The 57671-nt window shown below is 42.1% G+C and carries 58 protein-coding genes, 1 tRNA gene and 1 pseudogene (1 of these 60 running past the window's edge); 20 read left to right on the top strand and 40 right to left on the bottom strand.

Translation table 11 applies throughout. From position 1 onward, the window contains the following. The 3 genes from QSJ37_RS00295 to QSJ37_RS00285 all read right to left on the bottom strand — a co-directional run. Positions 1-26: the 5' portion of a VWA-like domain-containing protein gene (locus tag QSJ37_RS00295; RefSeq protein ID WP_062755294.1), read on the bottom strand. The gene continues 382 nt to the left of window position 1, outside the view; 26 of the gene's 408 nt are visible here — the first part of the coding sequence; its start codon is at positions 24-26; its stop codon lies beyond the left edge, outside the window. Positions 27-118: 92 nt separating this feature from the next. Continuing rightward, complete coding sequence (locus QSJ37_RS00290; RefSeq protein WP_285752588.1) at positions 119-949, bottom strand: DMT family transporter; 831 nt, start codon at positions 947-949, stop codon at positions 119-121. Between the two features lie 93 nt (positions 950-1042). Then, positions 1043-1240: a YozQ family protein gene (locus QSJ37_RS00285; protein WP_285752585.1), complete on the bottom strand. Its 198-nt coding sequence runs from the start codon at positions 1238-1240 to the stop codon at positions 1043-1045. 149 nt (positions 1241-1389) lie between these two features. On the opposite strand from QSJ37_RS00285, the gene QSJ37_RS00280 reads away from it, so the two are divergent. Next, entirely contained in the window at positions 1390-1518 is a 129-nt protein-coding gene (locus QSJ37_RS00280; protein ID WP_255265206.1) for a hypothetical protein, read from the top strand. A 27-nt stretch (positions 1519-1545) separates the two neighbouring features. Further along, positions 1546-2007 carry a YndM family protein gene (locus QSJ37_RS00275; protein WP_081188905.1) on the top strand — a complete coding sequence of 154 codons (462 nt, stop codon included), beginning with the start codon at positions 1546-1548 and terminating at the stop codon, positions 2005-2007. A 29-nt stretch (positions 2008-2036) separates the two neighbouring features. Here QSJ37_RS00275 and QSJ37_RS00270 read toward each other — a convergent pair whose 3' ends face one another. Next, positions 2037-3227 (bottom strand): toxic anion resistance protein, encoded by a 1191-nt coding sequence (locus QSJ37_RS00270; protein ID WP_285752578.1) that lies wholly within the window; start codon positions 3225-3227, stop codon positions 2037-2039. Positions 3228-3243: 16 nt separating this feature from the next. Continuing rightward, positions 3244-3876, bottom strand: a complete 633-nt coding sequence (locus QSJ37_RS00265; protein ID WP_285752576.1) for a 5-bromo-4-chloroindolyl phosphate hydrolysis family protein — start codon at positions 3874-3876, stop codon at positions 3244-3246. Between the two features lie 222 nt (positions 3877-4098). Between QSJ37_RS00265 and QSJ37_RS00260 the strand changes: the two genes are divergently transcribed. Next, positions 4099-4233 carry a hypothetical protein gene (locus tag QSJ37_RS00260; protein ID WP_015864160.1) on the top strand — a complete coding sequence of 45 codons (135 nt, stop codon included), beginning with the start codon at positions 4099-4101 and terminating at the stop codon, positions 4231-4233. A gap of 19 nt (positions 4234-4252) precedes the next feature. Beyond that, positions 4253-4915 carry an SIMPL domain-containing protein gene (locus tag QSJ37_RS00255; RefSeq protein ID WP_285754703.1) on the top strand — a complete coding sequence of 221 codons (663 nt, stop codon included), beginning with the start codon at positions 4253-4255 and terminating at the stop codon, positions 4913-4915. Between the two features lie 35 nt (positions 4916-4950). Here the strand turns inward: QSJ37_RS00255 and QSJ37_RS00250 are convergent, their stop codons facing one another. The 3 genes from QSJ37_RS00250 to QSJ37_RS00240 form a co-directional block, all read right to left on the bottom strand. After that, positions 4951-5715: a TcaA second domain-containing protein gene (locus QSJ37_RS00250; protein ID WP_285752570.1), complete on the bottom strand. Its 765-nt coding sequence runs from the start codon at positions 5713-5715 to the stop codon at positions 4951-4953. A gap of 300 nt (positions 5716-6015) precedes the next feature. Beyond that, positions 6016-6381: a histidine phosphatase family protein gene (locus tag QSJ37_RS00245; protein ID WP_285752568.1), complete on the bottom strand. Its 366-nt coding sequence runs from the start codon at positions 6379-6381 to the stop codon at positions 6016-6018. Positions 6382-6514: 133 nt separating this feature from the next. Then, on the bottom strand, positions 6515-7225 hold the full coding sequence (locus tag QSJ37_RS00240) for a CAP domain-containing protein (RefSeq protein WP_285752566.1): 711 nt from the start codon (positions 7223-7225) through the stop codon (positions 6515-6517). A gap of 479 nt (positions 7226-7704) precedes the next feature. On the opposite strand from QSJ37_RS00240, the gene QSJ37_RS00235 reads away from it, so the two are divergent. Beyond that, entirely contained in the window at positions 7705-8013 is a 309-nt protein-coding gene (locus QSJ37_RS00235) for a hypothetical protein (RefSeq protein WP_285752565.1), read from the top strand. Between the two features lie 232 nt (positions 8014-8245). On the opposite strand, the gene QSJ37_RS00230 is transcribed toward QSJ37_RS00235, so the two are convergent. The 3 genes from QSJ37_RS00230 to ilvD form a co-directional block, all read right to left on the bottom strand. After that, positions 8246-9451, bottom strand: coding sequence for a thiolase family protein (locus QSJ37_RS00230; RefSeq protein WP_285752563.1), 1206 nt, complete (start codon positions 9449-9451; stop codon positions 8246-8248). A gap of 368 nt (positions 9452-9819) precedes the next feature. Next, positions 9820-11013 (bottom strand): methionine gamma-lyase, encoded by a 1194-nt coding sequence (megL, locus tag QSJ37_RS00225; RefSeq protein ID WP_285752560.1) that lies wholly within the window; start codon positions 11011-11013, stop codon positions 9820-9822. 125 nt (positions 11014-11138) lie between these two features. After that, entirely contained in the window at positions 11139-12815 is a 1677-nt protein-coding gene (gene ilvD / locus QSJ37_RS00220; RefSeq protein ID WP_285752558.1) for a dihydroxy-acid dehydratase, read from the bottom strand. A gap of 439 nt (positions 12816-13254) precedes the next feature. Here ilvD and proB point away from each other — a divergent pair, with 439 nt between their 5' ends. Beyond that, the gene (proB, locus tag QSJ37_RS00215) at positions 13255-14379 is read left to right on the top strand and encodes a glutamate 5-kinase (protein ID WP_171698929.1); all 1125 of its coding nucleotides are present in this window, start codon (positions 13255-13257) and stop codon (positions 14377-14379) included. After that, a complete protein-coding gene (locus QSJ37_RS00210; RefSeq protein WP_285752552.1) occupies positions 14376-15617 on the top strand; it encodes a glutamate-5-semialdehyde dehydrogenase in 1242 nt (413 codons plus the stop codon). The genes proB and QSJ37_RS00210 overlap by 4 nt, the downstream gene beginning before the upstream one ends. 36 nt (positions 15618-15653) lie before the next feature. Here the strand turns inward: QSJ37_RS00210 and QSJ37_RS00205 are convergent, their stop codons facing one another. Together QSJ37_RS00205 and QSJ37_RS00200 are read right to left on the bottom strand one after the other, a co-directional pair. Next, a complete protein-coding gene (locus QSJ37_RS00205) occupies positions 15654-15938 on the bottom strand; it encodes a DUF3784 domain-containing protein (protein ID WP_285752550.1) in 285 nt (94 codons plus the stop codon). A gap of 152 nt (positions 15939-16090) precedes the next feature. Continuing rightward, positions 16091-16513, bottom strand: coding sequence for a GtrA family protein (locus tag QSJ37_RS00200; RefSeq protein ID WP_285752548.1), 423 nt, complete (start codon positions 16511-16513; stop codon positions 16091-16093). Between the two features lie 467 nt (positions 16514-16980). Here QSJ37_RS00200 and QSJ37_RS00195 point away from each other — a divergent pair, with 467 nt between their 5' ends. Next, complete coding sequence (locus QSJ37_RS00195) at positions 16981-17361, top strand: hypothetical protein (protein ID WP_285752546.1); 381 nt, start codon at positions 16981-16983, stop codon at positions 17359-17361. A 147-nt stretch (positions 17362-17508) separates the two neighbouring features. Here the strand turns inward: QSJ37_RS00195 and QSJ37_RS00190 are convergent, their stop codons facing one another. The 4 genes from QSJ37_RS00190 to QSJ37_RS00175 all read right to left on the bottom strand — a co-directional run bounded on the left by QSJ37_RS00190 (position 17509) and on the right by QSJ37_RS00175 (position 20891). After that, entirely contained in the window at positions 17509-18057 is a 549-nt protein-coding gene (locus tag QSJ37_RS00190; RefSeq protein WP_285752544.1) for a shikimate kinase, read from the bottom strand. Positions 18058-18114: 57 nt separating this feature from the next. Beyond that, a complete protein-coding gene (gene aroD / locus QSJ37_RS00185; protein WP_285752542.1) occupies positions 18115-18894 on the bottom strand; it encodes a type I 3-dehydroquinate dehydratase in 780 nt (259 codons plus the stop codon). Between the two features lie 492 nt (positions 18895-19386). Then, positions 19387-20232 (bottom strand): Cof-type HAD-IIB family hydrolase, encoded by an 846-nt coding sequence (locus QSJ37_RS00180; protein WP_285752539.1) that lies wholly within the window; start codon positions 20230-20232, stop codon positions 19387-19389. A 215-nt stretch (positions 20233-20447) separates the two neighbouring features. Then, positions 20448-20891 (bottom strand): DUF4275 family protein, encoded by a 444-nt coding sequence (locus tag QSJ37_RS00175; RefSeq protein ID WP_081189392.1) that lies wholly within the window; start codon positions 20889-20891, stop codon positions 20448-20450. A gap of 81 nt (positions 20892-20972) precedes the next feature. Between QSJ37_RS00175 and QSJ37_RS00170 the strand changes: the two genes are divergently transcribed. Then, positions 20973-21401 carry a peptidase M42 family protein gene (locus QSJ37_RS00170; RefSeq protein ID WP_285752536.1) on the top strand — a complete coding sequence of 143 codons (429 nt, stop codon included), beginning with the start codon at positions 20973-20975 and terminating at the stop codon, positions 21399-21401. Between the two features lie 258 nt (positions 21402-21659). Here the strand turns inward: QSJ37_RS00170 and QSJ37_RS00165 are convergent, their stop codons facing one another. Together QSJ37_RS00165 and QSJ37_RS00160 are read right to left on the bottom strand one after the other, a co-directional pair. Next, positions 21660-24113, bottom strand: a complete 2454-nt coding sequence (locus tag QSJ37_RS00165) for a DEAD/DEAH box helicase family protein (RefSeq protein WP_285752534.1) — start codon at positions 24111-24113, stop codon at positions 21660-21662. Further along, positions 24106-24432, bottom strand: a complete 327-nt coding sequence (locus QSJ37_RS00160; protein ID WP_015864194.1) for a nucleoside triphosphate pyrophosphohydrolase — start codon at positions 24430-24432, stop codon at positions 24106-24108. The genes QSJ37_RS00165 and QSJ37_RS00160 overlap by 8 nt, the downstream gene beginning before the upstream one ends. Here QSJ37_RS00160 and QSJ37_RS18015 point away from each other — a divergent pair. From QSJ37_RS18015 to QSJ37_RS00140, 4 genes are all read left to right on the top strand, one after another. Next, positions 24379-24738, top strand: coding sequence for a YoqH family protein (locus QSJ37_RS18015; protein WP_483313569.1), 360 nt, complete (start codon positions 24379-24381; stop codon positions 24736-24738). The two genes, QSJ37_RS00160 and QSJ37_RS18015, sit on opposite strands and share 54 nt — an antisense overlap. Positions 24739-24973: 235 nt before the next feature. Beyond that, positions 24974-25393, top strand: coding sequence for a hypothetical protein (locus QSJ37_RS00150; protein ID WP_285752525.1), 420 nt, complete (start codon positions 24974-24976; stop codon positions 25391-25393). A 146-nt stretch (positions 25394-25539) separates the two neighbouring features. After that, the gene (locus tag QSJ37_RS00145; RefSeq protein ID WP_285754702.1) at positions 25540-26007 is read left to right on the top strand and encodes a CBO0543 family protein; all 468 of its coding nucleotides are present in this window, start codon (positions 25540-25542) and stop codon (positions 26005-26007) included. A gap of 122 nt (positions 26008-26129) precedes the next feature. Further along, a complete protein-coding gene (locus QSJ37_RS00140; RefSeq protein WP_285752523.1) occupies positions 26130-26462 on the top strand; it encodes a hypothetical protein in 333 nt (110 codons plus the stop codon). Positions 26463-26733: 271 nt separating this feature from the next. On the opposite strand, the gene QSJ37_RS00135 is transcribed toward QSJ37_RS00140, so the two are convergent. From QSJ37_RS00135 to QSJ37_RS18010, 4 genes are all read right to left on the bottom strand, one after another. Then, the gene (locus tag QSJ37_RS00135; RefSeq protein WP_062756213.1) at positions 26734-27132 is read right to left on the bottom strand and encodes a hypothetical protein; all 399 of its coding nucleotides are present in this window, start codon (positions 27130-27132) and stop codon (positions 26734-26736) included. Positions 27133-27151: 19 nt separating this feature from the next. Continuing rightward, entirely contained in the window at positions 27152-28075 is a 924-nt protein-coding gene (gene glsA, locus QSJ37_RS00130) for a glutaminase A (protein WP_285752516.1), read from the bottom strand. A 289-nt stretch (positions 28076-28364) separates the two neighbouring features. Further along, positions 28365-29537, bottom strand: a complete 1173-nt coding sequence (gene bioF / locus QSJ37_RS00125) for an 8-amino-7-oxononanoate synthase (protein ID WP_285752514.1) — start codon at positions 29535-29537, stop codon at positions 28365-28367. A 281-nt stretch (positions 29538-29818) separates the two neighbouring features. Then, the gene (locus tag QSJ37_RS18010) at positions 29819-30106 is read right to left on the bottom strand and encodes a CotG/ExsB N-terminal domain-containing protein (RefSeq protein WP_483313568.1); all 288 of its coding nucleotides are present in this window, start codon (positions 30104-30106) and stop codon (positions 29819-29821) included. A gap of 214 nt (positions 30107-30320) precedes the next feature. On the opposite strand from QSJ37_RS18010, the pseudogene QSJ37_RS00120 reads away from it, so the two are divergent. From QSJ37_RS00120 to QSJ37_RS00110, 3 genes and pseudogenes are all read left to right on the top strand, one after another. Then, positions 30321-31408 (top strand): annotated as a pseudogene (locus tag QSJ37_RS00120) (CotH kinase family protein). A 121-nt stretch (positions 31409-31529) separates the two neighbouring features. Then, positions 31530-32936, top strand: a complete 1407-nt coding sequence (locus tag QSJ37_RS00115; protein ID WP_285752512.1) for a hypothetical protein — start codon at positions 31530-31532, stop codon at positions 32934-32936. A gap of 186 nt (positions 32937-33122) precedes the next feature. Then, positions 33123-33788, top strand: coding sequence for a DUF2642 domain-containing protein (locus QSJ37_RS00110; RefSeq protein ID WP_285752509.1), 666 nt, complete (start codon positions 33123-33125; stop codon positions 33786-33788). A 348-nt stretch (positions 33789-34136) separates the two neighbouring features. Here the strand turns inward: QSJ37_RS00110 and QSJ37_RS00105 are convergent, their stop codons facing one another. From QSJ37_RS00105 to QSJ37_RS00090, 4 genes are all read right to left on the bottom strand, one after another. Then, entirely contained in the window at positions 34137-34505 is a 369-nt protein-coding gene (locus tag QSJ37_RS00105; RefSeq protein ID WP_081189401.1) for a VOC family protein, read from the bottom strand. Further along, positions 34502-35293 (bottom strand): YhfC family intramembrane metalloprotease, encoded by a 792-nt coding sequence (locus QSJ37_RS00100; protein ID WP_285752504.1) that lies wholly within the window; start codon positions 35291-35293, stop codon positions 34502-34504. Before QSJ37_RS00100 ends, QSJ37_RS00105 begins: the two co-directional genes overlap by 4 nt. A 19-nt stretch (positions 35294-35312) precedes the next feature. Beyond that, the gene (locus tag QSJ37_RS00095) at positions 35313-35702 is read right to left on the bottom strand and encodes a VOC family protein (RefSeq protein WP_285752502.1); all 390 of its coding nucleotides are present in this window, start codon (positions 35700-35702) and stop codon (positions 35313-35315) included. Between the two features lie 319 nt (positions 35703-36021). After that, positions 36022-36534, bottom strand: a complete 513-nt coding sequence (locus QSJ37_RS00090) for a DoxX family protein (RefSeq protein ID WP_285752500.1) — start codon at positions 36532-36534, stop codon at positions 36022-36024. Between the two features lie 257 nt (positions 36535-36791). Between QSJ37_RS00090 and QSJ37_RS00085 the strand changes: the two genes are divergently transcribed. After that, positions 36792-37133 (top strand): winged helix-turn-helix transcriptional regulator, encoded by a 342-nt coding sequence (locus QSJ37_RS00085; RefSeq protein ID WP_062677840.1) that lies wholly within the window; start codon positions 36792-36794, stop codon positions 37131-37133. 51 nt (positions 37134-37184) lie between these two features. Here the strand turns inward: QSJ37_RS00085 and QSJ37_RS00080 are convergent, their stop codons facing one another. The 4 genes from QSJ37_RS00080 to QSJ37_RS00065 all read right to left on the bottom strand — a co-directional run bounded on the left by QSJ37_RS00080 (position 37185) and on the right by QSJ37_RS00065 (position 41920). Beyond that, positions 37185-38063 (bottom strand): 5'-3' exonuclease, encoded by an 879-nt coding sequence (locus QSJ37_RS00080; protein WP_285752493.1) that lies wholly within the window; start codon positions 38061-38063, stop codon positions 37185-37187. Positions 38064-38266: 203 nt separating this feature from the next. Then, positions 38267-39727, bottom strand: coding sequence for a sodium/proline symporter (locus QSJ37_RS00075; RefSeq protein ID WP_285752491.1), 1461 nt, complete (start codon positions 39725-39727; stop codon positions 38267-38269). Between the two features lie 25 nt (positions 39728-39752). After that, positions 39753-40718, bottom strand: coding sequence for an ornithine cyclodeaminase family protein (locus tag QSJ37_RS00070; RefSeq protein WP_285752489.1), 966 nt, complete (start codon positions 40716-40718; stop codon positions 39753-39755). 38 nt (positions 40719-40756) lie between these two features. Beyond that, positions 40757-41920: an NAD(P)/FAD-dependent oxidoreductase gene (locus QSJ37_RS00065; RefSeq protein ID WP_285752488.1), complete on the bottom strand. Its 1164-nt coding sequence runs from the start codon at positions 41918-41920 to the stop codon at positions 40757-40759. A gap of 662 nt (positions 41921-42582) precedes the next feature. Here QSJ37_RS00065 and QSJ37_RS00060 point away from each other — a divergent pair. Next, the gene (locus QSJ37_RS00060) at positions 42583-43824 is read left to right on the top strand and encodes an aminopeptidase (protein WP_285752486.1); all 1242 of its coding nucleotides are present in this window, start codon (positions 42583-42585) and stop codon (positions 43822-43824) included. Between the two features lie 155 nt (positions 43825-43979). On the opposite strand, the gene QSJ37_RS00055 is transcribed toward QSJ37_RS00060, so the two are convergent. The 5 genes from QSJ37_RS00055 to QSJ37_RS00035 form a co-directional block, all read right to left on the bottom strand. Beyond that, positions 43980-44561 carry a GNAT family N-acetyltransferase gene (locus QSJ37_RS00055; RefSeq protein ID WP_285752483.1) on the bottom strand — a complete coding sequence of 194 codons (582 nt, stop codon included), beginning with the start codon at positions 44559-44561 and terminating at the stop codon, positions 43980-43982. Between the two features lie 171 nt (positions 44562-44732). Next, a complete protein-coding gene (locus tag QSJ37_RS00050) occupies positions 44733-45341 on the bottom strand; it encodes a transglutaminase-like domain-containing protein (RefSeq protein ID WP_285752481.1) in 609 nt (202 codons plus the stop codon). 218 nt (positions 45342-45559) lie between these two features. After that, positions 45560-45985: a hypothetical protein gene (locus QSJ37_RS00045; protein WP_285752479.1), complete on the bottom strand. Its 426-nt coding sequence runs from the start codon at positions 45983-45985 to the stop codon at positions 45560-45562. 1387 nt (positions 45986-47372) lie between these two features. After that, the gene (locus QSJ37_RS00040) at positions 47373-47702 is read right to left on the bottom strand and encodes a hypothetical protein (RefSeq protein ID WP_285752477.1); all 330 of its coding nucleotides are present in this window, start codon (positions 47700-47702) and stop codon (positions 47373-47375) included. A gap of 394 nt (positions 47703-48096) precedes the next feature. Next, on the bottom strand, positions 48097-50844 hold the full coding sequence (locus QSJ37_RS00035; RefSeq protein WP_285752476.1) for a dynamin family protein: 2748 nt from the start codon (positions 50842-50844) through the stop codon (positions 48097-48099). Positions 50845-51265: 421 nt separating this feature from the next. Here QSJ37_RS00035 and QSJ37_RS00030 point away from each other — a divergent pair, with 421 nt between their 5' ends. After that, positions 51266-52753 carry a flavin monoamine oxidase family protein gene (locus QSJ37_RS00030; RefSeq protein WP_285752474.1) on the top strand — a complete coding sequence of 496 codons (1488 nt, stop codon included), beginning with the start codon at positions 51266-51268 and terminating at the stop codon, positions 52751-52753. Between the two features lie 140 nt (positions 52754-52893). On the opposite strand, the gene QSJ37_RS00025 is transcribed toward QSJ37_RS00030, so the two are convergent. The 3 genes from QSJ37_RS00025 to QSJ37_RS00015 are packed head-to-tail and all read right to left on the bottom strand — an operon-like array spanning position 52894 to position 53957. Next, complete coding sequence (locus QSJ37_RS00025) at positions 52894-53232, bottom strand: hypothetical protein (protein ID WP_285752471.1); 339 nt, start codon at positions 53230-53232, stop codon at positions 52894-52896. Further along, positions 53192-53425, bottom strand: coding sequence for a hypothetical protein (locus QSJ37_RS00020; protein ID WP_285752469.1), 234 nt, complete (start codon positions 53423-53425; stop codon positions 53192-53194). The genes QSJ37_RS00025 and QSJ37_RS00020 overlap by 41 nt, the downstream gene beginning before the upstream one ends. Then, positions 53412-53957 carry a hypothetical protein gene (locus tag QSJ37_RS00015; protein WP_285752467.1) on the bottom strand — a complete coding sequence of 182 codons (546 nt, stop codon included), beginning with the start codon at positions 53955-53957 and terminating at the stop codon, positions 53412-53414. The genes QSJ37_RS00020 and QSJ37_RS00015 overlap by 14 nt, the downstream gene beginning before the upstream one ends. A gap of 344 nt (positions 53958-54301) precedes the next feature. Here QSJ37_RS00015 and QSJ37_RS00010 point away from each other — a divergent pair, with 344 nt between their 5' ends. Then, positions 54302-57325, top strand: a complete 3024-nt coding sequence (locus QSJ37_RS00010) for an efflux RND transporter permease subunit (RefSeq protein WP_285752465.1) — start codon at positions 54302-54304, stop codon at positions 57323-57325. Between the two features lie 42 nt (positions 57326-57367). Here the strand turns inward: QSJ37_RS00010 and QSJ37_RS00005 are convergent. Beyond that, positions 57368-57441, bottom strand: a tRNA-Arg gene (locus tag QSJ37_RS00005). Positions 57442-57671: the final 230 nt, after the last annotated feature.

Genomic DNA, 57671 nt, shown 5'->3' with positions numbered 1-57671 from the left:
GAAAGAAGCGCCCTTTGCCATTTCACGATCATCAGCCTCCTTAATATGATGTTAAAAATCAGTATTAGTATGGACGGGAAGGAAGCTGAGTACGAACTGTTTTTCTTTCCTCTTTCTCCTACAATTTTGTCAAAATCAATCCGAATAACGCAGTAATAATTCCAATAAGCTGGTACGATTTCAATTTTTCCTTAAATAAGTAACAACCAAGCACTACTACGACTAAACAGTTTAAACTAACAATCGGAAATACGATAGAAGCAACACCTTGGTTCAGCGCATAAAGGTAACAGCTAAATCCGATGACGCTAAATAGCGCCACCGCTGTCCCAAGGCGCAACTCCCGCTTTTGTATCATTGTGTTGCGACAGTTCCAAAATAAATACATCCCTCCACCGCCATACATAGCAGTCAGCAAATCCAATGAACCGATGCCGATAACAGAACACCACTTCATCAAAACCCCAACCGCTCCAAACGAAACAATCGCCATGCCGATATGGATCAGCCAAGGTATGTATTCATAATTTCCTTTCGCCTTCGGAGTGTATTGGATAATGGCAGCAGAACATAACATGCATAAAACGCCAATCCAATGCAGGAGTGGAATGTGTTCGCCAAATACCATTCCAGCCGCCAGCACAGGAAAAATCGCATTCACCGCAATGAGCGGTGCCGTTAAGCTAGCTGGACCTTTTTCAAACGCCCCGGACATTTGAATGTTTCCCGTTGCGTTGCAAATGCCGATTAACGCTCCGAGAATAATCGATGCCACACTAGGATGCAGCGATTTCGTCATCCATCCATACAACGCCATGATGAAAAATGCGACGACATAAAAATAAAACTGAATATGTTGTTTCGACATCGAATGGCGCGTGCTCCACTTCAACAGCGTATTGTTAATGCCGAAACAAACAGCGGTGAATACAGAAGCAGCCAACCACACTTTTGTCTCTCTCCCTGGTGACGATGTACAACTTTTATTATAAATCGAGAAGATGAAATAACGTCAAGGATTTTCACACCTTGACGCCTTTGCTTACTGCTCATTTTGTCCAGAAAGGGGAATATCTTTTCCATTTACATCCTCAATGACCCCATCGACTGTCCCTTCCATATACACATCGCTCACTTGTTCGTGCGTTGTCGCCAACGTGGAAGATAAAGAATCAGTACGTTCATAATCAGACGGATCATATTGTTTTCCCGCAATATTTAAGTTTTCTTGTTTTCTCATTATTCATGCCTCCTTGTTCATTCTACTCATTATTAATGTGGAACAATCAGAAAAAATAAAAAGAGGGAGTTTATGGTTATTTACATGTATACGTTCACACTAAAAAGACAAACTAATGATAAAGAATGATAAGAGAGGATGAACGCAACTTGAAACAAGAAAAACAAAATAAGAGCATCGAACAACAACAAAAAGACCGCCAACCGGAAAAAGAGATGGAGAAACAATCCGGATACGGGGATAAAAAACTAGAAGGACCAAATTTTCCGGCTGAATAATTGTTTGCTAAAGGATGACGTTCAGCGATGAGACATTTACTCGCTCTTGCATGGAAATACATGTTGCTTGCCACTGTCTTTTTTGCGATGATCCCGTTATTTTTACGCGTTTCCTCAGCAGAACTGTTATGGTTCAGCTTATGGATGACGCTTGTGGCTTATGCGCTCGGCGATTTATACATTCTTCCGCGTTTTGGCAATTTATCAGCGGTGATTGCCGATTTTGGCCTCGCTTTTGTCGGCGTATGGATCGGAATCGGCATTTTTTACAATGCTGGCGGTGCTGCTGTTATAAACGCCGCATTCTTTTCCGCACTGCTTGTCGCACTAGGCGAAATATTGTTTCACGCCTATATGAATCGAATCGTTCTTCGCCATCAAGATGAGAAAAAAGAACATTCTATGCGGCGAGGGCTGCAAACAGAAATTGCGGAAGAATTCGATGTTCGAAGCGCAACAGACCAAGAAGAAGACAAACAAGAAAGCTGACCTCACTCGATAAGAGGTCAGCTTTTTATTCATCGCTCGTTTCGCTTTAATGACAACAACGTTTGTTTCAGCTGTTCTTCCATCGTAACGAGCTCTCGTTCTACTTGCTGCCGTTTGAGACGGCCTTCTTGCTGGATTTTTAACGTTTCTTCTAATGTCGTCACTAAATTTTCCTGCGTTTTTTTCAACGTTTCAATATCAATGAGCCCACGTTCATTTTCTTTCGCGACTTCAATGCTGTTTGTTTTCAGCATTTCCGAATTGCGAAGCAGCAAATTGTTCGTCGTTTCCGTTACTTGTTTTTGCGCCTCGACCGCTTTTTGCTGGCGGAATAACGTCAGTGCGATCACAACTTGGTTTTTCCATAGCGGAATCGCGGTTAAAATCGAGGATTGAATGCGCTCGACCAGCGTCTGGTTCATATGCTGAATCATGCGGATTTGCGGCGCGGTTTGAATCGTTACTTGCCGGCTTAATTTTAAATCGTGGATACGTTTTTCCAGCCGATCGGCAAACTGCAACAAATCATTCACTTCTTGCATTTCCATTTGGTTTCCTGACCGTTCTGCTTGGGCGCGTTTTTCCGGAATCACTTTCGTCCGCAATTCTTCCAGTTTATACTCTGCCGCCGCGATATAAATGTTAAGCGCATCAAAGTATTCTTTATTTTTTTCGTACAATGTTTCTAGCATCATAATGTCGCGAAACAGCAATTGACGGTGCTTTTCCAGTTGATCGGCGATTTTATCAATTTCCACGCCAATTTTTTGATACTTCGCGATCATGCCTTGCAGCGATTTTGATACAGAGCCAAACAGCCGCGCAAACAATCCTTTTTTCGCCGGAAGCAAGTCATCCGGATTCACTTCTTTAATTTTCGTCATTAAATCACTGATCACTTCCCCAACGGGCCCTGCATCTTTTGTTTGCACATGATGTAAAATCGTATGGGAAAACTTCGACAGCTCTGCCTGCGCCGCAACCCCGTATTGAATGATGGCTTGCTGGTTGCGCGGATCGATTTGTTTCGCAAGCTGCAGTGCTTTGTCGCGATGTTCCGGCTTTAACGTATCGATCAGTCTTGTCGGCTGCGTTTGTTTATGAATATCCGTTTCCTCTTGTTCATTCGGTAAGGAAAACGGATTTTCCAAAAGCGAATCCAGCGAGCTTGTCCACTGCTCGCGAAGATCGTTTGCCGGCATGTGATCAGACGGTTTCATAGTCGTTCTCCTTTCTTCACTTTATCGTTTCTGGCAGCTTTTGTTGCTCTAACGACTGCTCGAGCAGTTTCGTTTCTACTTGTAAATCAAACACATCATTCGAAAGTATCTCCAATAACCGCCGCTCCGCCGAAGCGGCTACTTCATCAAGAAGCCGTTCCGTCTTCCACAACGCCTCTTTCATCTCTTGATTGCGTACAGGCTGATTGATTAAATAAACATATTTTTCGATCATCGTCACCGCCATTGGCAGTTCGTTTAAGAAAAACGATTGGGCAAGACGAAATTGATGTGGATGTTGTTCCACCGCGCGAATCATTTTATCGACAGCCGTACATATTCGCGAAATTTTTTGCCACATGACAAGGGAGCGAACGCGGAAACGAGCGATGCGCATTTGTTTCCATTTTTTCCGCGCCTCATGAAGCTGTGAGCGAATATACACTTTCTCTTCTTTTAAAAGCCCTCCCGTCGTAATTTTTCCATCCCTCTTTTTCATCACGAACGATGTAGCAAGCATTGCTCCCATTCCGGATAAAAAGGAAGGAAAAAAGCGAAAATCAGTGAGAAAAAACGTTGTTACCGCCACTATAACACCTACATTCCAAGAAACAAACCAGCGCCATAACGTTCTAAGCAACTGTTTCATCGTCCATCCCTTTCTCCTGATCTATTTACTTTCATTATAGCATGTCCACTTTCTTTCATACGTGTCAATTGCCGATTTTGTTTCATTTATCTAACTGGTAATCGTTAGAGTTCATATGGAAAATTTGTGACGCTGTCATGGATCCATCACCTCTTCGCGCATAGGACAACATAACGGACGAATATGCTGTAACAAAAAACATATACAAAGGAGCTGGGCCGCATGAAACATATTGATTGGCAAATGGTATATTTTGTCGGTGCCACGTTATTAAAAGAATATTGGTGCTATATCGGGTTGCCGCGCGTTTACTATTGGAGCATCAACGATTATGAGGATAATAATAAAGCAGCGTAAAAATGAAAGGAGAATCATGATGCAAGAATGGTATATGCCGATTCAAAGAAGCAAGCCAGCCGTGAAAACGATCACGGTCACCGGACAAGGGACCATCATTACGAAACCCGATACGGTCATCATTACACTCGGAGTACGAACAGAACATAAAAACGTACACGAAGCGCTCGCAGAAAACGCAAAAAGAGCGAATGCCATGATTCACGCGCTGAAAGCAATTGGAGTGAGGGAAGAAAATATCGATACTGCTTCTTTTTCGATTTATCCGAAATATGATTACTCTAACGGAAATGCCGCTTTAATCGGCTACGAAGTAGAGCATATTTTCGACATTACCGTCAAAGATCCAAAATCGGTTGGCAACATTTACGATACCGCTGTCCAAAACGGCGCAAATATTGCCCGCCACATTCAATTCCGCCTCGCTAATGAACAACCGTACTACCAGCAAGCACTTTCTCTTGCCGTAAAAAACGCGAAAGAAAAAGCCATCGTGATCGCCCGCACTCTCGGTCTTCCATTGCACGACATACCGATCCAAGTAACAGAAGAAAGCGTCGCTCCATCGATTCCGCGTACGCCTTCCTCCATCACAACGCTAGCCGCCTCACAAGCAGTCACGCCGATTCAGACGCAAGATATTATCATCACCGCTACAGTGCAGGCCGTATTCCCATATTAGACAAAAAGATCCTTCCACTTCGTGAAGGATCTCCATCATTCTCTCGTCAAATCCACTTCATATACTCGTGAACCGCCAAATAAAGCAACTTTTTTTGTTTGTTTCTCACGTTTTTCCCCGTCCTTTTTTACGCTAGTAATCGTATATGTCCCAGGCAAATACGGACCGACCTTTTTTACCAATGGATCTTTTGTCGGTTTGCCTTTTACTTCCTTGCCATTAATGATAATTTTATCATCCGGCTCATTCAAACGAATGTTAAAAAAGTACAAGGTCGGTTCAAAAACGTAGCGATCTCCATATACTTTAATGGTAAAAATAGGAGGTTTTGACGTCAGCCCTTTTATATATACGTGCTTCATTTTCTGCTGTTTCTCAAAGTCCTGCTCTAACTTTTCATACGCGTTCGGATGATCCTTTAAATAGGTGAATAAAGGCTGAAGCGTCGTTTCATTGACGGAAAGCGACTCATCAGGAATACGGATATACTTTTTCAAATCGGCGATATCTTCGTCTTTTAAAGCTTGTTCCAACCGCATAATCGCCACTTCTCTCTCCGCAGTATTTTTGAGGGCTCCATATCCTTTTAAAATCAGCCCTCCAATGCCCCATACCACCATGACAGCGAGAGCAATGCGCCAAATGAGTCGATAATATTTTTTTCGCCGCTTTTGCATAAAAAGACGCGCTTGTTTTCTCTGTTCATAGCGCGCTAACATCGCTGTGCCGCTTCCCTCGGTTCTTATTTCTGTACGATTTGACCCCCTTATAGTTTCATCGAAAGACACCTGTTGTTTCACTGTGCTTCCCCTCTCCTGTCTTTATTTCTAGTTCATCTTTATGCCAGAATCAGGGAATCTATGTTACGAAAACAACCAGTATGCCCTAGTGTTTATTATTATAAAACGTGTACAAAACCGCATGCCAATGTTTTGCACTTGGCGATGCGGTTGGTTTCCAGCCTTTTTTCTTTAATGCTGCTCCAATCAATCTGTTGAACCATCCGTGTCCAACTACGACAATATCCCCATATCGATTCGCATATTGGCATAGTACATCCGCTGCGTACTCCGCCCGTTTTTTCGCTTCTTGGTACGATTCTACACCAGATGAATATCCACATAACCAGCATACACGAGAAAAAACAAGCCAAACAGCAGTCGGCAAACGAAGCCAACGAACACCTGCAAACGGAATTGGGGTGTGGACTTCCCGCATCCGTTACATAATTCAACATGGCAAGAAGGCCGCAACGCTTTTACCGATTGCAGGGCGCGCGGGAGCGGACTGGAAATTATAAGCTCTGCCTTTTTCATTGCTTCAAGAGTCGCCGCTGGAATTTTATCTTCTTCTTCACAAATACCATGCTCATCATACGCCCTCACCCATTCGGCAAACTCACGGCTAGTCATCCATCCCCGCGTTTGCCATTTCGATTTTCCATGACGGATAAGCGTGATGTTCATACTTTTCCTCCTCACCGCTTATGATGACGCCGCGACCCGCTTCTCGCGCCGCTTTTCAAGATAGGGTTTTCTTGCTCACATTATATAAAAAACCACACCACTAATGTTAGTGGTGTGGTAGAAACGTTGATCCTTATTTTCTTATAAATTGTTGTGTCCAGATATATCCGTTTTCTTCAAAGCCTACTCCGATATGCGTGTAGTTTTTGTTCAAAATATTCGCCCGATGGCCTGGGCTATTCATCCAAGCCGCTACTACTTCTTGCGGAGTCCGTTGGCCTTTTGCAATATTTTCTCCAGCGGCCGTATAAGAAATGCCGAATTTTCTCATCATTTCAAACGGAGAACCATATGTCGGGCTGTTATGGGAGAAATAATGGTTCACTGCCATGTCTCTTGACTTTTCACGTGCCACTTTGCTTAACGCTAAATCAACCTTTAAAGCCGGCAAACCATATTTTGCCCTTTCTTTGTTTGTTAAATCTATTACTTGTTGTTCATAAGCCTTTAATCCTGCATTTGCATTTTGACTTGGTACAGGCGCCTGCGTTGCTGGCTTGCTTACAGGAGTTTGTACATTCGCTGACGGTTTTTGGACAGTAGTTGTGGCTGGTTTTGGCTGTACTGTTTTTGCCACTTCTGCATATCCTGTTTGATCTAAAATAAACTGCACCCATTTTTCGACATCTTGAATATTAGATGGATAGACAGTTTTAACTTCATAGTTTTGGATAGACGGACATGGGGCAGGCCCTGCCGCTTCCGTTTTCGCCGTTGTAGTGGTAAAAGACGCTCCTACAATCGCTAAAGATGCAGCAAGTGAAAATACGATTTTTTTGTTCATTGTTTCTCCTCCTTCAATCTCATCCCTTGCTTGCACATACATCATAACATGAGTTTTTTGTAATATTTTTAGATAAATATGGTAATTGCATTAATTTACCATTGTAGTTCTGCGAGAATAGATTTTTTCATAAAAAAATCCTAGTCTATCCCTAAAGAAAACTAGGATTGTAAAAAACCATCTTTCATGGTTATTTAATCCTGTTTTTTTATTGATAGTAACCCTTACCATATATTACTTACGAAATAAAGATTGACAAAGTTTAAGAAAAGGATAAAAATTAACATTTTTTACGATAGTGTTACAATATAGCATTTTGTTTGAAAATTTTTGCAAGAATTTTTTATTGCGTCTTGTCAAATCTTCATGGTTTCATGACAATTTTTCGAACATTGTCTTAAACTCATTATATTTGCTTTAATTTTGTAGTATAGTAAATAGTGCGATTAGGTAATATTTCATATTCTAGGGAGCGTGCAATGATGATCGTTCATGAGTTAGTTGGTACGGAAAACTTGTTTGCAGGGCAGTTAAAGGAAGGATATTACGTTGTTCGTGAGAAATACAACATGTTAGATATCCATCAGTGCAGCGCGGATGTGTTTCAACAATTTGACTGCGGAACGGAAGAGGTTGTTACTGTTGTTTTTGATCCTGGCAATGAATATTCCCTTGTCTGCCTTGATGTATATACATTTGAAAACAAATCTCCTTCCCTCGCCGAATTGAAAAAGACACTTCAAACAAAGCATCAAGATATTTTCCAAATAGAAACAATCTCAGCATAAGGCTGTTTCGGGGCTGACATAACACCTTCTTATGTCAACCCCATTTCTTTTATCTCTCCACCGAAATATAACTCTTTTTTGGTCACTTTTTTCATCTAAGTTTCCATCCGTCCAATACGCTAACGGAGAACACAAAATGACAGAAACCATTCATCAGTAACGCATCAACCAAAACAAAAGCACTGCTAATTACGGCAGTGCTGTTCGCCATTAGTCAAAAAACGTTTGCTTCTTATGTTTCCGGATTTTCAACAATCGTCGCGATTCCTTGTCCTACACCGACACACATTGTCGCAAGGCCGTATTTCACCCCGCGTTTTTTCATTTCGTAAACGAGTGTCGTTAAAATGCGGGCGCCGCTTGCCCCAAGCGGATGCCCAAGGGCGATCGCTCCGCCGTTGACGTTTACTTTCGCGCGGTCAAGTTCCAGCTGTTTGATGCATTCCAGCGACTGTGAGGCAAACGCTTCATTCAATTCCACTAAGCCAATATCATTGATTGTTAATTTCGCGCGCGCAAGTGCCTTCCTCGTCGCGTAAATCGGGCCGATTCCCATCACCGCAGGTTCTACCCCCGCAACCGCTGACGTTACATACTTCGCAAGCGGCTTCATTCCAAGCTCTTTTGCTTTTTCCGCGCTCATTAATAACAGCGCGGACGCTCCATCGTTGACTCCTGAAGCGTTTCCTGCTGTGACGGTTCCATTTTCAAATAGCGGAGGCAGTTTGGCCAGCTTCTCTAACGTCGTATCTGGACGAGGATGTTCGTCTTTATCTACAACAACTTCGTTTCCTTTCCGGTCAACATATACGACAGGAACTAATTCGTCTGCAAAGCGATTCGATTCGATCGCTTTTTTCGCTTTCATTTGACTTTCATAAGCAAATTCATCTTGCGCTTCGCGAGAAATGCCGAACCGTTTTGCGACATTTTCCGCTGTCTGCGGCATGCTGTCGGTTCCGTACATTTCCTCCATCTTCGGGTTAATAAAACGCCAGCCGATTGTTGTATCGAACATTTCTATATTGCCGCGTGGAAAGTCCGCGCTCGGTTTTGCCATCACAAACGGCGCGCGCGTCATGCTTTCCGTTCCGCCTGCGATTACAATGTCTGCTTCTCTTGTCATAATCGTGCGTGCAGCGTAGTTGACGGCATCAAGTCCTGAGCCGCAAAGACGATTGACTGTCGTTCCTGCCACTTCAACTGGCAATCCAGCTAGCAAGGCGGACATCCGTGCGACATTTCGATTGTCTTCCCCAGCTTGATTGGCATTGCCAAGAACAACTTCTTCAATTTCATGGACTGGAAGATTTGGATTGCGTTCCACAAGCGCACGGATGACGGTTGCCCCTAGATCATCGGGTCGGACGTCTTTTAACGCCCCTTTATATTTTCCAATCGGCGTCCGCACCGCATCAACAATAACGACTTCTCTCATTCATAAATTCCCCTTCCCATTTTTATTGGTGAAATCTCCCTTCCGAGTCGTGATGCTTGATCTGCATCGACGAATGCTGTTTCTCATTCAACTACTGCGATGACGCACATAATTTCCTTTTCACCGTTTCTAAACTACTACAATAATGTTATGAAACTTGACCTCCTTACTATGTTTTATGTTGGACAAACAAAAATAAGCACTCCGGGATAAGAGTACTTCCATGATCTAACTTCCTTTGCACACCTACATGAAAACACTTTCATTATATTAATTTTATAATATACTAAATATTCCAAAATTTAAACTATCACTTTAGAGAATCTCAAAAAAAAGCGCGCAAACAATGAAAATTTGCCGCGCCGTTTTTATATAACGCCTAATGAAGAAAGCGCCTGTTCTAAATCATCCCAAATATCTTCCCACGCCTCTAAACCAACGGACAAACGGATGAGTTGGCCGCTGATTCCCATCTTTATTCTTTCCTCTTCCGGCACCACAGAATGGGTCATCGTTGCCGGATGTTGAATTAACGTTTCCGTATCGCCAAGGCTGACAGCGATTTTAATGAGTTGAAGATGATTGAGAAAGCGCTGGGCGTCTCGTTTTGTGCCTTTAATTTCAAACGAAATCAAGCCGCCACCGCGTTTCATTTGTTTTTGATAAATCGGATAATCGCGGTTGTCTGGGTCGGCAGGATAGCAAACGCGTTCAACGAGGGGATGTGTTTTTAACCGTTCGGCAATTTTCTCCGCATTATCGCAATGCCGGTCCATCCGCACCGGAAGTGTTTTTAATCCTCTTAGCAACAGCCAAGCGTCAAACGGGGAAAGGATTCCGCCGATATCTTTTTGCGTTGTTTTCGCGATTTCCTCCATCAATTCTTTTTTCCCGACCGCGATGCCGGCAATGACATCGCCATGGCCGCCGATATATTTCGTGGCACTATGAACGACGACATCGCAGCCAAACTCAAGCGGCCGCTGCAAATACGGCGAACAAAACGTATTGTCCACCACAACGGTAATTCCATATTCTTTCGCCACGTTTACAACCATTAGCAAATCGATGAGTTTCATCGTTGGATTAATCGGTGTTTCCACATAAATGCAAACCGTTTCCGGACGGATAAGGCGGCGGATCTCCTCTTCCGTTTCCATCGCGCAAAAATCGTGGGAAACGTGATATTTCTTTTTCAACATCTGCAGCAAACCAAACGTACAGCCGTATACTCCTTGCGAACATATAATATGGTCATTGGCTTTCGTTAATGCAAGCAACACTGCGGATACGGCCGCCATCCCAGAGCTAAACGCGAGCGCCGCTTCCCCACCTTCCAAACACGCCATTTTTTCTTCCAGCATCCGCACCGTCGGATTGGCGAGGCGCGAATAAATATAGCCGTCTTCTTGCCCAGCAAACCGCGCTTCTCCCTGTTCCGCCGTGTCAAACGTAAACGTCGATGTTTGAAAAATCGGCGCCGCCAAACTGCCAAAATGCTGTTTCGCGTCATATCCGTGATGAATAACGATCGTTTCCATTCGTTTATTCATATTGTTCATCCCCCCTATATTTCTATCATATACACCTTTACCTAAACTGTAATCGTTTTCATATAGATTTTTTACAAAAATAAAACCTGTTCGCTCTGGTCATGGGACCGGCGAACAGGTTTTTTGATAGGCTGTTAAATTTTCATAATCCCGCCCGTGCTCGCAGAAGTAACGAGCTTCGAGTAGCGTGCGAGATAGCCGGTTTTTACTTTTGGTTCAAACCCTTTCCAGTTCGCTTTCCGTTTTTCCCATTCTTCGTCAGAAAGCTTTGCGTTAATCGTTCTGTTCGTAATATCGATTTCAATAATGTCTCCGTCTTCAATAAAGGCAATCGGACCGCCTTCCGCCGCTTCTGGGGAAACGTGTCCAACCGATAAACCGCGGGATGCCCCTGAGAAACGTCCGTCGGTGATAAGCGCGACTTTTGTTCCAAGCCCCATGCCGACGATTTGCGAAGTTGGCGCGAGCATTTCCGGCATTCCCGGTCCTCCTTTTGGTCCTTCATAGCGGATGACGACAACATGGCCTGGTTTTACTTTCCCGCTCGCAATGCCTTCGAGCGCCTCTTCTTGCGAATCAAATACGATCGCTGGCCCTTCATGGCGCGTAATGCCGGCTTGCACGCCTCCTGTTTTAATGATCGCGCCATCTGGAGCGAGATTTCCAAACAATACGGCAAGTCCGCCTGTTTCGGAATACGGGTTATCAATTGGGCGGATGACATTATAGTCTTTGACTTCACAGCCGGCGATGTTTTCCCCAAGCGTTTTTCCGGTTACGGTCAACGTATCGAGATGCAGCGTTCCTTCTTTTTTCGCTAATTCATTTAATACGGCTGATACGCCGCCCGCTTCGTGCAAGTCTTCAATATGCACATCGGAAGCTGGCGCCAGTTTGGCGAGATGCGGAACGCGCGCGGCGATTTCGTTAATTCGTTCGAGTGAGTAATCGATCCCTGCCTCGTTTGCAATCGCAAGCGTATGTAATACGGTGTTCGTCGAGCCTCCAAGCGCCATATCGAGCGCAAACGCGTTGTCAATCGCTTTTTCCGTGACAATATCGCGCGGTCTAATATCATGCTCGATTAAATACATTAATTGTTTCGCCGATTGGCGAACCAATTCTTTCCGTGCCGGATCTACCGCTAAAATGGTTCCATTTCCTGGCAATGCGAGCCCTAATGCTTCCGCCAAACAGTTCATCGAGTTGGCTGTAAACATTCCCGAACAGGAGCCGCATGTCGGACAGCCGTATTTTTCTAATTCCTGCAATCCTTTTTCATCAATTTTCCCTGCTTGATAAGCACCGACCCCTTCAAATACGGAAGAAAGCGAAATTTTTCGCCCGTCGCTCGTCACGCCAGCCTTCATCGGTCCGCCGCTGACAAAAATCGTCGGAATGTTTAGCCGCATCGCTGCCATCATCATGCCTGGTGTAATTTTATCACAGTTTGGAATGCATACCATTCCGTCAAACCAATGCGCGGAAATCACCGTTTCGATCGAATCCGCGATAATTTCGCGGCTTGGAAGCGAATAGCGCATGCCGATATGCCCCATCGCAATCCCATCGTCGACGCCGATTGTATTCATTTCAAACGGGACTCCGCCCGCTTCGCGAATCGCTTCTTTGACAATTTTCCCGAACTCCTGCAAATGCACGTGTCCCGGAATAATGTCAATATACGAGTTCACCACGGCGATAAACGGCTTGTCAAAATCTTCTTCCTTTACGCCTGCCGCGCGCAGCAAACTGCGGTGCGGCGCCCGGTCAAATCCTTTTTTAATCATATCGCTGCGAAGCTTTCTCAATCTAAATCCCTCCGTTAGTAGTTTTGTAGTCTCGATGTTTTTAGTATTGTACCATTTTTTTAAATAAAATGACAATTGTATTTATTTCGATAACAACAAACATCATTGTCTAAGAAAAAAGATAATATCCCTCTTGACAATTTTCTGATTTGTATGGATAATTTCTAACAAATCGTTGATACGGAAAACGGTACGGGACTAGTAAATCGATGGAACGTGCAAGAGAGTGGAACCCGTAGGCTGGAAGGTTCCTCACGGGAAGTCGATTGAACCTGCCCTAGAAAGGCCGCTTATGCAAACATAAGCCGTCCGCCCTCGTTACGGGCAAGAGGTGGGCGCATGCTGCGCCAAAAAAGGTGGTACCGCGGAACGCTTTTTCCGTCCTTTTGCAAGGAAGGGAAAAAGCGTTTTTTATTGGCGAACAGAAAGGAGGAAAAACGTGAAAAAGCAGCGAGTCGTCGTGAAAATCGGAAGCAGCTCATTAACGGATACAAAAGGCGCTCTTTGCCATGAAAAACTTTTCGATCATGTCGAAGCGATCGCCTATATCAAACAATTAGGCCACGAGGTCATTTTGATTACATCAGGTGCGGTCGCCGCCGGGTTCGGACCGCTCGGCTATCCGTCCCGGCCGACTACCACTGCGGGAAAACAAGCAGCAGCGGCGGTCGGGCAAGGGCTGCTCATGCAAGGCTATATTTCCGCATTCAAACAGTTCGGTATTACAACAGGACAAATTTTATTAACAAGAGAAGATTTTTATAGCCGCGAACGGTTTCATAATTTATTTTCCACGATCACTACATTGCTGGCATGCGGAGTTTTGCCGATCATCAACGAAAACGACTCCGTGTCCGTCGAGGAATTGACGTTTGGCGACAACGATATGCTTTCCGCGCTTGTCAGCGGCTTTTTGCACGCGGATGCGCTCATTATTTTAACGGATATTAACGGATTATATGATGATAATCCGAAAACGAATCCGAAAGCGAAAAAATACGCGTTTCTTCCGAATATTACCGATGAAATGATTGAAGCGGCGGGCGATAGCGGCTCCGCGGTCGGCACAGGTGGCATGAAATCAAAACTTCTCGCCGCGCAAAAAGCGCTCTCATTTGGAGTAAGCGTCTTTGTCGGAACGGGTGCGGGGAAAGAAAAACTTTGCGACATTTTGGAAGGAAAAGGAGACGGGACATATATCGGCGCGCCGTTTCATGGACATATGCAAATGCGCAAGCAATGGATTGCATACCATGCACCGGTCGCCGGAAAAATCGAAATTGACGAAGGCGCCGAAATCGCCCTGTTGCAGCGTGGAAAAAGTCTGCTTCCCGCTGGCGTTACCGCGGTATATGGAAATTTTTCCGCCATGGATGTCGTCGAGGTCGTCAACCGAAAAGGAGCCGTCATCGGCCGCGGTCAAGTATATTACTCCGCTAGCGACTTAGAACAAATCAAAGGCCTTTCTAGCAATGAAGCGAGAAAATATTCGATTAACCATCGACCAGAAGTAATCCACCGCGACAACTGGGTATCATTACGAAAGGAGAGTGTCGTAAAATGAACGAATTGCTTATAAAAGCAGAACAGCTTCAACAAGCAGCGAAAACGTTAGCCCTTCTGTCAACAGAAGAAAAAAACGAAGCATTAACGCGCATCGCCGAAGCGCTGATAAAACAAAAAGAATGGATTTTGCAAGAAAACGAAAAAGACGTTGCGCTTGGAAAAGAACAAGGTCTTTCTCCTGCTTTAATCGACCGATTGCAGCTAACGAGCGAACGAATCGAGCAAATTGTCGACGGCGTCCGTCAAGTTGCAGGTCTTCCTGACCCAATCGGCGAAATCGTCGAAGAATGGACGCGGCCGAATGGGCTTCGCATTCAAACAATTCGCGTGCCTCTCGGTGTCATCGGAATGGTGTACGAAGCGCGCCCGAACGTCACCGTCGATGCCGCAAGCCTTTGCCTAAAAACAGGAAACGCCGTCTTATTGCGCGGCAGCTCATCGGCGCTTCATTCAAACAAAGCGCTCGTCCATGTCATGAAGGAGGCGCTTCGCGATTCCGCCATCCCTGCCGATGCCATCCAGCTTCTCGAAGACACGAGCCGGGAAGCGGCCCAGCAAATGTTTCGTTTAAACGGCTACTTAGATGTATTAATTCCACGCGGCGGAGCAGGACTGATTCGCTCCGTCATCGAAAACGCCACCGTTCCAGTGCTGGAGACTGGCGTTGGCAACTGCCATATTTTCATCGATGAATCGGCGCAAAAACAAATGGCCATCGATATCGTCCTAAACGCGAAATTGCAACGCCCATCCGTCTGCAATGCGGTGGAAACGGTATTAATCCATCAAAACTGGCCGTATATCAGCGAACTCGTCGAAACATTGCACGCGCGCGGAGTAGAGCTGCGCGGCGATTCGCAGCTTGCTTCATCGTATTCCTTTATCCAGCAGGCTGCCGAAGCAGACTGGAGCACCGAATATTTGGCGCCGATTTTAGCTATTAAACTCGTGCAGAACGTCAAAGAAGCAGTCGACCATATTAACCGCTACGGCACGAAACATTCCGAGGCAATTATTTCCGAACAAAACGACAACGTCCGCTTCTTTTTCCAAGCGATTGACGCCGCCGTGCTTTATCATAACGCCTCGACCCGCTTTACCGACGGCGAACAGTTTGGCTACGGGGCGGAAATCGGCATTAGCACGCAAAAACTGCACGCCCGCGGTCCGATGGGATTGCGCGCGATCACCACGACGAAATCGCTCGTATACGGCACGGGGCAAATTCGCTCCTAAAGGAAAAAGCCGAATCCAGCTTGTCGGATTCGGCTTTTACTCTACCATTTTGACATTTGCATAAGCCGCAAGCGCCACATGCCCGATGACGGCAAGCGGAAAAATCACGATCATATCAGGATGGTCAATCATGCTTCCAGCCGCTGCGGCAATGCCAACGATCATATTATATTTCCCTACGATTCTCGCCAGTTTTTCTTGATCACGAATGCGCCGCTGATTATATCCAGACAATAACCACGTATATTTTTTCGCCCCGATAAAATACGCCAGCAAAAACGAAACGACTGCTAAAAACAACAGTTCGAAAGAGTAAATCACTTAGTTACCTGCTCCCATCCGTTTATCCTATTTTTATTATTGTATCATTATTTTTATGGAAAATTAAGACTATTGTTCTATATGGTACCGTTTTGCACATCCGATTCGGAATATCAGGCTCTAACCAATCCAAAGTTTGTCGTACACCCATGTTAGGAATGGGACGGTTTCGAGGCAAACACCCAGAAGCGGCTTCCAGCAAAATTGACGGCAATCCCTCCCAACGTCGCTGCGAGTTTTCCGGCAAACAACGGCCAGTGCCCAATGTCCCGGCAGAGAAAGAGCAGAAGAAGCGTCACTGCCAGCGACAGCACATTCACCACGATAAAACGCAAAAACTCTCCGATGTTCGCTTTTCGTTTTACTTGAAACGTCCACATCCTGTTCCATACATAGCTGTTGACCACGCCGACGGTATAAGAGCATACTTGCGCCAACAGCGCGGAAACGCCAAACGAGGCAAGAAGAAAAAAGACAATAAAATCCACAAATGTATTTCCGGCGCCAACAAGGCAAAAACGCCATAATGTTTGAATATTTTTGCGGCTGTTCCACGCAAAACGATGCATTTTCATGCTTATTTCCGACTCCCCACACGTCTTTCACGATATATAACGAACGTTGCTTCACTTCCTCGTATAAGCAACCGATATATCTCCAACAATCCTAAGGCATAAGTTACAAAACAGTATAACCATCAGATACGGCGGCTATTTCGCTACCGTGGAATAAGGAAATATCTTTAATTATAATATCACATCACTTGAGGAAGAAAGCATGTCAATACGATAAAAATGGAAGAACATTAATCCAAAAAACAATAGCAAGCCGCCGCCTTTTCTCGCGCATTTTCTCTTCTTTTTCTAGTGTTTCTTTTTCCCACATCATCAATATAAAAGTACGATGAAAATTAAGTATAAACTTTCTCAAATGAAAGTGATGGACTCATTCGACAATCTTTTATTCTCGTAAGCATCGTAGATTTTCCTTTCCTTCTTTTCTTTCTTCTTTTATAATGAGATAAGTAAGGGAGGTGAGAGAAATGGAACAGGAAACAATGCTAAAAGAAATTTTGAAAGCATTGGAGCTTCATTCCAACCATATGCACACAAAAATGCAAGAAATGGAAAACCGTTTGGAAACAAAAATGCAAGAAATGGAAAATCGATTAGAAGCAAAAATGCAAGAAGTGGAAAATCGATTAGAAGCAAAAATGCAGAAAATGGGAAATCAACTCAGAACAGAAATGAGACAGATGGTAGAAAATCTTGAAGAAAAAATGAACGAGCGATTCAACCGTTTAGAAACAAAAGTAGACAGCCTGCGCATCGAACTGTCGGAAACACAGGAAACGGTCGATTTCCTCTCAAGCAAAACGCTCCAGCATGAACGGAAAATCCGCGAGTTGTATCGGCAACAATGACCGTCTCCTCTCTTATTTTCCTCCTGCTGCTCCTTAAGTGTTTCCTTCGGCAACGAATCACCTGAAAAGAACATTCCTTGATTCATCGACGTATCATAAATTCCAACAGAAAACACCCTTGTACAAAACAAAGGGTGTTTTTCCTGATTATTCCGTATCCCGCTCGCAAATCAATTCCATTACGCGGGTTGCTACCGTTTCCGGATCAAGCCCATCTGTCGCCACGCGATAATGATGCTGAGAATAAGCTTGTTTCCGCTGTTCAAATAATTGCTTGATTTCCTCGAGCGTCTTATTTTTCAACAAAGGACGGTCATGGACAATGGACGGAAGACGTTCTTTCCAGTTTTCCCATGACAAATCGAGGAAAACGACAATGCCGTGGGATAAACAAGCCTTTCTTACTTCCTCCTGCAAATACGCGCCTCCCCCGAGGGAAATAATTTTTAAGCGGGTGTTCGTGCAAAAATCAATGATCAGTTCCCTCTCCACTTTTCGAAAATAGTCTTCTCCCATTTGTTCAAAAATGGTCGGAATCGACATTTGATGCCGTTTCTCGATTTCCTGATCTACATCAATAAAGTCTCGGTACAGCTTTTTCGCCACAAGCTGGCCAATCGTTGTTTTTCCTACTCCCATAAAGCCGATTAAAACGATATTTCTTTCCCGAAGCGGAATGTTACAATATTTCTCCATATCTGCCGCCCTTCCTTTAAAACAAATCATAAAAATTATTTGCTCCTTCCATATCCATTAGCCGTGAAACATATGCTTTTGCACAATATGAAGGACTTCTTTCAAATCCTCGATTGGAATTTGGCCTGGCGCCGAACTGTTTTGGCCAACAGCAAAAGTAACCGCCGAACCAAACATCCATCCAGCCAAGCGAGTAATGATCCCTAATCCTCCCATTGACATGGTGATAAGGGGAATGCTTAACTGGCTTCGTGCCTCTTGGGTCGCCTGGCATAAAACAAGCAAATCTTGCGGAGAAGCAGGCATAACAGCGACTTTGGCAATATCAGCTCCATATGATTCCGCTTGCAGCATTTTTTGGACAAGTTCTTCTTTTGGGGGAGTTGAGCTGAAATTATGATAGGACATAATCATGCGAATGCTATATTCCTTTGATACTTGGCGAAGCGATGCCAATTCCTTTTCATAAAGCAGCTCGTAATCAATCATATCCACTAATCGGCTTTTGCACACTTCTGTAAATAGTTCGATTTTTTCTGTTTCTGTTAACGGAACAGGATTCCCACCTTCCTTTTCCGAACGAATCGTAAAAAGAATGGGAATTTCCCCTGCAATTTTTCGGATGGCTAGTGCTGTTTCGAGCACTTTTTGCAGATCGTAAATATCTTTAAAAAAATCGGCGCGCCACTCAATAATATCAGGCCCCTTTCGACATACTTCTTCCGTCTCCGACAAAATTTGTTCCATACTCGCTCCTACTATAGGAGTACAAATGCATGGCTGTTCTCCGCCAATTTGCTTGCCCCTTACGGATACAATTTTTTGTGATATATTCATGATTATCCCCCTATTCTCGATATCCTAACTTTTCTGAAATGGCCTTAGCCCCTTCTTTGGCTATTTCTCTATTGTTTCAGAAATGAATCGGTTCGTAGGATCTAAAACAGTCAAACATGCCTTAACTTCACCGTTAATATGAAAATAGGCACAGCCATCGCCAATCCCAGTGCTATAACGATTGACACTTTCAGACATAAACTGCGGCACAACATAGAGTATAACAACAGACGTATAAATCAAAAACCGCAACAATTGCCTTTATTCATAATAGTACAACAAAATGAGGCAGTCTGAAAATCCTTCCAGCCAATATTTGTGATGGATTCATACAAATACAGCCAGCCCTCTGTTTATAGAGAGCTGGCTGTTCACATGCATTTGCTGCAAAAAATTCTGCTTGCCGTATTGAAAAACTTTGATTTTTCTTAACGGAGTCCATTGGATACGGAATAAGACGATGGAAAGAGCATGATGCCACCGTCACTGTTTTCATTTGTCGATCAGCTCTTCCAATACGACCGCCACGCCGTCTTCCTCGTGTGACGCGGTGACCATGTCGCTGACTTCTTTTAATTCGGGTGCGGCATTTTCCATCGCTACGCAGCAGCCGGCGACGGCGAACATCGATAAATCGTTATGACTGTCACCGAAAACAACCGTATCTTTCAGATCGATGCCATAATGGGCGGCCAGTTTTACAAGCGCCTGTCCTTTCGTCGCCTGTTCATGGTTAATTTCGATGTTGTTTGGGTGCGACGAGGTGACAGTAATGCCGGAAATGCCGTCAAACTGGGCGGCCGCTTCTTGTAAACGTTCTTGATCGAGAGAAAAAATGAGCACTTTATAAAAAACGGTTTGCCGATCTTCCCAGATGGCGCGGATGTCATCAACATACGTCACGCGCGCCTGCTGGAACTGCTTTTCTACGATGCGCTTTAATTCGGGAGCGATATCGCTTGCCTGCTCGGCCATCGCCTCAAGGTGGGCGCGGTTATGGAGTCCGACATAGACGGCATCGCCCGTATAAATTTCGCAATATAACTCCGGCTGCGCGCGCACCCATTCGAGCGCTGGAATCAACTTTTCCTTGTCAAGCGGCACATCGCCAAGCACCGTCCCATCTTCTAATGTCATCACCGCGCCGTTTAAACTCATAATCGGGCAAACAAGCCCAGCATCCCGAAGCGGCGCGCGCGCGTCTTTATACGCCCTGCCTGTTACGATCGCCACGATATGGCCATGCTTTTGCGCTTTTGCAATGGCCTCTTTATTTCTTTCACTCACCCTCCCTTGCGAATTGAGCAGCGTTCCATCCATATCTAATGCGATTAACACTATTGCATCCCTCTTTCTTTCATTATGCGTGTTATAAATCACTACTCCATCGTGATCATTTAATTGATAAGGTTAAACTATTTTCCTCCATATCATCACAAAATTTTCCTTCTTTTCATTCTATCATTTATTTATGACAAAATAGAACAAATACAATTGTAAAAGAAATTATTAACGCACTGGATGCGGAAATGAACAAGCAATTGGAAGCAAAGCTACAAGAGATCGTTGAAGCGGAAGCCTTCTTGGCTATATTTGCGATAAAAATACGGCCCGCACCACTCTTCATGCGTCTGCACGTACGTCCATGTAAACTGCGGATCGACGACATACACATCGTGCTCCCGCCGCAAATCTTCCGCCCGCAAATTTTCAGCGTTTACAAGCATATACGCTTCTTCTCTTTCTTGATAAAACAAATAACAGACGAACCGATTCTCCTCATGAAACGCTTGCATCGCCGCTTTTCCTTCAAGACAAGGCAGTTTTTCGTAGCTGAATACATGCCACAAAAACTGCTCAAAATAAATCGACTGTTTTTCCTGTGGACTAATGGCATCCGTAAATGCCTTTTCCCAACGCTTGCGAAAGGCTTCTCCTTCCCCTATTAACTCTTCCACAACGATACCTCTATTTTCTAATATTTTTCGTATATTCATCCAATCCCCCTACTCCCAAGGAAACATATCCGCTCGCGCGGCATCTTAGGCGCCGACAGCCGCGCGGGAATCGCGGTCATCTTGGAAATACTTGATTTCATTCGTCACTCCCGCTTCCAAAGAACGCTTAAAATCTTCCTTGCCATCGAAGAAGAAATCGGCTGCCTCGGCTCGCGCCATATCGCCCCAACATTTTTGCAAAACGTCGACGCCGCAATTGTCGTTGACCGACGCGGAACGCGCGACATCGTCACTTCTTACGCTGGCATCATGCCATTTTGCGACGACTACAGCCGCACTTTTGAAACAGCGGGAGCGCTCGCCGGCATGCCAGACTCGAAAATCACCACAGGCGGCCTCAGTGACGCCAAATTCTTCGCCGAATTCGGCATTCTATCTGTCAACTTATCCGTAGGCTACGAGCACGAACATACTGAATTCGAAACGCTTGACTACAAAGCAGCGTTTGAAACGGTGTTACTGCTTGAAACAGTGTTCGAAACAACATGATCACAAAAGAACTCTTCGCAACGTGTAAGGGTTAGGAGAAAATAGAAAGTAGAGTGGAGCAAAATAACCACTCTACTTTTATGTATTTTGGACTTACCCATGTTTCTGTCGCTGCGCATCCGCTTTTTGACACTCTTGGCGAATCATCTCCTAATATTTCGTGAGCTCCAATTTGCCTGAAATTGTTATGCTCTTGTCTTGCCAATGTATAATGAAAAAAGCGACTCCATCCTAAAAGACAGCATGCAAAATATAAAACTATTCTATTTTTTTATTGTCTTTCCTTTCAAAATATACATGCAACCGATACTCACAAATCTCTTTCGTCCATTGGTATAAAATCTCTTCGTCTTCCGGATCGATGGAAAATGTTAAAGAAAACACATTGTTGTCAAAGGAAAGAAGGCCGTTGGAACTCCCGCTCCATTTCGTCATCGGCATTCTAGCGATAAGTTTGCTTACTTTTTCTTCATCGTAAACCCATAGCCGTTTTGTTTCCTTGTCCGAAAAATCAATGCGCCTCCGGTATTCTTTCTCGGTTAGATAGCGATGGAAAAATGGTGCTGCCTCTTGGGGCGTAATTGGCAAATGCCATCGTGATGAACCCCGTTGAAGCATCGCCTGTAAAACAACCATTTTGTAGCTTTTCGACATCGGAGTGCGTTCTACCTCAACCAGCCATGATTCATATTTTTTGAAAACCTCTTTCTCTCGTTCTGACAGTTCCTCAGCCCAATAAAGAAACCCAAAATACGACTTGAATTCCGATTTATATTCAGCCGCTTCACTTCTTCCATAGAGGTGAAGCTGCAAGTATGTCGGACGATAACCGAGTTCCTGTTTTAGTTGTTGATAGTCAAATAACAGTTTTTCGCGACGCGGCTGGCGTTTTTTCCGCATTTCCTCTAATAGATTAATTGCCCGTACATCAAGATGAATCGAACAATTTGTCGGAACAGTTGGAATCATTGTCGCTTTTTTCTTTTTACCTTCCCCACGTTCCGTATCAAACAACGCTAATTTCACGTCTGCATTGCGATAGTTTCCGATTAAATCGATAATGACGCAATAATCCTTTCCTTCATACAACCGAAGTCCGCGGCCCACTTGCTGGGTAAACACGGTAAGCGACTCCGTCGGCCGGACAAACAGCAACGTATCCACCGATGGAATATCGACGCCTTCATTAAATAAGTCCACCGTGAAAATGGCGTCTAATTCTCCTTGCTCCAGCATTGCAATTGCCTTACCACGCGGAGTGTCTGTCTGTTTAGAGTGAAGGCTGACCGTTCGATAGTTTCGTTTCCGAAAATATTCCGATAAAAAGTCGGCTTGCTTGATCGATGAACAAAATACAAGCGTTCTTGTTTTCTTATATTTCTCCCATGCCTTTAAAATCTTGTCTGCCATTTCTTCCCTTAGCTGCACTTGAAGCAGTTCTGCCTCATCATAGCGGTTGCCGAGCCATTTGATCTTGGAATAATCCGTATCATCGTAGACCCCGTAATAACGGAATGGGGCAAGCCATCCGCGTTGAACCGCTTCAATAAAATCAATTTTGTAGGCAACATTTCCGTCACAAATCGCATATACATCTTTGTTGTCATTTCGATCTGGAGTTGCGGTAATGCCAAGCAGAAATTTTGGCTCGAAATAGTCAAGCACCCGCTGGTAAGAGCGCGCCGCGGCGTGATGAAATTCATCGATGATAATTAAATCGAACTCATCTTTGGAAAAGGCTTTTAAATGTTTTTTCATGCTTAGCGTAAAAATGGAGGCAAAAATAATGTCGGCATCCTTATCTTTCTTATTTCTGTCATAAATGCCAAATGTTTTATTCGGGATAACCCTTTGAAACGAACGTTTTGCCTGCCGAAGAATTTCTTCACGATGCGCAATAAACAGTACTTTTTGAAAACGGCGGGCAAAAAACGCTGCCAAATACGTTTTCCCAAGCCCTGTCGCCATGACGACCATCGCCTTGTCGTAGCCTTCTTCATAAGTCGCTTCCAGCCGTTCGAGCGCTTCCACTTGGGCAAAGCGCGGTCGAATCGTTTCGTATGTAACCGTTGCTGGATCGTAAATTACGTCATGATCACGTTCATTGATTTCCGTCTCCGCTTTATCCAATGGAAGCATTAATTCAACTTCTTCCGCTTCCGCCCACGTTCGCGCAAGATTCGGATGCCGTTGGTGATAGTCATGATACTGCTTTTCATAGTCCTTTAACGTCTCTTCGTTCACTTGTACTGTTTCATCAGCGTAAAACAGCTTCAAAAACTCTTCCATTGACTCTGCAAATACGTTTTCATCGACGCTTTTGTCCAACCCGATATTCCATTCGATCCCTTCTGTCAACGCCGATTTCGACAAGTTGGAGGAACCGACAATAAAATAGCCGCTTGTTGTATTTTCAAATAAATATGCTTTTGGGTGAAAAGATACTCCCCTGCTTCGCCATAATCGTACCTCGATGTCCGAATGAATAGAGATCAGCTCACGAAGCGCTTCCGGCTGGGTGACAAAGAGATAATCGCCAGCGCAAATTTTAATATCCGCCCCTCGTTCCGCCGCTTTTTTCAATGTTTCTTTCAGCAGGCGGACACCCGATTTCATCACGAACGAGGTCAATATGTATATGGTTGACGATGTTTCGATATGTTCCTGTATCTTTTCGATAAGATTGCGTTGAATTAATTCGACCTTACTCATCGTGTACCTCGACTAAAAAGATTTTTTCTTTAAATCCTCCCCGCTTCTCTGCTTTTTCCGCTCGAATTTGTTCAACGCGTTCGATCGACGATCCGTGGCATTCGGCAAGAGCATGAATAATTTCCAGCACATCCGCCAATTCTTCCAGCGCTGTTTCATTATCACTCGCATTCATATATTCTTCTAATTCTTCAAATGCTTTTTTTCGCAGCTCTTTACGATATTCGTCATCTTCCAATATTCTCGTTGTAAATGTCTTTCCCGTTTGTTCAATAATTTGTGGAATCTTATCACGGACAAGTTTGTTGTATACTGGCATGATACCCTCTCCTATTTTTATTTTCTCTTTACATATTCTACAAGATTTTTCCCTTGTTTGAAATGTGCACTTTTCTGCCCTCTATCGAAAAATGAATCATCGTCTTTGGGAAACGATAATCGATTTAAAGGATTTGTCTTTATGATCAATGTTATTAGTTGGCGACTTCTTCTTTATCCAACTCCCAAACAAGATAATCTCACATGGGCTGGGAAATTGGATGACATCACCGCCAATCTAGACAATGCCGCCATTCAAATTCTCCTTTCCCCCTCCAGCACCAAAACGCAAGACCCATTATCTTAATCGTGGCATTCGTCAATGCAACTAAATATTCTGCCGAAAAACCGGGATGAATCGTTCATAATTGTTTTTATGGCCCATCAGCGTGTTTGGTTGAGCACTTTTATCAATGCGGTATCCATGAATGAGAAAATTCGTATCCAAACCAAAACATCATATACATACTGAACTCGCTCATAAGGAAATATAAGTAACAAACGATGATGATTTCCATTGCCAGAAAACGAAAGGGGATACGATGAGAAACATTGCTGCTTTATTTTCAATTCTGATGCCTGGATTCGGGCAAATATATAATGGTCACTTCATGAAAGGTGTCTTCTTTATCATTGTAGAACACTTTGATAATGCATTCGGACATATAAACGAAGCCATTCACCTTGATTTTAACGGATTACATCAACAGGCTGTCGAGGTGACCCATTTTGACTACATGTTATTTTACCCTGGATTTTATGTTTATTGCGTATGGGACGCATGGTATCACGCAAAACCAAATGCGGACAAGACAAAAACCGCCATTCCTTTTATTATAGGCGGTTTTCTGGGAGTGATGGGTGCAATATTCGCAAACCGGCTGCCGATACCTACTCTAACCGTCGCAATGTTAATGATCATTCCGATGATTTGCGGCATGATCGTATTTAGAGATCAATAAGCGCATCTTTTGTCTATTTGAGCCACGAGTTAGTGAAACAACCAAATCAGTGCTTAAGCGGCATTTTCATGTATTCAGAAATATTCCATTTTTCTCTTGGCCATACTAAACGATATGCAAATCAATCATAGGAGATGGATGAATCCATGGACAGAATCCTTTTGTGGGCATTGCTGGTTATTGGCATTATCTTATTTTGTTTTAGTCTGAGAAAACCGCTAATCAAAGACACGCTTTTAGTGTTCTTATTGAAAGCCTATTTTTCCACATTTTTTGGCGTTATTGTTGCAGAAGAAAAATTGGTTGAATACCCTGTAAGGTTTTTAGGCCAATATTTCGACACGAGCATTCTTTTTGAATACTTTCTGTATCCCATCATGTGTGTGTATTTTTACCAAACCTCTTATCATTCCCGCCTTCTGGGCATTATTGTGCAATGCGCATTATATACCACCGCTTTAACGTTCCTTGAGGTTCTTTGTGAAAAGTATACGAATTTAGTTGAGTACCATGGATGGACGGGGATGTATTCGTTTATAACGATCTTTCTTCTATCGTTTTCCGTTCGTATGCTGATGTCGCTAATCAACAAAAGGGAACAATCAACAGGATAATGTGCATGAGATCATGTCTGATAGGAACTGCATACATGCCGCTACTTTCTAAAAAAGAAGTCTAATTTTCTGCCGCTGCTTCTATATATGTAGTAATAGATGATAAAAGGAGGCAGCAGATCATGATACTGTACGATGTGAAAAACAAGCTATTCTACAAAGTCATCAATTCAGGCCGACCAAAAATGACAAATTTCCCTCAAAAAAGGGCATGGGGCTACGTCTGGAAAACAGTGAACGGAGAACGGGTTAAGTTTTGGTTTGACTTTGCAAAAGGGCGGTATATGTATTTTCAATACGGACAAAAGTGGTATCGCGTACGATATTTGCAGTCGAATGATAAAAAGACAAATGAAGATATTTTCAATGGGGTGCTGATTGATTTAAGCATCGATGGGCAGGAGTTGAAACTATTGAAAGGCAATGTCGAAAAATATGGGAAGCAAGCGATATGACGTCAGTTGCAATAATAAGGTGGCAAAGAGGGACGGAGACCTCCTCGCCACCTTCCTTTTTCACCCTATGCCCACCACATGTTTGGCAATTCCTCTTTGCAAAGCAGCTTTTTTAGGAAATCAATCGCCTTCGATAAAAACTTTTGCCAACGAAGCGCTAAATAATTGGATCATCGACAGGCTTAAGCGGCGGCTGGTGAGAGGCAGTGTCGAAAAGTGCAAAAAGCGGGCAATATAAATCCTGGATCGCACGTGATCCAGGATCGTTTCGTTACACTTCGATTGAATTTCCTTCTTCCACAATATGATAAAGAAGATGTGCCAAATGGTGAATTGGACCGTATTGTTCTTCTTCGTCGACTTCTTCCTCATCTCCAAATTCTAGATCATTTAAGTAAAGTGCGACGAATTCGTAAAAATCTTTCAGCTCAAATCCGTAGCACGCGCTTGGATCTTCATTGTCTTCTTCATATTGCAAAACGAGATACGAAACGTTTCCCTCTGCGTCCTCGGCATCAAAAAAGACGAAATAGCCGATGTTCGTATCTAGTTCAAATAAATGTCTTGTCCCGCCTTCTGTCGCTTTTTCAAAGTCTTGTTCATTTAACTTTTGAACAGTCATGTTTTCCATTTGATCTTCGCGATGAAATTGCACAGTAAATGATTTCATTCTTTGTTTCCTCCTTTTTTTAAAAAATGCTTAAGGAATATGTCTTGGATAGCAGTTCTAACAGTTTCATGCCAGTGATGCTGTTGCCTTTCTCGTCCAACGCCGGACCGAAAATGCCGATGCCAAACCGGCCTGGGACGGCGGCGAGGATGCCGCCCGAAACGCCGCTTTTTGCGGGAATGCCGATTTTGATGGCAAATTCACCTGATGCGTTGTACATGCCGCACGTGACCATAAACGTTTTGCAAATGCGAGCGACATCAAGCGGCATAATCTGTTCATCAGTGAACGGGTCGCATCCGTCCATCGCAAAGACAAGACCAATTCGCGCCAAGTCGATGCACGTCATTTCAATCGCGCATTGTTTTGTGTAAAGGTCCATTAGCTCTTCGACATCTTCATTGATGATACCATGCTGCTTGAGAAAATAGCAGAGCGAGCGGTTTAAAAACGCCGTTTCAAATTCGGACTGGGCCACTTCTTGCGAATATGTAATCGTCGGATTTCCCGCCAGTTTCCTGACAAACTGCAAAAGCCGCTCGAACCGCTCCTCAACCGAAGCGCCGGCAATCATGTGCGTAACGGCTAACGCCCCCGCGTTGATCATCGGATTAAGCGGTTTGGCTGGCTGTATTTCTTCGAGCTTCGCAATCGAGTTAAATGGATCTCCCGTCGGCTCCATGCCTACTTTCCGAAACACTTCTTGTTCCCCACGGTCCATTAGAACAAGCGCCAGCGCGATAATTTTTGAGATGCTTTGGAGCGTCACTTTATGAGTCGTATCCCCTGCATCGATGACATTGCCGTCGGGCAAGTAAATAGCGATAGACAAATCGTTTGGATCCGCTTTGCCAAGAGCGGGAATGTAATCGGCGACTTTTCCATAACGCGCATACTGTTTTGCTTGTTCAACAAACTGTTCCAACTCCGCTTTTGTGTACATTTGCCATCACCTGTTGTTAGTATGGCCAGCTGGATGGCCGATATGTAAAAAAACCGCTGGACTTTCAGCGGCTTTTTTGATTGTATTTTAGTACATCTAAGCTCTTTTCCAAATCATAAATCATTTTATGAATGACATCATGAATAAGCAGCATCATCTCACGCTCCTCTGCCTTATTTATTGTTGATTATAGAAACTCAAACAACATGCGGCATCGGAGCGCGGATGGAACTTTTATAGACGATTCGTATGACCATCATATCAGTCAAAAGTTGGAGGAACAATCATCTTAAGTTATCACCCCAATTTCTCTTCCCACTTTTGCAATCCGTTCGAGCGCCCAATCTAATTCTTCCTTCGTCAAAGAGGAAGAAAGAGAGAAGCGGATGCGGGACGTGCCTTCGGGAACGGTTGGCGGCCGGATCGCTACCGCGGCGATTCCGTGTTCCTGAAGCCGCTCGCTCATTTGAACCGTTTGCTCATTTGATCCGATGATGATCGGAACAATGTGCGTCGTGCTTTTTCCAATGTCAAATCCTAACTTTTGGAGTTCAGTGCGGAAATAATGACTGTGAAATTGCAATGTTTGCCTTCTTGCATGTTCTTTTTGAACAATCTCAATCGATTTTTCAATTGCACCAAGAACAGCTGGAGGCAAAGCGGTCGTAAAAATAAAGCTGCGCGACGTATTAATGAAATAATCAATCAGCCATTGCTCTCCCACAACATAAGCGCCAAAGCTGCCTAACGCTTTGCTGAAGGTGCCCATTTGGATGTCAACCTGATCTTGCAAATGAAGATGGTGAACAAGACCTTCACCTCTTTCTCCATAAATGCCGCTGCTATGCGCTTCATCAACCATTAAGATGGCGTTGTAACGTTTCTTCAATGTCACTAAACCTTCTAACTGCGCCATATCCCCATCCATGCTGAAAATCGAGTCGGTGACAATCAATTTTCGTTTATGCGGAGATGCTTGTTTCAATAATGACTCTAAATGATTGAGATCGTTATGATAATAACGATATCGTTCCGCGCCGCTTAATCTGATTCCATCAATAATGCTCGCATGATTGAGCCAATCGCTAAACACAATATCATCGCGGCCAATCAGAGCCGCAATGATTCCGAGATTGGCCGTATATCCGCTATTGAAAATGAGCGCTGCTTCTGCCTTTTTCCAGTTTTTTAACGCTTCTTCGGCTCTTGTATATAGTTCATAATTGCCGGAAATAAGTCGCGAAGCAGTAGCTCCCGCACCGTATGTACGCATTGCTTGATATCCCGCTTCGATCAATCGTTCATCTCCCGCTAGTCCTAAATAATTATTCGAGGCTAAATTTAACATCTTCTTTCCGTTCATGACGATCCATACGCCATCCGAAGAGGATACATTCTTTAACATGCGCTTTTGTGTTTTTTGTTCTAATTGATGAAGTACGGATTGAATATGATTTTTCATCCTCATCCCCCAATTGTTAACCAAAAATATTTTTTGTTTACATTATAACTGCATATCTTGAATCTACACAATACTTCGAAATATTTTTGCCATGGAAAATCAACGTATCTTAGTGAATCATTTTCTTTTTTTAATCTGTTTATTTAGAACAATGTTTTATTAATAAAAAATTCGTCATATAAGCTATTACAAATCCTTTTAAAAGAGAGTAAAAATAGGCGACGTCTTTGTTATCATCGCCTATTTTTGTAATATAGGAAAATATGGAATTTTATAACATGTCAATCATCTAATTCTAACCATAACGTATGCATATTGCTGTCATGCCAGTATCTTCGTTTTCTGCGAGGGCGGAAGCAGCTCGTGCGGTGTGAGCTGTGCTTACGGCCTGAGCTGTGCTTATGGCCTGAGCTGTGCTTATGGCCTGAGCTGTGCTTACGGCCTGAGCTGTGCTTGCGGCCTGAGCTGTGTTTACGGCCTACCGGCTCTTGATATAAAAAGTCCTCTAAGCCCTCCGTCTCAAGTTCTTTAACAGCCTTTTGAATGTCATCTTGAGTATAAACGCTCATTTTTTGACCTCCTAATATATGTCATTTTCGGAAAGATAGAGTAAGGATAATTGGCGGTCATCTATCTTTGCCTATAAACAATGTACGTTGTGCGACTATATGTTGCTTAGACACTTGTCTGTTTTTCACAAAAATGGATAAATGCCTAGAGTAACAAGCGTCTTACCATTCACATAGGATTTATTGAACATGATCAGAAAGGAGGAAATGATAGATGTCAACTAGTCAGCTGCCTCTGTATGCGATTTATATCCATCCTAATGATTTGCGGGAGCTGCGCAGCGACATCTGGAACGATGACCTTGTTCCTGCCACATTTACGTTTCAAAAAAAAAATTTCATATCGATATAAGCTATCGAGGCTCACACATTCGCAAATTTAAGAAAAAATCCTATTTTATCTCGTTTTATAAACCTTACTTCTTTCATGGAGTTCATGAACTTCACTTGAATGCGGAATATAAAGACCCTTCTCTCATGAGAAATAAACTTTCCCTCGATTTTTTCTCGGCACTTGGCGTCCTTTCTCCTTCTTCCCGACACGTTCTTTTATCTATCAATGGAAAGCATGAGGGAATTTATCTTCAATTAGAATCTGTGGATGAATTTTTCTTAAAAAAACGTCAATTGCCGGTAGGACCTATTTTTTACGCGATTGATGATGACGCTAATTTTTCGCTGATTGGTTCGTTTCATAAGGCCCCTAAAACGTCTTTGGATGCGGGCTATGAAAGGAAGCTGGGAACTCGAGAGGATCACCGATATCTGGAGGAATTCATTTTCAAATTAAACACAACGCCAAAATATGAGTACGAATCTGTCATGTCAAAGCTTTTGGACGTCAATAAATATTTGCGCTGGCTTGCAGGAGTTGTTTGCACGCAAAATTTCGATGGCTTCGTTCACAATTACGCGCTATATCGCAATCCAGATTCCGGTTTATTCGAAATCATTCCGTGGGATTTTGACGCTACTTGGGGACGGGATATTAACGGCAAACAAATGGATTATGATTACGTACGTATCGAAGGATTTAATACGTTAACCGCTCGATTATTAGATATAAAGCGCTTCCGAAAAATGTATTATGACATCATGAAACATACATTGGATCACGAATTCACTGTAGAGTTTATGAAGCCAAAAGTAGAGCAACTTTATCAGCAATTGCGTCCCCATGTCGTCAATGATCCGTATATAAAAGACCGTATTGAACAGTTTGATGGTGAACCGGAGTGGATTTGCGATTTTCTCGAAAAACGAAACACTTATTTAAAAAATCAGCTATCTACCCTTCTATAAGATTGGGCAGAAGTGGAATTTTTTCATGTTGGGCGATTGTTGGATAACTTTTGAATTATAGGATACGTATATATGCATTACGAATAACCATTATGGATAAATAACAAGGAGGAACAAATGAATGATAAGACAACAAAAAGATAGTCAATCAGTGGAGTCAAATGCTTATCTAAAATCGTTAGTGGGTAAAAGAGTAAAAGTATACAGAGGGGGACCAGAATCTTGCGAAGGTAGGCTTTTAGATGTTCAATCCGATTATGTTGCACTAATGCCAGAGCAATCAAACGACAATAAACAAAATAACAACGCAAACAATAACAACAACGCAAAAAAGGACAACGCAATTATTTACTATAACTTAAGACATGTCCAAAGCATTAGTGAAAATTTAAAAGCTAACTCTGTTGAATCTAACTTAAAACATGTCCAAAACATCGTCCAAAGCATCAGTGAAAATATTTATAGCAACTTAAGACATGTCCAAAGCATTAGTGAAAATTTAATCGCTAACTTAAAACATGTTCAAAGCATCGATAAAAATTCAACAGCTAACTCTGTTGAATCTAACTTAAAACTTGCCCAAAACGTCAGTGAAAATTCAAAAGCTAACTCTATTGAATGGTCGATCGATTTTGATAATCATCCAGAATTGGTGTCAGCGAATAATTTCACAGAATTATTAAAAAATTTAACTGGCAGCATGGTCAAGGTGAATAAAGGCGGTCCTGAATCTAAAAAAGGAATAGTGCTCCTCGTTGCCGGTGATTATATGGGCCTCTTAACGGAAGACGATGGCATTGTATTTTATAATACAACTCACATCAAAAGTATAAGCGTGCAAAATAGAAGCCAAAATATCGATCAAAATATCGATCAAAGCACTCCTCTCAGCAATTCCCCTATCCATTATGATAATTATTTTGATGACATCCATGCACAAAACTTCCTTGAATTATTTGATTATTTTGCTTATAAATGGGTCTCGATTAACCGCGGCGGTCCTGAAGCAGCAGAAGGAATTCTTGTGCAAGAAGAAGGAGAACATTATACGTTAGTGAACAATGATGAAGTCATTCGGATTTACCCTTATCACATTAAAAGCATCAGTATTGGTACAAAAGGCTTTCTCAAACAACAACAGCAGCAACAAAATAATAATGAAGCTGCTGAGAATGAAAACTCCCAAGATGTGAACATGACCAACAAAATAGAAGATGACAGAACAGCCGACAGAGAACAGCATACAAGTCAAAAAAGCTCTTCACAAGAAACAGTCGTTGGAGAAGATAATAGAACAGCGGGCAGAGAACAGCGGACAAAAGTGGAATATGAAGTAAAATATGGGAGAACATCAGACAAAGACAATCGTCCAAGTCAAAAAAGCTCTTCACAGGAAACAATCGTTGGAGAAGATGACAGAACATCGGGCAGAGAACAGCGTTCAAGTCGAAGAAGCTCTCCACAGGAAACAATCGTTAAGGAAACAATCGTTAAAACGATTGATTATATTTGGGATCCGAAACGATAAATCGTTTCATGTTCCCTGCTTTAAAACCGTCTGTCCCTTGCAGCATGCATAAATATTGCCGTTGTAATGCCGATTTCCTGTCATTTTCCGCTTCTGACACGAAAATCACTTTTCTAGTAGATGCACAAGTGTGAACGAATTTGTGCATCTACTACTTTCCTTTATTCTGTTGAAAGGAGGGAGAAAATGAATAACCTACATTCTTTAATCGGAAAGCAAGTAGAACTAGAAGTCTCAGGAAAAGTAATGTTGGCAGGAATACTTGTCGATGTAGGGTTAGATATCATTGTAATTTATAACGGAAAAGAATATTTTTATATTCCTCATTTGCACATTCACAACATCAGATTATCTACGAACCCATCTGCGGAATTATTGGGTGTGACGCCTGAATTACCTTTTGATGAAGATGACATGATTTCCTATCGGAAAACATTAACCAACGCGAAAGGACGCTTTGTCGAAATTTATGTGACAGGAAATAAATCGATCCATGGCTATGTTACAGCTATTTTAAATGATTACTTCGTTTTCTACTCACCAGTGTATAAGACGATGTTTATTTCTCTAAACCATCTGAAATGGCTAACCCCTTATCAGACAAACATTACTCCATACACACTAGGCAATGAAGTACTGCCAGTGAAACCAACCGACATTCCACTGCAAAGATCGTTAGAAGAACAATTAAAAAAATTTGAAGGACAGTTAGCCGTATTTGATTTAGGCGATCATCCAATGAAAATCGGATTGCTTAAGCAAGTACAAAACAACATCATTGAACTTGTAACAGCTAGCGGGGAATCTGTATTTTGGAAAATAATACACGTAAAAACGGTTCATCTTCCTTAATAATGCACTTCCCTCCCTGTAACGCCAAAATCTTCATATACAGGAGGGGAAGTTATTTTTGTGTAAGCATGAATGACATACGTGCGAATGGCGAAAAGAGACTGAAAACAACAACATCCCTTTCTTCTGCTGCTTTTTTATCTTCTCTCCTCATGTGTCTCTATATTTTTTATTTATATATACGTGCCAGCAAAAATCTCGCACTGCTCCATTCGCACAATTTCCGAAAAATCCACTATTATTCATATATGTTAGACAACTAGCTCATCGCCGTGTTTGATAATTAATAAAAATTTGGAAAATCACGGAGCAAAAACAAACTTTATTTTATACTCAACTACCTTCAACTTATCTTTTCGCTAAAAACTCAATCCGATTGCGGAACGGATCGCGGAACGAAAACCGAGTGACGCCTGGGATTGGCTTTTCATCTTGCGTCGGGACACCATTTTCTTCTAGGTAGCGGCGCACTTCATCGATGTTTTCGACTTCAAACGCTGGGTGGCTTTTACTATTATAGCCATCGCGCTGTTCTACTCCGATATGGAGCTCGATATCGCCGACTTTGTACCAAAGTCCGCCATTCGCTTTTAACGCTTCCGGCTTTTCGATTTCCGTAAAGCCGAGCAAATCGGTATAAAACGCGCGCGCTTCATCTTCGGCTCCCACTGGAATACAAATTTGCACATGATCTAATCGTTTGACGTGAATCTTCATTCTTCTCCCCTGCTTTCAAATTTTTTCCTTATTTCACGTGTAAACAAAAATGCCGTGACCGCGAATAAAAAGACCACTGCTTCGATCAGCCAAACATTCGCGACAACGCCCGCTTGGTATAACGCAGGCGCAGTATCCACTAGCGCGTGCAGCAAAATCGCATAGATGACATAGCGAAATTTCCGTTCGCGCACGCCAAGCAATACAACAAGTGACATCGCAATGTGGAACGCAATCGCAAACACTCTCTCAAGGCCAGCTAACACATACATAGAAAACGGGGTCTGCAGCACCATATCTTTTAAGAACGCCGCTTGTTCTTTCGGAAGCGTCGGCGCAATCATCTTGTCGAACGCGCCGGATTGAATCAAGCTTGCGAGAACGATTGCGTTAACGGCGCCAAGCACGCCGATCAAAATCGCTTCGACGCCGCCGTGCCCTAATCCAAACGACAGCCCGTCTTTATAATCGCGGTGCTTTTTTAACATCCATCGAAAACCAATATAACGGCCAACTTCTTCAAAAATTCCCGCTGCCAATGTCGCATACAGGACAAACAACGCTACACTATCCGTCCATTTTAATGAGGTGCCGCTCGGGTCAATCATCACAACATGCAGCGCTTTTTCCAGCACTTGCGAAAATAGAACAAAAATAAGGACGCCGATGCCAAACGGCTTCCACGAAAGCCATTTCTTTTTTCGAAAATATAAAAGCAAGCCAATCGGCACAAAAAGTGAAATGACTAGCTGGGTAACCATACCCGCAATTATCGCTGTGTTTATCATCGCATTTACCCTCTCGTATTTATTTCCATACCTTCATTCGCTCCGCCAATGTGGATGTATGAAATTCTAATTGAGTGCCATCCGGATCAAGAAAGTTGACCGAAAGACCGCGGCCGCGCTGAGTCGGTCCCCGGACAATCGGCACATGATTTGCTTTTAAATGCTGTACCGCCTCCCAAAAATGCTGCTCATCGATGAAAAATGCAACATGATCCACGCCAATCTGCGGACACTGATCTTCCATGTCCGGACGCTCCTGCAAACAAATCCATGCGCTTCCCCATTCTAAATATGCATCCTTTCGTCCGCGATGAACAAGCTTCATGTTTAATATGTCTACATAAAAACGAAGCGAACGAGCCAAATTCTTCACATTAATGGTCACATGGCTAAATCCTTGTACATTCATTCGTTCGTTTCGTTCCCCTAGCTTTTTAGATTCCTCATCCTAAACTGTTTATATCTACTTTTCCATCCTTATAATACCATCAAAGGAAAAAAAGAGCGAGTATTTCGCACTCTTAAACTAGCAAAAAGACGATGTTAAAAACAAATTGATAATAATGTAAAAGCACGGAAAATATCGTTGCATGTATTTGTTCTGCCAACACGCGAAACATCCAATTCACCTTTATATATATTTCAGGGAGATTTCGCTTATACGCAGGAATAAAAAAATAGGCCGAGCACTTTCTAAAACCGTAAGTGCACGGCCGTTGATCATCCATCTATCTATGAAATGCGACTGGGCGATGTGGACGAGGCGTTTTGCTCATAAATTTACGAATGTAAGAAACCGCCCAACGATCGAGACCATATCTTCCTGCGTTCGCACCTGCAACAAGGATGAACATAGTTAGTAAAATCATTTGCGGATTGGTGCTAGTTGTTCCAGAGAACATGAATGCGAAGTTCATGACTGCTCCCATCAGCGCAGCAAACGTTGTAAAAAGACCAAGAATAAGTGCAATACCTACTAATAATTCACCCCAAGGCACTAACACATTGAACACCCTGACGTTTGGCAAGGCAAAATGTTCGATAAAAGCAGCCCACCAACTTTGTACGGCTGGATGCTCACCAGATGCTTTTGCGAGCGCGCCTTTTAAAAATCCTGTTGCGTCAAATCCATCCACTATTTTATGCCATCCTGCCGTGATCCAAGCATATCCAAGATATAAGCGAAACAATGTTAGTATTGCAGCAGAGCTTGCATGTTCGCGCAGCCATTTTACAAACATGTTTCATCCCCTCCCATTTTTGTGTTCCTTACACTTATATCGTACTATTTTTTATAGGAATGAAAATGATTTTGTTCACTATTTCACAATTTCTTAATAAAGTTTTGACAACTTCGCAACGAAACGGGAAGGATGAAATCGTGCGCAAGCGGTTACATCCATATAGCATTTTCCGTCTTTTCCTTTTTTTTAATATATCGTAAAATAGAACTATAACAATGGCGAACGTATTCAATATATTCTTAAAGGTGGGAAATATGAGAAAAAAAATGATACAAACGTCCTGTTCTCCATCGAATTTATGCCCTAGATTCGAAGCCGCAATGAAATTATTAAGCAAACGATGGGTCGGATTAATCATTAGTCAATTGTTAGAAGGAAAAACGCGCTTTTCCGAAATCGAAGCGTCGATTCCAATCAGCGGGCGCCTGCTTTCAGAACGATTAAAAGAGTTAGAGGAAGAAGGAATTGTAAACCGCAACGTATATCCGGAAGTGCCAGTGCGTATTGAATATACGTTGACCGAAAAAGGGCGTGCTTTGCAAACGGTAATTGAAGCGATTGAAGAGTGGGCCCAAACATGGGTTGATGTTGAATGATAGCGATTACATGAGATGACATATACGTAAAATCCAGTCCGAAACTGGTTTTTACGTATACGTCAACAAGCGATCCAATCCTTTGAATTCTAAAGCGAGGAAAGCCTGCTCCACTTTTTCTTTGTCTACATTCCACTTCGCCTCCTCGATTCGCAGCGCTATCGGAAGATCGCAATAAATTTTCGCTAGTTTTCTAGAAAGATGCAACATCTCTTCATGCTCTTGCAACTTTTGCCGCTGCGACTTTGTCAAAAGGGGGAGATGTTCAAGGATTCCTTCTATCGAACCATACTGGCGCACTAATTTTAGCGCCGTTTTTTCACCGATGCCGCGTACCCCCGGATAATTGTCGCTTGCGTCGCCCATTAATGCTTTGACATCGACCCATTGCGATGGCAGTATTTCCATCTCCTTTCGAAACCGCTCGAGCGTATAGATATGATAATTTCCAATTCCTTTGTCCAGCAGATATACCGTTACCGTTTCGGAAAGAAGCTGCAGCAAATCTCGATCCCCTGTCAAAATGGCAATATCCATTTCGTCTTTCCACTGCTTTGTGAGCGTTCCAATACAATCATCTGCCTCCGCTCCCAGTACGCCAATGTTCGGAATATCAAACGCGGAAACAACGTGCTTTGCTAGTTCAAACTGCGGGATAAGCTCTAATGGCGGCTCACCTCGGTTTGCCTTATACATCGGAAACATTTCCGTTCGAAACGTCGCGCTTCCCATATCCCAGCAGCAAACAACATACGTTGGCTTTATATGATGGACGGAAGCGATCAAGTGTTTGACAAACCCATAAACTGCGTTTGTCGGAATCCCATCGCTTGTAAACATAAAATTCCCATAAAGCGCGGTCGCATAAAACGATCGAAATAAGAGCGCCATCCCGTCAATAAGCAGCAACTTTTGGCTCTTTTGCGTCATGGTTGTTTTCTCCTTCCGGGTATTGTTAACATAACATTTTTATCGTATAAATAGTGGCAATTTTATTGTAATCTCTTTTCTACATTGGTTTCCAGCATTAATTTCGTTATAACAAAAATTGCTTTTCTTTGTTGAATGTTTGCATAAAGGAAACACCTCCTCAACGATGAATGGAGATGTTTCCTTTTAACAATTATGAAATATTATATGGTTGTTTCAGTCGGAATTTCTTTCATTTCTTCTTTATCTGGGAAAAGGAGACTAAATAGAACCCCAGCGAGCATGGCAATAAAGAAAGTCGTAAAACGTGAGCTGATGATTGCTTCAAGAGGTGAGGAAATCCAAATAATCGTGCTGGCAAATCCGGCAATGATCGTCGCAATCACACCAATACCGGAATATCGTTTCCAAATGAACGTCAAAATGATCGCCGGCGACAGCGTACATCCGACTCCCGCCCACGCCCAGCTGACGACAAGATAGACTAGCGATTCAGAGGTTAACGCAATGATTAGCCCTGCTATCCCCATGATAATGACAACAGTTCTTGAAATTTTCACTAATTGTTTTTCCGTTAATTTCATTCCTAACGCGTTTCGAATGATATCTTCACTAATGGAGCTAGTGACAACGAGGAGCTGGGAGTCTGCCGTGGAAATAATGGCAGCGAGAATTCCAGATAGCAGTATTCCGGCAATCCACGGCGGCAAAAGGTCTAATGTCATATACGGCAAAACCGTTTCTACATCGGCAAAGTGATGTCCTTGATACAACGTAATGGCGGTAATTCCGATTAAAAACGCGCCACTATAAGCTAAAAGCGTCCATACAATCGCCATGATGCTGGCGGTTTTTGCCTCTTTGTCATTTTTCAGCGCCATAAAACGCACGCTTAATTGCGGCTGGCCGCCAAGAAAGCCAAAAAACCAAGCAAAGTTGTTAAACAGCAGTAATCCTAAGGCAAATCCAGTCACTCCGCCAGTCCACGAATCAATTCCTGGCTCAGCGGCTTGCAGCGCCTGGCTGATGGATAAATCTCCGCTATAAATATGAAACAAAGCGACAATCGGAAGCACTACTAGCGTCGCAAGCATAATTAAGCTTTGAACCATATCTGTCCATACAACACTTATAAATCCTCCTACATACGATAAAATAACCACAATGATGGTGCTGACAATCATTCCCATCACAGGATCAATACGAAAAACAGTGAAAAGGGTTTTTCCCGCCCCTGCAATTTGTGCGCCAAAATAAAACATCATAAAGCTAAGAATAAGAATTGTAGAAATCCATAAAATTATTTTTCCGTGCGCTCCAAACCGCTTAGCTAAATAACCCGGCAATGTCAGCACTTTATATTCATTTGTTTCTTTCATAAACTTCTTCGCTAAAAACAGCCATGAAAAGATAATTCCTAGCGAAATCCCGATTGCTACCCATATTCCCGATAGACCGGTCGCAAATACAAATCCCGTATATCCTAGCAACAGCCAAGCAGACTCGCCGGTAGCTCTTTCCGAAAATGCTAAAGCCCATCCTGGCAGCTTTTTCCCGCCTAAAAGAAAATCGGAATGGTTAATATCTTTTTTACTATACAAATAACCAATGACTAACATAAATAAGCAATATAGAATAAATTCGGCCATAATGATCGTATGCAATGGGGCCCACTCCTTTTTGGCTAGTTTACAAATGGACGTACGCACCCGTCTGTTTTGCCATCGCTCTTTCATACATCATTTCCGCAACAACAAGGTCAAACAGCGCCATGCCAGTAGACTTGAAGATAGTCGGACAATCCGATCGAAAAGTATAGTTCACCTTGTTCGTGACGACTTTAGAAAAAGCAATCATTTGCAATTCCGTTAACCAACCCCTTTCCATTGGATAGCGGATATCTCCGCTTTCCTCTAAGGCATCGAGCGTATCGACAAATATGCATGCCGCATTTTTATATAACGCATCAGGAAATTCTCTCATATGAGGTTGGTATGATCCTATTCCAACAATTAATTTGCCATTCCATATATTTGTCTCATTTGGCAGCACAGGCGTTGATGATGTGGTAGCGGTGATGATGATGTCGGATTCCTGAACTAAATCAAGTGGTTGAGCGGCAACATGGATCTCTACTTCCGGTGGAAGGAAATTTTTCAGTGCAGCAATAAAAGCGGAATACTTAGATGATGTTCGATTATACAAGTAAATGCGGTCAATGTTGCGAATCGTGCAAACAGCTAGCAATTGATATAGCCCTTGATATCCTGTACCGATTAGCCCGACGGTTTTTACATCGGCTGGAGATAAATAATCTACCGCTAGCCCTCCGATTGCTCCCGTGCGCAGGCCGGTTAAAACGGTACCGTTGAGCAACGCTTTTGCGCTTCCGGTTTGACGGTCTATTAATATAACCATTCCTTGCGTTACAGGATGCTGTTGATTCCTCGGGAAAACGCTTACAATTTTCAGACTGAACGATTGATGGGCAATTGAAGGCATTAACAAAAATGTATTTTCATTGTCTTGGAGCTGAGTTCTTAGCGGCATTTCGTACTGTTTATTCTCATAGAGGCGGTATGCCCGCACCATCGCTTCCATGACATCTTTCATCGAAACGGTTTCGAGCATTGCTTTTTTATCAAGCACTAACATTGCGTATCCTCCGTTTCTCTGCTTATGGTAACTTGCTCTTACACAACGGCATCTTCCAACACTAAGTCGTTTTCCGCGAATCGTTCGAAACGCAAAGGTGTGAGGTCGATCGTTTTGTATTTTCCGTAATAAATTAATTCTGCCAATCCTATACCGACTCCCGGCGCCTGTTGCATGCCATGCCCGCTAAATCCGAGCGCCATATAATATCCATGAAGTGACGGATGTTTTCCGATAATGGCGTTATGGTCTGCCGTATTAAAGCTATACAGTCCTGCCCACGCCGCTGTTACTTTCACCGCTTCAAAGTTTGGAATGCGATGCGCCAAAATCGGCCACATTTGTTCATAAAACAAGGAACGTGTCACGGTGAAATCAATTCCCGGCTTTGTATCTTCGGAAAAGCCCGACAAAATTTTACTTCCTTCATGGCGAAAATACACGCCGGTTGGATCAATCGTCAGCGGCAATTCCTTTTTTAACGGTGTTGCTATATCAAATTGGAAAATTTGCCGTTTTAACGGATGAACCGGCAACGGAATACCGATTTTTTCGCTAAGATATACTCCCCATGCCCCAGCGCAGTTGATCACGATCGAAGCGTGATACACGGTACCGTCTACGAGCCGAACTCCGCTCACTTTGCTTTCATCAGTGGTGATCGTTTCTACTTCTTTATAAATATATTCGACTCCTAATCGCTGCGCATTTTTCTTATACCCTTGCATCACCGAATAAGGATCTAAATAGCCATCTTCATGGCAATAAAGCCCGCCCGCTAAATCATTAATATTTAGTTCGGGAATGATGTCCAATAACTCTTGGGATGATAATACTTGTGATGGAACACCGTATTGTTTTTGCAGCGAGCATTGTTTTTTTAACGATGGAAGCATTTCTTTCGTAGCTAAAAAGAGATAGCCGTTTTGACGAAAATGAATCTCCGCCGGTTCGCCATCGATCGCCATCGTTTCAGGAAATTGCTTATATATTTGCAGGCTATATCGACTTAATTGAATGTTAATCGGCGTTGTGTACAACTGTCGAATTCCTCCCGCACTTCTTGGCGTAGAGGAGAATTCGTACAAAGGGTCTTTTTCAAAAACAACGATTCTGCCATCAAAGCCAATTTTCCTAAGATGAAAAGCTACACTCGATCCCATTACTCCTCCACCGACAATGATAATATCCGCTGTTTTCATCCAAATTCTCCTCCCTCCATAGACATACAGCCCTGTCTGCCTATCATTGCTTCCACTCATTCGTTGCACGCCCTTCAACAATAAAAATAACTCGCGACGATGCTCCTCCTTTCGTAAACGAAACTCATCACGGCAAAACAAAAAGCCAGTATAAACCATCACACACAATGACGATACTGGCTGATGTCTACTGAACGCATCATCGGTAAAGACGATGCAAATAGACTACACAGTATTTCGATTTCCTTTTCTCCAACGAGACATGGTTATTATTCAAATTATTCCGCATCTACAATCATTATGCGTCTTTCATAAACAAAATAAGAGCTTGGCATATTAGAAACGACTATAAGGATGCTAATTGATTCGTTATTTCGGCCAACCGTAACCGTTTTAGAGAATGATGGATAGAAAGCAAAATAATATTCGCGTTGAAATCCATTGAATGAACCTCTTCTACCTACATTCCATCTTGAGGTGATAAACTTCTTGAGAAAAACGTTAAACTAACATCAATGGCTGTATCTTCGTCTTATACTTTCTGACCAATTGTTTCTCGCCTTTTTAACAATACCAATTCATCCAAATATTTGAATGTTCCGAGTTCTTCATATATAATAAAATTCTACATAAATAATTATGAAAAGCGAGGAGTGAAAAACGTGAGCAATTGGGAGCAAAATTTAGAAAAATATGCCGCGCTTGCTGTTCAAGTCGGCGTCAACGTCCAAAAAGGTCAAACGCTTTTTGTGAACGCCCCGCTTGAAGCCGCGCCGCTCGTGCGGAAAATCGCAAAAAAAGCATATGAAGTCGGCGCCAAACACGTCTATGTCGAATGGAATGACGAAGATCTTACATACATTAAATTCAAATATGCTCCCGACGAAGCGTTTTTGGAATATCCAATGTGGCGTGCGAAAGGAATGGAACAGCTTGCGGAAGAAGGAGCGGCATTTTTATCCATTTATTCGCCAAACCCGGATTTATTGAAAGACATTGATCCGAAACGAATCGCAACGGCAAATAAAACCGCATCTCAAGCATTACGCAATTATCGCAGTGCCTTAATGGCGGATAAAAACTGTTGGTCATTGATCTCCGTTCCTACGCCGGCATGGGCGAAAAAAATATTTCCAGACCTCAGTGAAGAAGAAGCGATCGACAAGCTATGGGAAGCGATATTCCGCATTACCCGCGTCGACCAGGACGACCCTATCCAAGCGTGGCAGCAACATAACGACCGACTCGCCAAAATCGTTGATTACTTAAACAATAAACAATATAAACAACTCATCTATGAAGCGCCTGGAACAAACTTAACGATCGAACTTGTAGAAAACCATGTATGGCATGGCGGTGCGGCCGTCAGCGAGAAAGGCGTTCGCTTTAACCCGAACATCCCGACGGAAGAAGTGTTTACGATGCCGCATAAAGACGGGGTCAATGGCAAGGTACGCAATACCAAACCGCTCAATTATAACGGCAACCTTATAGATGGATTTACCCTTACGTTTAAAGATGGAAAAGTCGTTGACTTCACTGCTGAAAAAGGATATGAAATATTAAAGCATTTATTGGATACGGACGAAGGAGCGCGCCGGTTAGGAGAAGTGGCACTCGTTCCACATCAATCACCGATTTCCACATCGAATTTAATTTTCTATAACACGTTGTTCGATGAAAACGCTGCATGTCACCTAGCGCTTGGAAAGGCCTATCCAACGAACATTCAAAACGGCACCGCTATGTCCAAAGAAGAGCTCGACAAACATGGGGTCAACGATAGCCTCATCCATGAAGATTTTATGGTTGGCTCTGCCGAACTAAACATCGATGGCGTTACGAAAGACGGCAAACGCGAACCAATTTTCCGCAACGGAAATTGGGCGTTTGAATGGAAATAATGGAAGTGATGCGTTTACCACATGTTGATCATAAAACTGAAAATTTGCGCTTCAAATAAGTTATCTAACTTACTAGCCACGTCTTTCTGCATACTTGGGAGGACGTGGCTATATTGATTTAACATGCTGTGTATAGAAGAATGTCCTAATCGTTCTTAGTTGAATAAAGGATTATTCTTTTTAAACTCATCCCATTCCTCACGAAGAATACCCATCCGAATGGAATCATAGTATTCGCCATTATAGTAGCGGCATTTTCTCATTCTACCTTCTAATCGCATTCCCAATTTTTCCGCGCATCTGATCATGCGTGGATTTCCAGACCAAGTCGTAAGCCCCACTCTCTCGATGGTTAAATTTTCAAAGAGATAGTCAATCCATAAAGATAATGCTTCCGTTCCAAATCCATCATTCCAATGTTCGGGAGAATATATGACGATTCCCATTTCAAGCCATCGTGTACGTTCATCCTCCCAGTAATAGCTAACCATACCTATAATTTGACTTTGATATTCTATAATCATTTGACTTGGTACATCCGTAACATTCATTCTTTCTTCCATTCTCTTAGAAAATTTTTCAAAAGTACAAAATTCAAGTGGATAATAAGGAGCATCGTACTTTTTCCATTCTGGATTCTCCACACCGTATATCAGGTTATACAGAATTGGCAGATCATCGTGTGTTGGTGTCCGCAGAGATATTCTTTTTCCTGTCAGCAACAACTTTTGCAACATATATCCACCCCCTATCTTACAGAGTTCAACAATCCATGCTATTATCCCTTTCCTAAAAAGAACAAAAACACCCCGTACACCTAAGTAATCAGAAAGACATGGCAAAGGTGACGAATAACTTCCATCACCCTAGACTGCCTTGTTTAACTATCACATCAGTCAACTTAACAATTATAAATATTCTGGCAAATGATTTTTATACATTTCTAATGCATCTGTATGTTTTTCTAAAACAGCAATTGTTTTGGGATGTGGCTTCGCATAAATTATTGGGTAATCTCTTTCATCAAATTCTTTTTGGGGAGTAAAAGCTAACTTTTCTTCGTCAATTGAAAATTGGGCATCAATTCCCTTTTTGTTTCCACGAGCATCTAAACGAATCCACCGATTTAATGATTTAAGAAAAACGCCATTAAGTGCATGAAGGGAATAACCTTTGTCAGGTGTATCGAATAGCATTAGCCGTTGATAACAAAAACCTGTCGGTATTCCTTGAGACCTTAACAAAGCCGCTAATAGGTTAGCTTTGGCATAACAAATTCCTTCTTTATAGTAAAGAACCTCAGAAGCTTTACATGTAACTCTTGTGCTTTGTATATCCCAAGAGTGAGAAATCTCATCTCTTACAAATTCAAATGCTATTTTAGCCTTTTCCATTTCTGACTGCCCTTCATGAAACAATTCATTAATTTTTTTCTGAATTAAAGGATGAGAAAAATTGACAACATCCAATTCCTTCAGATAATCCATCAAATCAGTGGACTCAGGAATTAGTTCCATTTTAGTTCCCCCTTATCAAATACATTTTTCATGATTATAAGAATATTTAAATAAAAATACAATAATGGTTTACTTAGGTAACTTCAGCTATACCGCTCGTTAGTTCAACAAGAAAAGCGATACTCCTTTTGAAGCATCGCACCCACAGCCACCCATGAAGCGAGCTTCACCACAGATGATGGAAGTTAATTCGTTTATTCAGGGAGTAAAACAAAAAACTAAATCACTTCTTGATATATGTTTAGTTGTAATGGTATCGATTTTAAAGGTATTTGGAATTCCTTTAAATTTTCTACATGTGCAAAAAAATTCTCCATGTCGCCATCAGTATCAAAATACCATTCTGATGTTTCCAATTTTTTTAGCTCATCGGTTGTCTTAAATACAAATTCACAATGAAGTTGTTCTGTACGAGAATACTCCTCATCTTCATAGACAGTAAATTGCCTAACGAAATCGAAATAGAATAGTTCCTCTCCTGTAAAATCATATATTCCACATTGAAAAAGCAGAGCAAATTCATCTTCACCTTCTACTGGCTCTCTGCAAAAAGACTTAAATATTTCCCAAACTTCCACTACATTATTAGTCTTGTCACCAATTTTATGCTTGAGATAACTTTCCGCATCACTTACTTTTATCATTACTTTCACTCCCCTTATACCAATACTTGATAATTATTCTGCTCCGTTATTTGAATAAGAAAAAGGCTGTCGCAACAGTCTTACTTTCTTAAACTTAAGCGCCCGTTAGTTGAAATATGCTGACAAGGAATTTAACAAACAAAATCCCAAAAAGTAAAGACCAAAGAAAACCGAACACAAAGATTAGAACTCTTTTAATAAGGGTCGGAGAAAATGTAAAGGCAAGCCCTACAATTGACTCTATAAGATTGTCAGCAAGAAAAAATCCCATTTCATCAATATCCTTCTTTTTACCAAACAGCGAAAACCAAATTAGAAATAACCCGACTAACAGAAAAATTAGGGTAAAGAATGTAAACTGTATATTTTCCATCTGATAATTACCCCTTTGTTAAAACCTTTTATTATTGTTTAGACATTTTCTAATAAACATTCAAACGGAAATACATCTCTATCTATTGAAGAAAAATACTGCAATGTGTATATTCCTTATTAAACTAATTTGTCCTCGTTAGTTTAACAAATACCCTCTTTTCCTGTGTACTGCTCAAATTTTTCCTTTTTCCCCTCCTGTTTTTATCTGCTTAAATCATATACATTCGCCGAAATAAAAAAGACCACTAAAAAAGTGGTCATCTTTAACGTAAGAGATACCCCTTAGCCAACCATGAAGCAGACTTCACCACAGATGATGGAAGAAATTTTATTTTTCCATGGATCAACGGATCAACAACATTCTTTAACAGGCACCCGTGTCGATGGATGAAATAACAGTAAAAGCTATCCACAGTTATTTCAAAGTAGAGGTGTGAGAGTGGAAGTGATAAAAACAAAAAATTCTGCGGATAGCAGGGCATTTCATTACGAGTCCTCTCTTACGATGTATAATCTATTGTTATCTAAGTCTAATATAGCAACCACAAAATTAACTGAGCCTCTGTCCAGCAGACATTATGGGAAAAGTAAAGTACGAACTAAAATGGGATGTTATAGTGACTTTAACCAATAGGAATCCAATTATTGTATAAAAGAGACTGATTACTACCAAACGAACACTTTTGGAAGAGTTTATGCTTTTTTAATATCCATCAATGACTACTCCTTCATTTATTTCACTAACTCAAAAATTTTCCCACAAGTTAAACTATTATAACAATATACAAATATTGTAAAATGATCGCCGCCTGTTACAAAAACAAAAACCCTGCTTCCACATGGAAAGCAGGTACTAACCAAACATTTTAGACCTAATATTGCCCCTAGTAGTAGATTTACAATTCCAAATAACTGTCAAGGCCATTTTATCATCGGCTTTAACATTTATTCCTATACATAGAGAAAGCCAGCATTATTTTCTGACTTAAAATTTAATTCCATTCCTTTGGTACTACGATAGTTTAACGTTGGAAGCTGTCATGCCCAGGATAATACCCGCCGTGACCATGATGATAGTCATGACCAGGATAATACCCACCATGACCGTGGTGATAGCCATGCCCAGGATAATACCCACCATGACCATGGTGATAGCCATGACCAGGATAATATCCGCCATGACCATGATGATAGCCATGACCAGGATAATACCCACCGTGGCCATGATGATAGCCATGGCCAGGATAATACCCACCATGACCATGATGATAGCCATGGCCAGGATAATACCCACCGTGGCCATGATGATAACCGTGACCAGGATAACTATCGTAACTTCCAATGAATTGTCTTTCCATTTTATATCTCCCCTTAACTGTTTTTAAAATAGTGTATGCGTCCATATTCAAAGAGGTATAGATTCTTGCCCATTATGATGCTTGCGAATTGTTGTTTTGATTATGGTTAATATCCTAATGTGTCAAAAAAATAGCCCCTTTTTCACCTGACTTGCCCTGTTAGTTGAACAACTTTACTCCTTTTTGAATTAAAGCACCGTTATCCAACCATGAAGCAAGCTTCACCACAGATGATGGAAGTTTATTCGTTCTTCCATGGGAGTTGAGGAAGATGGTGATTTTATTCAGAAGTCGGACTTCTATCTTCACCCATAATTTTGATGTTTGTATTTCAATGAAAAAATCGGCCCCATGGACCGATTTTTTCGTTAAATCTCGCTATACTTGAAGAACTCTTTTTGCGGAAATGGCAATCCACTCGTATTGGCGGAGCTTCACTTCGAACAATGTTAGCGGATCGCGGTACGTTTCCGGATTCGATCTCATTTTCTCCAGCTCTTCTTCTTTTTCATTGATTTCTTTTTTCGTTTCTTCTACAGTTTGATTCAATACGTCAAACGGATTTCGGAAGAAGATTGAAATATCTCGTTCCAATGCTTTCTCAAACAATTCGAATTGCAGAAGCAGCTTGTTCACAATAGATTCGGTAACGTCTAAATAATCCTGATTTTCAACAAACTGCTTGTATTTGTTATATAACATCGCATTGTTTTGCTGGAAAGCTCCAAACAGCTTGCCGGCACTTTTCAATAAAATTTGATACGGTGTGCGGCGGAGAACAATATTCACCTTCTCCATTTGCACGCCGCTCGTCATCCGGTCTGCATCCCGTCGCCAGTCATCAAGCACTTTAAAGTCGCAATTCAGCTTAAGCCGCTCTTCCCCATACATCGCATTAAACCCATCGCATATTTCATCCAGGAAAGATTGACAGTGATGAAGTTCATCATTTGCTGTTAAAATCCATTCCTGTAGAGAATGATAAAGCTTAGGCAGGACCTTATCATTTACATAAGCATGTACTCTCCGGTTCATCTCATCATTTAGTTCAAGGTGAATTTTACGGAAATCACTGTCTTCTCTAATCAGATTAGAACTTTCTCGTAAAATTTTCGGAATATTTTCCGATAGATCCGATCTGATTTCCTCTAAGACTTTACGGAACGTTCTCTTGATAATTCGCGCTTTTTCTTCTTTCAAATCCGTTAATTGATGGATTGCACCGTTTAACTTTGTAACCATCTCTTCATTCCATTTAATCGAATCAGCCAGGCTATTTTCCATTTCTGCCCGTTTATCCAATAAATGATTGATTAATTGACGAATAAAGATTAATATTTTTTCAATTCGATCGTCTTCCGCAATTGGTCTGCTCAAGTTTTTCAAGAACTCGGCCAGATCATTTTGTTGTTTTCTGCTTCTTAAACGTGATGAATAGGCAAACACCCGAGCCTGCGGAATATATGCCCGAACTCTCGAACGAGTGTCTTCAATAATTTCAGAAGCCTCTTGTTCATCATAAATTTCATCGATTTTATTGAGCAGAAAATGAATTGAAAGATTAGGGGCATATTCCCGAATCAGCATTAGGATCTCTTGTTCTTGTTCGGTAAAAGGATCGTTCGCATCAAGCACAAATAATAAACTGTCGGCAAAATGCAGATATTTTAGCGCTTCTTCCACATCATTACGGTCGCTAAATCCCGGCGTATCCATAAGAACTAGCCTGTTTTCTTGCAAAATTGGCGATGGAAGAGAAAACTCCACAATCGCATTGTCAAAATCCTTATTCAGCCGTCTATCTACTGCCTCCTGGAATTCATGGAAACTTGAAAATGTGGTTAATTCTTCATCGGATATTTTTCTAATCTCCGTTTCATCATTCCCCTTAAATACAATAGCGGAAGATGTCGGAGCAGTTTGGATATTTTCTCCGAGGACCGAATTGATAAAAGCAGACTTCCCATTTCCGGAAGTTCCAGCTACAACTAAATGATGTGTTTCAAAATCAACCAGTTCTCGGATAATCCATCTGAAACGGTGACCTGGATCAACATGCTGAGCTTCCGCCCATTTTACGATGGAATCGAATAATGTAAGGCTGTATTCCAAACCATCTGTCTCATTGCGGGAATGGAAAATTAGATTTTCGGCAGCATTGACCACCTCTGGACTAATGCTGGATGGAAACTTCTCGCTCCATGCCAGTACCGCTGCAGAAGCAAATAAAGCATGAGAATCATCGGCTATTTTGAGCCAGTTCGTTAAGATGCTCGGAATAATCTCATCCAGTTCTTTAATTAAATACTTTCCATCGATCAATTCAAAATAAGTTTCCTGATAAAGCGCTGACAGCTCTTTCCAATACTGTTCCCGGCTTGCATCGAGATTTAAGAAAAGATGGTTAAATTCCTTCAGCCATGAAAAATAGGAACGCTCGTTTTTATAGCTATTCCATAATGCCTGAACGATCTGCTCAAATCTTGTCTGATCCACCCTGTATAGCACGGCTAAGCATTTGGAAAAATAATGCGGTTCAAAGATTTTTGTTAGTCCTTGCTCTGCGTATGTTTTTAAAATATCAAACCAATGATCTGACTCTGTTCGGACCGCTTCATTTACTGCCAGTTCAATTGCGCTCTTCCAATCCTTATGTTTTTCAAAAAAGGCGCGAGCAATGTCAGTCACATTCGGGTAGTCCGGATTAAAGGATACCGCTTTTTTAATCACTTGGTCAGCTTTTTCAAGCTTGCCTTGGTCTATATAAAGCGAAAATAATTGCAGTGCAACTTCGGATTGCAAGACACTGCTTTCCGTATTAATGGATTTATAAATCTCTTCAGCTGTTGATAATTGCCCGATTTCATGGTAACAATCCGCTATATTTTTCTTCGCCCACGGTTCTAAATCATTATGAACGTTTTCCCATTTGAAAATAGCTGCTTCATAATCTTTGTGATGAAAATATACTTCTCCCTGGGCGAAACGGATGGTGGAGATGTCAGTTGTCTGATCTTTATGCCCGGCAAGAAAAGCTTCTCCGAGCACACGGACAGGATTTTTTTCATCTGCTTCCATCAATGTTTCATAAAATGTTTTTTTGATCAGTTGATTCTCTAACGTCATGTTTACCCCCCGACCTATATATTTTACATACCGTATTATATAGTTATTAAAACTTTCCTGTTTCTATCCTTAGATATTCTAGCAAACTTACTTTTTCAATAAAGTTTCAAATTGTTTTCATTTATAATACAGATTTTTATCATGGTGTAAAATTTCAGCTAAATTATGTTATTAATTGGATTTAAATGTAAAAAGGCTGCCCGCCCCCCCTGAGAATACTGACAGCTGTTTTTCCATCATCAATTCTATTTTAGTAGCATCAGTATGTCCGATTTTTATAGATTTCTTGCACCAGAACCGAAAGAAGCAGCATGTATGCTACTCCTTTTTTGCATAACTGTACTCTCTGGCTGAATAAGATGGCAGTAAAACATCTTTTTGTCAACTCGCGGGCTGATGAGCATTGCGGAGGAGGAAAAGCATGTCAAGTTACATATATCCTGAGTTATCAACTGATCAAATGATTTCAATCATCAGAAACGGGCTTCCAAAAACCAAAATTCCTAAGAAGATTGTCATTGTTGGCACAGGCATGGCAGGACTAGTCGCGGCCTCTTTGCTTAAGCAAGCTGGACACCATGTGACAATTCTTGAAGCTTCTGAAAGAGTAGGAGGACGGATTTATACGTTGCGGGCCGATTTTATGGATGGACAGTATCTTGAAGCAGGTGCGATGCGTATTCCTCATATTCATTTTTTGACTTTGGAATATATAAAAAAATTCCGCCTTCCAGTTAATCGGTTTATCAATGAGACTCCTAACGACATTATTTATGTTAGAGGAATCAAAACTCGTTTAAAGATATATGAAAGAAATCCTGACATTTTAGGCTTTCCGGTAGCCCCGCATGAAAGAGGCAAAACCGCTGCGCAGCTGCTTCAATACGCAATTAAACCTGTAACAGATTTTATTAATCAAAATCCGCGAAAGAATTGGCCGTCGGTTGTAAAAGAATTCGATAAATATTCGATGGACGCTTATTTGAGATACAACCCATTTGGATTCAGATTATCTTCGGGCGCCATCGATATGATCAAAGTAATTCTTACGCTGGAAGGATTTCCGGAGCTTTCTTTCTTAGAACTGTTGCGTGAACTAACGATCTTGTTTACCCCTAATATTCGTTTCTATGAAATTGCAGGCGGTAACGACCAGCTTCCTAAAGCATTTATGTCGCAGTTAAAAGATAATATCATGTTTGGACAAAAGGTAAGGAAAATTGTCCAGCACAACAACCAAGTAACCATTCACTCTGTCCATACAAAAATCTTGGAGCCATTTCAAATCACCGGTGATCTTGCGATTGTGACCATTCCTTTTTCAGTCTTACAATTTGTGGAGGTTGAACCGCGTGGCTCTTTTTCTTATAACAAATGGAAGGCGATTCGGGAACTTCACTATGTGGGCTCTACGAAAACCGGCATCCAGTTTAAAAGCAGGTTCTGGGAAAAGGAGGGCTTGTACGGCGGGAAAACCGTTTCTGATCTCCCGAATACGTATACTCAATACCCGAGCTCTAATCTAGGTACATCAGGACCGGGTGTTATTTTGGCTAGTTATACATGGGAGGATGATACTGTACCTTGGGACAGCTTGAGCGATCAAAATCGTTTGGAATATGCATTAAAAAACTTGGCCACTATCCATGGTAAACAGGTATATCGTGAGTTTGAAACAGGAGCAAGCCACAGTTGGGTTCGATATCCGTATTCTGCTGGAGCTTTCACGATGTTTAAACCAGAACAGGCAACAGAACTATCTCCGTATATTTCCACTCCCGAAGGAAGGGTTCATTTTGCAGGGGAACATACCTCTTCTATCCACGGCTGGATCCAAGGTGCAATCGAGTCCGGAATACGTGTTGCGTATGAAGTCAATGACTTGCCAAGAACTTACTTTCAGTCCTAGTTACCAATAAAAAAGAGGAAAATGGTGTAAAAACTCACATTGTCGACTTTATCAACAAACGGAAGAAAGTCTGCCCATCATTTATGGGGCAGGCTTTCTGTTATCGTTTATTTTTCCTTTTTGCTCTGTTGAGCTTTTTGCTACTTCTTTAATTCTTCCTGCAGTTTTTCGACGTTCGGCAGTCCTTGGATATAACCAACAGCACCAGCTTGATTAATTCCATATGTTGCGTCGATGGCTTTTTTCACATCATCGATGTTTACCGCTGTCGGCGCAAAACTATCTAATCCGTCTCCTGGATGCTGGAAATTGCTCATAACGTAGCTAAATCCATTTCTATTATCGACCGCCTGAAGCCCCGTTGCCTCTGCACCAGCCGGAACGGATAAAATGCGGGATAACTGTTTCGTATCGACGTTATACGCCCATACAAAATTGTTAATATGTTGGATAAGGATTTGCTTTTTTCTCGTCTTCAAAATATAGCTTTGCAAAATCTTTTAGATGAGCTGTAGATTCACTGAGCTTATCTGGTGTGTCAAATTCAAATGAACGGGCATCAGGTTCATATTCCTCTGAACCTAAGTGCGTATTCCAAGGCGTTAACGAACCGTTGCACGGCACCCATAAACCGTTTACCGTTGAAAAGTCAATTTTGTCAACAGTTGACACCTTTAACTCTCCTGTTTTCATGTTTTGGTGGAGTTTCGTTAACGTCATGGAAGCTGGCACGCGGCGCCATGCCGGATTTCCCCGCGTTGTCCAGCGAATCATATTCATAATGAGAAACAAGATATAAAGAACCGTCTTTCATTGGACGAAGCAAGCTGTTCGCATCAGGTGCATCAGATACATAATGCACAGGTTTTCCATCTACCGATTTGTCTGTAATTGGGTCACCGTAAAAATTGGTCAGCGTGCCAGCGGAAAATGTTTCGCCATTAGACATTTTAAACGTATCCGTTGTCTTAAAAAGCTGCTTATATGTAAGCGGAAATTCTTTTGTTTTTCCATCCGTATACTTTACAACAACGGAAGCTGTGGTAAACGGTTTGCTCATTTCTTCAGCGGTAGTTGGCACTCTCGAGCCGCTAAATGAGATCGATTCAATCTTTACTTCTTTTGTCGCGGCTTGAGATGGGTGCAATGCCGGCACCATCATCCCAAGAGCTAAAGCAACAGCAATTCCTTTCTTTTTCATCATCGTCATCCTCCTCAATAGAATAGATGTCCTATCTCTATTTAACAAAATAATTGTTAAAACATTTTCATATATTAGTAAATTAACTATTAATTTATGTAAAAATAATTGTCACCAAATCTAGAAAAACCGCTGATGAATCGAGACTGGACCAACTTTAATAAAAACGGAGAAACTCTATATCATACCTATTCCTAAAGAATCCATATGAACTTCTCCCTCCTTCATTCTCTGAAGAGGGGGGGATAGTTATCAAAAAATGTTAAAATTTAATATTTTAAGATCATTTTTCCATCAGAAATATGGTATGATGAGTAATAGTCTATGAAGAAAGGATGATTTTTTTTATGTCTTTTGTCACAAAATGGGCTTTTCGTAACAAAGCAGCTATCGTTTTGATAGCAGCATTCGTACTCATCATGGGAATCGTCAGTTATATGCGGTTGCCGATGGAATTTTTGCCTCCTGCTGATCAGCCGTTCATCTCTATTGTTGTGATGGGGCAAGGGGTAGATTCTAATACGATGGAAGATCAAGTAACTGAGCCAATTGAAAATTCCCTTGTCACCGTAGAAGGAAAGCGAAACATTTTTTCCACTACCGGAGACGGTTTTTCGAAAATTGATGTGTATTTTGAACCAAAAACCGATAAAAAAGAAGCAAAGCAGGCGATTCAAGAGGCACTGGACAACGTAAAGCTTCCGCCTAACGTAACGAAGCCTACCGTCGTCCAATTAAACACCTCCATGATTCCAGTCGCTGACGTAGCCGTTACCTTTGATGACGGGGTTACTCCAAGCAATCTCGAATTCGCCAAAGAAAAACTTGTTCCCTACTTCAAAGACATCAATGGAGTAGCAAGCATCCAGACATACGGAACAGTTGACTCCTATGTTTCCGTAAAATTGGACAATGAGGCGATGGCGAAAAAGCAAGTCGCTCTGCAAAATGTCATGACCGCTCTCCAAGGACAAAATATGGCGTTAGCCGTTGGCGAAAAAACGATTGATGGTAAAACAAGCAATATTAAAGTAATGGGGGATGTGAATGATCTAAAGGATTTAAAGAAGCTGATCATCGCTCCCGACACCGCGCTTGGCGATATTGCGACTATTGAAGTAAAAAAACCGCAGAACACCATTACGCACATTAACGGCGAGGACGGCCTTTTGTTAATCGTAACAAAAGACGGCAAGTCCAACGCCGTCAGTATTGGCAAAAATGTAAGAGAAGCCGCAAAAGAAATTAACAAAAAATACGATAATGTCAAAGCAACTGTTATTTTTGCAACCGCAGACATGATTGAAAATTCCGTCCACAGCATGATGAAAGAAGTGCTAGTTGGCGCGTTGTTCGCTACTATTGTCATTATGCTGTTTCTAAGAAACATTCGCTCGACATTGATTACGATTGTTTCCATTCCGTTATCTTTATGCTTCACGTTATTTTTATTATCTCTATCCGGAATCACATTAAACATTTTAACGCTTGGCGGCGTAGCTGTTGCCGTCGGTCGCCTTGTTGATGACAGCATCGTCGTGATTGAGAATATTTTCCGAAGAATGCAGACAGAAAAAATTTCCCGGGAGTTGGTTATTGAGGCAACGAAAGAAGTCGGGGCTGCAATTACTTCATCGACATTAACAACAGTTGCCGTGTTCCTGCCGATCGGCTTAGTAAACGGAGAACTGCAGGCATTTTTGCTCCCATTCGCGCTTACCGTCACTTATTCTTTGTTAGCTTCACTGATCGTAGCGCTAACCGTCGTTCCGCTAATGAGCGCCGGGCTGCTGAAAAAAGAAAAACTTCCGAAACATAAAAAGGCTTCGTTTTTCCCTAAGCTGTTGACTTGGTCATTAAACCATAAATGGGTCGTTCTCCTTTTGTCCTTTGTTATGTTCGCCGGTTCCATTACAGCTTATTTTGTAATGCCGAAAGGAACGGTCGATAAATCGCAAAACGACTTTATTGATATATCATTAAGTTATCCTAATGACACACCGATTGATAAAATAAAAGAGAGCGCGATCGAATTGGAGCAATTTGTACTCAAACAAAAAGGCGTTAAATATACGTATACACAGCTTGGAAACACACCGGATGCGGTGAAATACGGCGATGTTCGTCCGCCGACAACTGCTTCCATTTTGGTTATCTTGGAAGACGGTACAGATGACAAAAAATTTATTAAGAAAATTGAAACACAAAAACAAAAATACCCTGGCGCAGAGTTAAAAGCGAATCCTTCTTCAATGATGGGAGCAAGTGACACAGAAATTACGATTGACATCATGGGTGACCGGTTAGAAGACATTGAAAAAGCCGCCGCAAAAGTGAAAGAAAAAATTCGGAACATTGATGGCGTTGAATCGGTTGTTACGAACGAAGAAGAGAAAAAGACGGTTTACTCTTTAGTCGTCGATCCTTCCCAAGCAAAGACGGAACAAGTGGCACAGCAATTGGGAGTGATGCTAAACCAAACGCCAATCGGCACGATTAAAGTGGATGAGCAACAAACTCCTGTATTACTAGAGCCTGTTCTTGAACCAAAAACAGCGGAAGATCTAAAAAATATCCCAATTGCCACGCCATCAGGCATCGTTCCTGTCGCAAAACTCGCTTCGCTAGAAAAAGCGGAAAAACCGACAAACATTTTCCATAAAGACGGAGATCAATACATCCGGGTAACGGCAAAGGTCAATCCGAAAAAGCTGTCGGAGATTTCATCAGAAATAAACAAGGCGATTTTCGGTGAAAAGACTGGTGGAGGGATTCAGCTCCCTAAGGACGTAGACGTATACGTAGGCGGGGCAAGCGCGCAACAATCAGAAGATTTCACGGATTTATTTATGACGATGCTCGTCTCTATCGGGGTTGTCTTCTTAATTATGGTGATTACATTTAAAACCGTTCGTGCCCCTATCGCCATCTTATTCTCTTTACCTCTTGCGGCTGTCGGAGCAGTTTTAGGCTTGTTAATCAGCGGCATTTCTGTTGATGTTACGGCGCTGCTTGGCGGCTTAATGTTGATCGGTATTGTCGTCACCAATGCGATTGTGTTGCTAGACCGAGTAAAGCAAAACGAACAGTCGATGACCATTCGCGAGGCAATTGTCGAAGCGGCAACAACAAGAATGAGACCAATTTTTATGACCGCCGTGGCAACCATTTGCGCGATGCTGCCTTTACTGTTCAAGGAAACGGAAACAGGAAGCCTCGTCTCCGCAAGTCTTGCCGTCGTCGTGATCGGGGGACTAAGCGTCGCCACTCTGTTAACACTTGTGGTGATCCCAGTCGTCTACGAACTGCTTTATTTCAAAAAGTCGAAAAGACAACGGATGCAAAAAGAACAACAAATGATGTCATTCTAACAATTACAAAAAAGCCAGCCTTAACGGCTGGCTTTTACATAGCGTCCCAGGAGAGATTCGAACTCCCGACCGACGGCTTAGAAGGCCGCTGCTCTATCCAGCTGAGCTACTGGGACATGGTGTTATTATACTTATATTTTTAGCTGGCTGTCTCTTCCTCTACTAGCTAACTCAAGGAAGCGGGATGCGTCGAGACAACTCGCAGTGGATTCAATGATGTATCGCTCGTTGCTCTATCCAGCTGAGCTACTGGGACATGGTGTTATTATACTTATATTTTTAGCTGGCTGTCTCTTCCTCTACTAGCTAACTCAAGGAAGCGGGATGCGTCGAGACAACTCGCAGT

Origin of the sequence: Parageobacillus sp. G301, assembly GCF_030268025.1 — a bacterium.
Lineage (GTDB): Bacteria > Bacillota > Bacilli > Bacillales > Anoxybacillaceae > Parageobacillus_B > Parageobacillus_B toebii.
This window is presented reverse-complemented; position numbering and strand designations above follow the sequence as displayed.

Coding starts and splice junctions, on each gene's coding strand:
- QSJ37_RS00285 (WP_285752585.1), bottom strand. CDS start 1,240: ATGAGAAAACAAGAAAACTTAAATATTGCGGGAAAACAATATGATCCG.
- QSJ37_RS00275 (WP_081188905.1), top strand. CDS start 1,546: ATGAGACATTTACTCGCTCTTGCATGGAAATACATGTTGCTTGCCACT.
- QSJ37_RS00270 (WP_285752578.1), bottom strand. CDS start 3,227: ATGAAACCGTCTGATCACATGCCGGCAAACGATCTTCGCGAGCAGTGG.
- QSJ37_RS00265 (WP_285752576.1), bottom strand. CDS start 3,876: ATGAAACAGTTGCTTAGAACGTTATGGCGCTGGTTTGTTTCTTGGAAT.
- QSJ37_RS00260 (WP_015864160.1), top strand. CDS start 4,099: ATGAAACATATTGATTGGCAAATGGTATATTTTGTCGGTGCCACGTTA.
- QSJ37_RS00255 (WP_285754703.1), top strand. CDS start 4,253: ATGCAAGAATGGTATATGCCGATTCAAAGAAGCAAGCCAGCCGTGAAA.
- QSJ37_RS00245 (WP_285752568.1), bottom strand. CDS start 6,381: ATGAACATCACGCTTATCCGTCATGGAAAATCGAAATGGCAAACGCGG.
- QSJ37_RS00240 (WP_285752566.1), bottom strand. CDS start 7,225: ATGAACAAAAAAATCGTATTTTCACTTGCTGCATCTTTAGCGATTGTA.
- QSJ37_RS00235 (WP_285752565.1), top strand. CDS start 7,705: ATGATGATCGTTCATGAGTTAGTTGGTACGGAAAACTTGTTTGCAGGG.
- QSJ37_RS00230 (WP_285752563.1), bottom strand. CDS start 9,451: ATGAGAGAAGTCGTTATTGTTGATGCGGTGCGGACGCCGATTGGAAAA.
- megL (WP_285752560.1), bottom strand. CDS start 11,013: ATGAACAATATGAATAAACGAATGGAAACGATCGTTATTCATCACGGA.
- QSJ37_RS00210 (WP_285752552.1), top strand. CDS start 14,376: ATGAACGAATTGCTTATAAAAGCAGAACAGCTTCAACAAGCAGCGAAA.
- QSJ37_RS00200 (WP_285752548.1), bottom strand. CDS start 16,513: ATGAAAATGCATCGTTTTGCGTGGAACAGCCGCAAAAATATTCAAACA.
- QSJ37_RS00195 (WP_285752546.1), top strand. CDS start 16,981: ATGGAACAGGAAACAATGCTAAAAGAAATTTTGAAAGCATTGGAGCTT.
- QSJ37_RS00190 (WP_285752544.1), bottom strand. CDS start 18,057: ATGGAGAAATATTGTAACATTCCGCTTCGGGAAAGAAATATCGTTTTA.
- aroD (WP_285752542.1), bottom strand. CDS start 18,894: ATGAATATATCACAAAAAATTGTATCCGTAAGGGGCAAGCAAATTGGC.
- QSJ37_RS00175 (WP_081189392.1), bottom strand. CDS start 20,891: ATGAATATACGAAAAATATTAGAAAATAGAGGTATCGTTGTGGAAGAG.
- QSJ37_RS00165 (WP_285752534.1), bottom strand. CDS start 24,113: ATGAGTAAGGTCGAATTAATTCAACGCAATCTTATCGAAAAGATACAG.
- QSJ37_RS00160 (WP_015864194.1), bottom strand. CDS start 24,432: ATGCCAGTATACAACAAACTTGTCCGTGATAAGATTCCACAAATTATT.
- QSJ37_RS00150 (WP_285752525.1), top strand. CDS start 24,974: ATGAGAAACATTGCTGCTTTATTTTCAATTCTGATGCCTGGATTCGGG.
- QSJ37_RS00145 (WP_285754702.1), top strand. CDS start 25,540: ATGGACAGAATCCTTTTGTGGGCATTGCTGGTTATTGGCATTATCTTA.
- QSJ37_RS00140 (WP_285752523.1), top strand. CDS start 26,130: ATGATACTGTACGATGTGAAAAACAAGCTATTCTACAAAGTCATCAAT.
- QSJ37_RS00135 (WP_062756213.1), bottom strand. CDS start 27,132: ATGAAATCATTTACTGTGCAATTTCATCGCGAAGATCAAATGGAAAAC.
- glsA (WP_285752516.1), bottom strand. CDS start 28,075: ATGTACACAAAAGCGGAGTTGGAACAGTTTGTTGAACAAGCAAAACAG.
- bioF (WP_285752514.1), bottom strand. CDS start 29,537: ATGAAAAATCATATTCAATCCGTACTTCATCAATTAGAACAAAAAACA.
- QSJ37_RS18010 (WP_483313568.1), bottom strand. CDS start 30,106: ATGAGCGTTTATACTCAAGATGACATTCAAAAGGCTGTTAAAGAACTT.
- QSJ37_RS00115 (WP_285752512.1), top strand. CDS start 31,530: ATGATAAGACAACAAAAAGATAGTCAATCAGTGGAGTCAAATGCTTAT.
- QSJ37_RS00110 (WP_285752509.1), top strand. CDS start 33,123: ATGAATAACCTACATTCTTTAATCGGAAAGCAAGTAGAACTAGAAGTC.
- QSJ37_RS00105 (WP_081189401.1), bottom strand. CDS start 34,505: ATGAAGATTCACGTCAAACGATTAGATCATGTGCAAATTTGTATTCCA.
- QSJ37_RS00100 (WP_285752504.1), bottom strand. CDS start 35,293: ATGATAAACACAGCGATAATTGCGGGTATGGTTACCCAGCTAGTCATT.
- QSJ37_RS00095 (WP_285752502.1), bottom strand. CDS start 35,702: ATGAATGTACAAGGATTTAGCCATGTGACCATTAATGTGAAGAATTTG.
- QSJ37_RS00090 (WP_285752500.1), bottom strand. CDS start 36,534: ATGTTTGTAAAATGGCTGCGCGAACATGCAAGCTCTGCTGCAATACTA.
- QSJ37_RS00085 (WP_062677840.1), top strand. CDS start 36,792: ATGAGAAAAAAAATGATACAAACGTCCTGTTCTCCATCGAATTTATGC.
- QSJ37_RS00080 (WP_285752493.1), bottom strand. CDS start 38,063: ATGACGCAAAAGAGCCAAAAGTTGCTGCTTATTGACGGGATGGCGCTC.
- QSJ37_RS00070 (WP_285752489.1), bottom strand. CDS start 40,718: ATGTTAGTGCTTGATAAAAAAGCAATGCTCGAAACCGTTTCGATGAAA.
- QSJ37_RS00065 (WP_285752488.1), bottom strand. CDS start 41,920: ATGAAAACAGCGGATATTATCATTGTCGGTGGAGGAGTAATGGGATCG.
- QSJ37_RS00055 (WP_285752483.1), bottom strand. CDS start 44,561: ATGTTGCAAAAGTTGTTGCTGACAGGAAAAAGAATATCTCTGCGGACA.
- QSJ37_RS00050 (WP_285752481.1), bottom strand. CDS start 45,341: ATGGAACTAATTCCTGAGTCCACTGATTTGATGGATTATCTGAAGGAA.
- QSJ37_RS00045 (WP_285752479.1), bottom strand. CDS start 45,985: ATGATAAAAGTAAGTGATGCGGAAAGTTATCTCAAGCATAAAATTGGT.
- QSJ37_RS00035 (WP_285752476.1), bottom strand. CDS start 50,844: ATGACGTTAGAGAATCAACTGATCAAAAAAACATTTTATGAAACATTG.
- QSJ37_RS00030 (WP_285752474.1), top strand. CDS start 51,266: ATGTCAAGTTACATATATCCTGAGTTATCAACTGATCAAATGATTTCA.
- QSJ37_RS00015 (WP_285752467.1), bottom strand. CDS start 53,957: ATGATGAAAAAGAAAGGAATTGCTGTTGCTTTAGCTCTTGGGATGATG.
- QSJ37_RS00010 (WP_285752465.1), top strand. CDS start 54,302: ATGTCTTTTGTCACAAAATGGGCTTTTCGTAACAAAGCAGCTATCGTT.